The organism is Variovorax durovernensis, from assembly GCF_977011995.1.
In genome coordinates this window covers 6,255,811-6,310,080 of sequence record NZ_CDRNCW010000001.1, presented here as the reverse complement: position 1 = coordinate 6,310,080, position 54,270 = coordinate 6,255,811, and the positions used below count along the sequence as shown (strand labels likewise).

Here is a 54,270-nt window from a genome sequence, read left to right as displayed (position 1 = left end):
TCGGCATCCGCTCCGCCGCGCAGGTTGTTGGTCTCCAGGACCAGCGCGCAACGCGCGGCAACTTGATCGGGCATCATCGAATTTTCCTGTCCGGACATTGTTTTGAAGGCTTGCATCCTGCTTTTATCGCACAACCGCGCCCGCCACCAGTGCCGCGCGCCGTCGGGCCGGCCATGAAGGTCAGCATCTTCGGCGCCGGCTACGTGGGCCTGAGCTTCGCGGCCTGCCTGGCCGAGGCCGGCCACGAGGTGCTCTGCACCGACGCCGACCTGGCGCGCATCGAAGGGCTGCAGCGCGGCCTGATGCCCTTGCACGAACCGGACCTGGAGGCCCTGGTGGCCGAGGGCCTGGCCGCCGGCACGCTGCGCTTCACCGCCGACGCGCAGGCCGCGTGCGGGCACGGCGAGGTTCTCTTCATCGTGGTCAACACCCCGGCGGATGCCGAAGGGCGTGTCGACCTGCGGCATGTGATGGCGGTGGCGGCGGGCATCGGGCGGCACCGCGACCGCGAGGCGCTGGTGGTGTGCAAGTCGACCGCGCCGGTGGGCACGGCCGACCAGATCGAGGCCGTGCTGAGCGGCGAGCTTTCGCGGCGTGGCGCCTCGCACCGCATCGCGGTGGCCGCCAACCCCGAATTCCTGCGCGAAGGCGCGGCGGTACGCGACTGCCGCCGGCCCGACCGCGTGGTGATCGGCACGCGGGATCCGTGGGCCATCGAACTGCTGACCCGGCTGTACGCACCGTTCGTGAGCGAGCCGCAAAGGCCATTGCTGGTGATGGACCGCCGTTCGGCCGAGCTCACCAAGTACGCCGCCAACGCGATGCTCGCCACCCGCATCAGCTTCATGAACGAGATGGCGCGCGTGGCCGAGCATGCGGGCGCGGACATCGAGATGGTGCGGCGCGGCATCGGCGCGGACCACCGCATCGGCCCTGATTTCTTGCAGGCTGGCGCGGGCTACGGCGGCTCCTGCCTTGCCAAGGATGTGCGCGCGCTGACGCGCATGGCCGAGCGCGACGGCCATGCGCTGCGCATCCTCTCGGCGGTCGAGGCCGCGAACCACGAGCAGAAGGGCCGGCTGTTCGAGCTGATGACGCACCACTTCGAAGGCCGCATCGCGGGCAAGACCGTCGCCGTGTGGGGCTTGGCCTTCAAGCCCGACACCGACGACATGCGCGACGCGCCCAGCCTGGTGCTGCTGGAGCGGCTGCTGGCGGCAGGCGCGCGCGTGCAGGTGCACGATCCGGCCGCGATGGCGAATGCGCGCGCCATCGTCGGCGAGCGCGACGGCCTGCGCTGGTGCGCCACCGCGCAAGAGGCGCTGCAGGGCGCCGACGTGCTGGCGCTGGTGACCGAGTGGCCGGCGTTCCGCGAGATCGGCCTGGCGCAGATCGCGCGGGAACTGCGCATGCCGGCGATCTTCGACGGCCGCAACGTCTATGACGCGGCGCAGGTGGAGGCCGCGGGCATCGCGTACTACGGCATCGGGCGCGGGCGCCCGGTGCCGCGCTGAGGCGGTCGTCCGGTCAGTCCGTCAGTCCTGCGGCAGGAAGGCGTCGCCCGGCGTGAGCGGTGCATGCCGGTAGCTGGCCGGCGTGCGGCTCAGTTTGACCGGCGCGCCGATGCCGCGGTAGCCGCCGGGCATCTCCACCACCATCTCGCGGTGCAGCGTGTGCGGGTGCTGCAGCGCGGCGTCGACCGGCAGCACCGGTGCGGCGGGCACGCCGGCGGCCATGAGTTGCTCGACGAGCTGGCGGCCGTCGAACGCGGCCATGGCCGCCTCGAGCTGCTGCTTGAGCCCGTCGCGGTGCACCGAGCGTGCACCGGCGCTGCGGTAGAGCGGATCTTCGGCAAGCCCGGGCAGGCCGATGCAGCGGCACAGGCTGGCGAACTGGCGGTCGTTGCCCACGGCGACGAACACGGGGTCGGTGCCGGTGGCGAGTGCGTCGTAGGGATAGATGTTGGGGTGCGCGTTGCCGGTGCGGCGCGGCGCGGTGCCGTCCATGAACCAGTTGGCCGCATGCGGATGCAGCAGCGACAGGCCGCTGTCGTACAGCGCCGCTTCCACGAACTGGCCGCGCCCGCTGCGGTTGCGTTCCTGCAGCGCGAGCAGCACGCCGATGACCGCGTTGAGGCCGGTCACCATGTCGACCACGGGCAGACCGACGCGCAGCGGGCCGCCATCGGCTTCGCCGTTGATGCTCATGATGCCGGTCATGGCCTGCACGGCGGCGTCGTAGCCGGGCAGCGCGCCGAGCGGACCATCGGCGCCGAAGCCGGAGACGCGGCACCACACGAGGCGCGGAAAGCGTTGCGACAGGGTGTCGTAGCCGATGCCCCAGCGTTCCATGGTGCCAGTCTTGAAGTTCTCGATGAGCACATCGGCCTCGGCCACCAGCGCGAGAAGGGCTTCGCGGCCTTCGTCGGTCGAGAAGTCGAGATGCTGCACGCGCTTGTTGCGATTGAGGCCGTGGTAGTAAGAGGCCACGCCTTCCTTGAATGGCGGGCCCCAGGTGCGGGTGTCGTCGCCTTGTGGCGGCTCGACCTTGAGCACGTCGGCACCGTGGTCACCGAGGATCTGTCCGCAGTAGGGACCGCCGAGGATGCGGGAGATGTCCAGCACCCGGATGCCTGCGAGGGCGCCTTGGGGTTGTGTCATTTCGGTCTTTCGTTTGTTCTTTCTTTCAGGGCGTGTGCACAGGCCACCGGGTACTCCCCTCCGCGAATGTCCCCCGGGGCTACGCCCCTCCTCCTTTATTTCGCTGCGGGGAGCACCCGGCGCCCTGTGCACGATGGACGCAGCTTTCGTGCTGGCTGATCAACAAGTGCTCTGAACGCTCACGACGGCGGGGTGCCTTGCGCAGCGAAATAAAGGAGGAGGGCGAAGCCCGGGGGACATTCGCGGAGCAAGGTACCCCGTCGGCGTGAGCGTGCCCCGAACAAAGCCGTGAAATCAGTCCAACTGCGCCCCGGACTTCTGAACCACGTCCTTCCACTTGACCGACTCCGCAGCGATGAACTGCCCCAGCTTCTGTGGCGATGTGTCGGCCGATGCTTCGAGACCCTGGGCGGTGAACATCTGCTTCACCTTGGGTGAGTTGAGCACCTCGGCAAAAGCGTGATTCAGCTTGGCCACGCGGTCCGCAGGCGTGCCGGCCGGCGCGACGATGCCGAAGAACACGCTCACGTCATAACCCTTGTAGCCCTGCTCCGCGATGGTCGGCACGTCGGGCAGCGCCTGCGAGCGCGCCGATGTGGCCACGCCTAGCGCGCGCAGCTTGCCGGCTTTCACATAAGGCAGCGCCGTGAGGATGTCTGTGAAAGTCATGCTCACCTGGTTGCCCAGCAAATCGTTGAGCGCCGGCCCCGTGCCCTTGTACGGAATGTGCTGCAGGTCCGTGCCCGCCACCGAGTTGAAGAGCACGCCCGCCAGGTGCGACGACGCGCCGTTGCCCGACGACGCATAGCTCAGCTTGCCGGGGTTGGCCTTGGCGTAGGCCACGAGCTCCGGCACGGTCTTCACCGGCAGGGCGGGGTTCACCACCAGGATGTTGGGCAGGTAGCCGACCTGGATCACCGGCGCGAAGCTCTTCACCGGGTCGTAGTTGATCTTGCGGTACAGGCTCTTGTTGATGGCCAGCGGGCCCGAGGTGCCGAACATCAGCGTGTGGCCGTCGGCCTCGGCGCGTGCGACGTATTCGGCGCCGATGTTGCCGCCGGCGCCCGCGCGGTTCTCCACGATCATCGGCTGGCCGAGCCGGTCCTTCATCTCGGCGGCCAGCGTGCGCGCCATCGCGTCGGTCGGCCCGCCGGGCGGGAAGGGCACGACCAGCGTCAAGGGCTTGGTGGGAAAGGCATCGGCCGCATGCGCGGCGGGAACGGCGGCCACGAGCGTGGCGCACGCGGTCAGCAGGAAGATGAAGCGTTTCAAGGGATGTCTCCGGTTCTTGTGTGGTGGGAAAGCAGGTTCAGGCGACGGCCTCTGCGGTGCGTGCGGCGGCGGCGCCGTTCCAGTCGGCGGGCATCGCGTCCGGCGAGAGCGGGTCGCGCGGCAGCACGCGGTGCAGCAGCACCAGCTGCGCCCAGCGCAGGCGCGGTGCGGAGCCGCTGTGTGCGGCTTCCCAGGCCATCGCGATGGCGCTGGTGCAGTGGTAGAGCGCCGATGCCGCCTGGCGCGCGAGCACGTCGCCGCCTTCGCGCGCTGCGGTCTCGGTCAGCGCGGCGGCGCGATCCAGCGCGTTGCGCAGGGCCTTGGCAAAGGCCGGGGCCAGCGCCGCGTCGTCGAGCAGCTTCCGGCAGTGCGCGCGCAGCACGGGCAGCGAGCCTTCGCGCTTGACCGCGCGGATCACGTCGAGCGCCACGATGTTGCTCGTGCCTTCCCAGATCGAGCCCAGATGCGCGTCGCGCACCAGGCGCGCATCGCTCCATTCCTCGATGTAGCCACAGCCACCGCGCACTTCCATCGCATCGCCCGTCACCTTGCGCGCATCGCGGCAGGCGCGGAACTTGATGAGCGGCGTGAGGATGCGCAGCAGCGCATAGGCATCGGGCTCGCCGGCATCGGAGCGGGCGAGCGCCAGTGCGGTCTGGCACACCATCGTGCGGGCCTGCTCGGCCGGCAGGCGCAGCTTGTCGAGCTGGCGCTGCATCAGCGGCATCTGATCGAGCGTGCGGCCAAAGGCACGGCGCTCGGACGCGATGAACTCCGCCTCGGCCACCGCGCGGCGCATCAGGCCGGCGGCACGCACGCCGTTCGACAGGCGCGAGTTGTTGACCATGTCGGCCATCTGCACGAAGCCGCGGCCCGCCTCGCCCACGAGGTGCGCGACCGCGCCTTCGAGGCGGATCTCGCCACTGGCCATCGAGCGTGTGCCCAGCTTGTCCTTCAGCCGGATGATTCGGTAGTGGTTGAGGCTGCCGTCGTCCAGCCGGCGCGGCAGCAGGAACAGCGACACGCCCTTCATGCCGGGCTGGCCGCCCGATTCATCGTCGGCGCGCGCGAGCACCATCGCGAAGTCGGCGTCGGGGTTGGAGCAGAACCACTTGTCGCCGCTCAGGCGCCAGCTGCCGTCGGCTTCCCGGTGGGCCAGCGTGGCGGTGGCGGCAATGTCGGAGCCGGCGGCCTGCTCGGTCATGAACATGGCACCCTGCGCGAGTTCGTCGAAGTCGAGCGAGGTCAGGCGCGGCAGGTACCTGGCGACCAGCTCCGGGTCGCCGAACTTCTTGAGCGTGCGCGTGAGCGAATCGGTCATCGACACCGGGCAGCACAAACCGAACTCGGCCTGCACGAACAGGTAGGTCAGCACGTATTTGACGAGCGGCGGCATCTTGCCCTGCCAGCCCAGCGTCTCGTCGCGGTGCGAGATGGCGGCCAGGCCGAATTCGGCGAGCGCGAGGCGTTCCATCTCGACATACGCGGGGTGCTTGAGGATCTTCTGGTCGTCCAGGCCGGTGCGGGTGCGCTGCTTCAGCACGGGCGGGTTGCGGTCGGCTGTGCCGGCCAGTTCGTCGAGCAGGCCGCCTGCGAGGCCGCCCAGGCGCTCGAAGTGCGGCTGCATGTGCCGGCGCAGGTCTTCGGGCAGGTAGAGCGCGAGCAGGGCGTGCAGCTCGGCGTCGGTGGTGAACAGGTTCTGGCCGTGGCGGTCGGGAATCGGATGGGCTTGCTCTGCGGACATGCGCTTTGTCTCCATGGGTCCTTTGGTCTGGCGCATTGTTGAAGCCGCGACGATCCGTGTCTAATATCGATTTGGTCTTGTTCGATTCGATCTGACTATCCATGGAACTGCGGCACCTGCGCTATTTCTCCGTGCTCGCCGAAGAGCTTCACTTCGGCCGGGCAGCGCGGCGCCTGTCGATCTCGCAGCCGCCGCTGTCGGTGGCGATCCGCCAGCTCGAGGAAACGGTGGGCGCGCGGCTTTTCGAGCGCAACAGCAAGGAAGTGCGGCTCACGCCGGCCGGCGAGGCGCTGCGCGTATCGGCGCGGCGGGTGCTGCTGCAGGCGGAAGAGGCGGCCGTGGAAGCGCGCGAAGTAGCGCTGGGCTCGGCGGGGCGGCTGCGCATCGGCTTTGTGGGCGCGATGCTGTACCGGGGCCTGCCGCAGGCGCTGCGTGCATTCCAGGCAAAGCATCCGGCGGTGCGCATCACCCTGAGCGAACTCAACTCCGGCGTGCAGATCACCGAGCTGCTGAACGACCGGCTCGACCTGGGCTTTGCCCACACGCGGCGCGTGCCGCTCGAACTACAGCACCGGCTGCTGCTGTCGGAGCCGTTCGTGGCCTGCCTGCCCGCGGGTCATGCGCTCGCCCGCAAGCGGGTGCTGGCGCCGGCCGACCTGCGCGCGCAGCCCTTCGTGCTGTTTTCGCGCGAGGCCTCGCCCGACTATCACGAGCGCATCCTGTCGATCTGCGCCGACGCCGGCTTCCTGCCCGAGGTGCGGCATGAAGTGCGCCACTGGCTGGCCGTGGTCTCGCTGGTGTCGCAGGGGCTGGGCGTGGCGCTGGTGCCGCAGGCGATGCGCAATTCGGCGTTGCGCGGCGCGGTGTTCAGGCCGCTCGACCGCGCGGTGGCGCAGTCGGAGGCCTATGGCATCTGGCGCAACGGACCGGCCAACGTGCTGGTCGAGCGTCTGCTTGAGGGCGTGGTCGACGCGCAGCCGGCCGCCGCCGGGCCGCCCCAAGGCGGCCGGGCCTCCCCCTTGGGGGGTGTTGGCGGCGGTGTAAATCCGCTGCTATTCGGCGGTGAGGATGCGGTTTTGCAGGTGGTTGAGGCGCAATGGAAGAGGGCCCCTTGCGGGGCCCTGGTTGGGTGAGCGGGGTTCAGAACGGCTCGTCCGGATCGAAGGACGCAGGCGGCTCGTCGTGCACGAGCTGGTCGTACCAGGCCTGCTGGACGTCGCGGCCGTAGATTCTCCACAGCTGCTCGCGCAGCACGCGCAGGCACTCGAAGACGGCCAGGGCCTGCTCGGCAGTCCAGTTGGTGGGAAGCGTTGGTGGTTGTTCGCGCTCGGACATCATGACTTCTTGCTCCTGACAGGTTTGCCTGCGCGCTGCCTGGAACGCGCAGCCAGGCGCTCCTGAGCTTCCTTGGCGCGATAGGACTGGCCCTCGATGCGCACGACCTCGGCGCGGTGCATGAGGCGGTCCACGAGCGAGACGACGCACCCTGCGTTGGGGAAGACCTCGCCCCAGTCGGCAAACGCCTTGTTCGTTGTGACCACGGTGCTCTTGTGCTGGTAGCGGCGGCTGACCAGCTCGAAGAGCAAGTCGGCGTGGCGGTTGGAGTAGGACAGGTAGCCGACCTCGTCGATGAGCAGCAGATCGGGCGCGGCATAGCGGCGCAGCCTGCTGCGCAGGGCCGAGTCGCTGTCCAGCGCCGCGAGGTCGCCGAGCAACTGCCCGGCGGTGACGAACAGCACCGTATGTCCTGCCAGCACGGCCTGGTAGCCCAGGTTGCAGGCGCACATCGTCTTGCCCACGCCGTTGGGGCCGGCGAACACGACGTTGGTGGCATCGGCGAGGAACTGCAGCGTCATGAGCTCCTCGATGGCTGCGCGATCGATCTGCGTGGGCCAGCTCCAGTCGAAGTCGGCGACGGGCTTGAATTGCCCGATGTGCGCATCGCGAAGGCGCCGCTCCAGGCTTCGTCGGCCGCGTTCCTGGAGCTCCCAGCGCAGCCACTGCGCGATGCGCTGCGCCGCATCGGCGTCGGCCATCACCTCGGACCAATGGGCCAGAAGCCCATGCAGACGGAGGCCCTGGGCCTGTTCGCGCAACTCGGCGGCGTTCATCGGTGTCTCACTCATCGCGGCGATCTCCTTGGTCGGGCTGTGAGGCCTGCACGATCTGGTCGTACGACGCCAGCGCGTGCGAGCGCACCGGCGCGTCGCGCCGGGCGACCTCCTCGCTCAGGCGCAGCTCGGTGGGCGGCGGCAGGCCCTGCTCCTCGCGGGCGCGCTCCAGTGCCAGGCGCACGGCGTTGGGGTGTGGCACATCGCGTTTGAGCGCTTCGCCGATGGCCGCCTGCAGGGGCGCGGCGCCATAGCGATCGAGCAAGCGCAGCAGCGCGGCCGTGATGGTGCCCAGGTTGTGGCCGCGCGCGGCCGCCGCCTTGAGCAACGCGAGCGCCCCCGGCGCAGCATGGGCGAGCCGATCGGTGCCGCGATGCGCATGGGCGGCGCGCTTGCGCTCCACCAGCGCCTGGATATGGGCCAGATCCTCGATCTGTTGGCCGCTGTCATAGCTGCGCGGGTGCGAGGCGACTTCCTGTGCCCCGTCGAAGACGCGCATGCGCCGGTCATCGGCAAGCACCGACAGCGTGCGCCGCACATGGGTGTGCGGCACCGTGTAGTCGTTCAGGTCGAACCGCACGTAGGGTGTCTTGCCCACCTGCACGGCCACGCGCTCGCCCAGCGGGTACTCGCGCTCGGGCAACGCCAGCAGGCTCGATCGCTCGACCTCGAAGGCATCGTTCACGCTCAGGCGTGAATCCTCCGGCCAGCGCCGCTGCGACGCCTGGCCCTCGCACCAGGCGCGCGCCTGAGCGTTCAGATCGTCCAGGTCGATGAAGGCACGGGCGGCGAAGAAGCTGTCGCGAACGTAGCGTATGGCGCGCTCGACCCGGCCCTTCTCGTTCCCGCGCGCGATGGCCACCGGGCGCGGCTCGAAGCAATGATGGGCGGCGAACTTGAGCAGCTCGGGGTTGAAGCGCACGGCGTCGCCTACGCGCTCGAGTACGGCGCTCTTGAGGTTGTCGTAGAGCAGGACCCTCGCGCACCCGCCATAGGCGATAAAGGCCTCGGCATGGCCGCGCAGGAAGCTGTCCATCCGGGCATCGAGGAAGAACCTCAGGAAGATACGCCGCGAGTAGCTCAGCACCATCACGAAGGCCATCAGCGGTCGGCGTGCACGGCCGATCTGCAGGTGACCGAAATGAGCCCAGTCAACTTGGGCGGCCTCACCCGCAAGGGTGCGCAGCCGCAGGAAGGCCTCGGCCGCTGGGCGCGGGCGCATGCCGGCAATGACATGGCGGAAGTGCTCAGGGCTGCCGCGGTAGCCGCGTTCGTGGACCATCGTGAACAGCCGCGCGGCGGTGAGCGTGGGGAACTTGACCAAGGTCGCGAGGACGAAGTCGCGGTACGGATCGATGCGACTGGGCCGCAGCGGCGAAGCCGGCGCGGGATCGCCGGCCTGCGCGAGCACGCGCCGCACGGTATCGCGATGCACATGCAACTGGCGGGCGATGGTGCCTACGCGCCAGCGCTCGGCGCGGTACAGACGCAGGATCTGCGCACTCAGATCGGCATGGATAACCAAGGTGTCTCCTTCACGGACAGGGATCGATGAGGCGAGCAGGCCAGCGTGAAGCGCGGGCGTGACGCAGGAAGCCCTGGCGAGTCCAGGGCGACAGCGCCGCGGCACAGCGCCGGCAGCGCCAGGCGATCGGCGTCGCATCGGACACGGAGGGCGCGCGCACGTGGGCTTGCTCAGGCGCGGCCAGTGGAGCACCGAGGGCCGGGATCGGGGAACCCTGATGCGTCACGATGTTGGTGGCGGCAGTGTCCAACGCGGCCACTGAGTGGCACGGCCGCTCGCGTTCGCGGCGTCGCTGGCGCCAGCGGCGTGCGCGCTCGGCATGCGCCATGCGTCCGGCGCGGCCTGCCTGGTAGCGCCGTGCGGCCTCGCGCTGCGAGTCCTGGCGTGCTGCGCGAGAGCACGCCGGGCCGCAATAGCGCTGGCCGCGATCGCAGCGACTGCACAGCAGCACCTGTGCACGGCAGCGCGCGCACACGAACAGGCGGGCGGGATGGTCGACCAGTTGCCAGGCTCCTCGGGGTCACTCCCGAGGACCTCGCCGCTCAGAGCGGCGCCCCGCTGCTGCGAGCGGGCCCGGCCCGTTCGCAATACACTGGCGCTGCATCCGCTTCGGCGTGTTGTAGGGCACGGCGTGCGGAATGAAGCTGCCAGGCCAACGGCCGCCGCCGTGCCCGCCTACGACTCGGGCATGCCCCGAGTTCTACCGCACTCGCAGCCCACCCTCCCAGAGGACCGTGGCCGTCACGACGCGCCGCCGCGCAGCAGGCCGCCCTGCAGGGCGGCCTGCTGCGCGACCCATCCCACACGAACGATCACTGCAAAACCGCCGCCTCGCCGCCGGTCACGGAAACGGCACCTCACCGCCGATGAACAAAAGCGCCTTCTCACCGCCGATGAACAAAAGCGCCTTCTCACCGCCGAATAAGCGCGCTTCCTGACCGCCGTTCACAGGGGGTGGAGAATTACACGCAGCGAAGCGGAGTGAAAAGCCGGGGGGCCGGCATTTCTAGGCGTAGAGGGGTTCCTCGGCCATCTGCTCGCACTGGTCTTCCAGCACGAGGATCTGCCCCTTCCAGTAGTCGCTGGAGCCGAACCACGGGAAGTTGATCGGGAAGATCGGGTCCTCCCAGCGCCGCGCCAGCCATGCGCTGTAGTGGATGAGCCGCAGCGTGCGCAGCGGCTCGATCAGCGCCAGTTCGCGCCGGTCGAATTCGCGGAACTGCTCGTAGCCGTCGAGCAGGCCCGACAGCTGCGCGGTGCGCTGGGCGCGGTCGCCCGACAGCAGCATCCAGAGGTCCTGCACCGCGAAGCCGGTGCGCGCGTCGTCGAGGTCGACGAAGTGCGGGCCGCCGCCGGGGCGGTCGGTGGGCGTCCACAAAATGTTGCCGGGGTGCACGTCGCCGTGCAGGCGCAGCTTGCGCGGCTTGAAGTCGGAGGCCGGCGGCTGCAGCGCCAGCGCGGTGGCACGGACCATGTCCAGTGCGTCGTTGCAGGCCTTTTCCCAGTCGCGCTGCACGTCCAGCGGGATCTTGTCGTTCTCCAGCAGCCAGTCGCGCGAGTCGAGGCCGAAGGTCTGCAGGTCGAGCGCGGGGCGGGCCTCGAAGGGCTTCGCGCTGCCCACGGTGTGGATGCGCGCGAGGAAGCGGCCGACCCATTCGAGCACCTCGAAGTCGTCGAGCTCGGGCGCGCGGCCGCCGCGGTAGGGGCTCACGCTGAAAGCGAAGCCGGCGTGGTGGTGCAGGGTCTTGCCGTCGAAGGCCAGGGGCGGCACGGCGGGCACTTCGCCGGCGGCCAGTTCGAGCGAGAAGCCGTGCTCTTCGAGGATCTCGGCCTCGCTCCAGCGGCCGGGGCGGTAGAACTTGACGACGACCGCGGAGCGGTCTTCCAGGTAGACCTGGTAGACCCGGTTCTCATAGGAATTCAGGCCGGTGAGCCGGCCGTCGCCGTGCAGGCCGAGCGTCGCGAGCGCGTCGAGCACCACGTCGGGCGTGAGGCTCTCGTAAGGATGTGTGTTCGCGGGCGCCGCGGAAGAAGGAGTCATGTGGCCATTGTCGCCACACGCGCGCTTCAGGGGTCAGGCGTCGCCGGGTTGTTTGTAAAGAGAAAGGACATGGCCCGTGCGCGGGTCGCCCTTGCCGGCCAGCACCTGCGCATAGGCGGCCTGCACCGCCTCGCCGCCCTGGTGGCGCTCGGCGCGCAGCCAGGGCTTGTTCGCATCGGTCGCGGTGGCGATGAAGTCGTGCCATGCGGCCACCATGCGGCGCCCGTACTCTTCCGCGCCCCATTCGGCCGTGCGCTTCTTGATCTGCGCGGGCGCGAAGAACAGCGTGGCGCGCGGGCCGGCCAGGTCCTTGCCGGCGCCCCTGGAGGCGAGCTGCTCGACGTGCGTGCCGCCGATGGAGCTGCTGTACTTCAGTTGGGTGAACCGGCCATGGATGGCGTTGCGCAGCGCGCCGTTGCCCGCGAAGTCGACGTACACGCAGGGCGTGTCGTCCGCGATGGTGTCGAGCGCCTCGTAGGTCACGACGCGGTCGTAGCAGCCCAGGCTTCCGCAGAAGGCCACGTTGGCCGGCGAAGTGAGGCCGATCACCTCGATGCCTTCGCGCCGGTGCAGCTGGAACGCAGTGCCGTAGGCCGTCTTGCTCGATGCGCTGGACAGCAGCATGGTCTTTGCGCCGAAGAAATCGTTGTCGCCCATGAAGTCGTCGATCAGCCACGAGGTGATGAACAGCGGGCGCAGCAGAGATTGCGTGTCTTCCGAGTCTGCGGTGTAGAGCGGGTCGCTCGCGCAGCGGAAATACTGGTTGTAGACCGCGGGCAGCTCGGCGCGATGCGCCGCCGTGTCGGTGAAGCGCTCGGGCGAAAGCCGGCCGGGGCTCAGCACCGCGCCGGTGGCCATCGGCCAGTAGCCGTAGAGCCGCTCGCCCACCGCCACGCCCGGGTGCAGCGACTGCACCACGCTCGCGAAGCCCCACACGGGGATGCTGCCCCAGCCTTCTTCGCCGGTCGGGTAGAACTGCCAATAGCTCATCGCGTCGCCGAAGGCGGCATACGTGATGTTGTTCGACGTGAGCGCAAAGCTGTCGATGCGCACGCGCACCTGGCCGTCGGCCAGCGGCTCGTCGGTGGCGGTGTGCAGCCGCGTGGTCGCGAGCTGGTCTTTGCGGATGAGAAGGCTGGTGGTGCTCATGGGCGAAGCTCCGGCGGTTGGTGGATGAGGCTGGCCGCGACGTTAGCCAAGCTTGGTGAAAGGCGCCATCGCGCGGCGGGTTTTGGCGTCACCCGTGAGACATCGGCGGGCATGAAAAAAGCGACCCGGCTTGTGGCCAGGTCGCTTTTTTTCGAAGGAACGGATCCCTTCAAGCGAACACCGAGGAACCGGCTTTGCCGGGCCTCAGGTGTTGCCCCCGGTAGGGGGTAGGCGAAGCGACACGGAGTGCGCGAAGCCTGGGGGCGAGCTCAGGAAATCGTGAGTTCCACGTCGATGTTGCCGCGCGTGGCGTTCGAGTAGGGGCAGACCTGGTGAGCGGTGTCGACCAGCTTCTGCTTGGCTTCGGCGTCCAGGCCGGGCAGCGTGATCGCCAGCTTCACGGCGATGCCGTAGGCGGCGCCGCCGTTCGTCGGGCCGAGGGAAACGCTGGAGTCGATGGCGACGTCTTCCGGCACCTTCACGCCGATCTTCGGGCCGACGGCCTTCATGGCGCCGATGAAACAGGCGGCGTAGCCGACCGCGAACAGCTGTTCGGGATTGGTGCCGGGCTTGCCGGAACCGGGCGAGCTCAGCTTGACGTCGATGGCGCCGTCGCTGGACTTGCCTGCGCCGTCACGGCCGCCGACCGTGTGGGCTTCTGCGGTGTAGAGCACTTTGTCGAGCTTGGTGGTCATGGTGATTCCTTTGATGATGGAGTGGAGGGAGGGTGGAAAAGCTTCGGCCGCAAGCAGCCGCAGCGGGGAGAAAAAGGGGCCCTGCGTCAGGCGGCTTTCCTGATGCGGTCGCGCAGCGTCTGGATCTGCTGGGTGAGCGAAACCAGCTCGGGCACCGAGCACTGGGCCGCCGCCATCAGGCATTCGGGCACTTCGGCCGCGCGGGTCTTGAGCTTGCGGCCGACGGCCGTCAGCGTGATGTGCACCCGGCGCTCGTCGGCCACGTCGCGCACACGGGTCACGTAACCGTTGGCTTCCAGGCGCTTGAGCAGCGGGGTGAGCGTGCCGGAGTCGAGCGACAGGCGGTCTCCGAGCGCGGAGACCGTGGGGCCGTCCTGCTCCCAGAGCGAGAGCATCACGAGGTATTGCGGGTAGGTGAGCTGCAGCTTTTCCAGCACCGGCTTGTAGAGCCGGGTCATGGCCAACGAGGCGGAATACACGGCAAAACACAGCTGGTTGTCCAGCTTGAGCATTTCGTCGGCGGAGACGGGTGTGGAGCGCATGGGTCGAATTGTAGCGAACAATTAAATTGTGTGCAATGTAAAGTTAAGGTAAACGCCGTGCCACACTTGGGCCTTTCGTTTTCATCCCGCCTTTCGTTTCGCTCGACCTGCCTGACCTGCCCGCGCCCGACTCCGTATGCGACTCTCCCCGATTCCCTCGACAGGAAACGCCACGGCCCTGGCCGTCTCGCCTTCTGCCTTGCAGCGCAACATCCTGTGGGCCCTGGGGGCGATGCTGCTGCTGTGGACCTTGTCCATCAGCTGGTTCTATCCGACCCCGCCCTGGGACAACGTCGAGGAGCTGTTCTGGGGCAGCAGCTTCGAATGGAGCTACTACAAGCATCCGCCGCTGCCGAGCTGGCTGATGGGCGCCCTGATGCTGCTGGGCGGGCGCCAGCCCTGGCTGACCTATGCGGCCGGCGTCGGCTGCGGCGTGGGCGCGCTCTACCTGGTGTGGCGCTGGTCGCTCGAAATGGTCGACCCGGCGCGCGCGGCGCTGGCCGTGCTGCTCGGTTCACTGGTGGCCTACCACGTGCAGCGCGCGGTCATCTACAACCACAACACCGTGCAGCTGCTGCCGCTGGCCGGCTACTGGTGGATGCTGTGGCGCGTGCTGCACGCGCCGTCGTCGTCGAGGCTGCGGGACTGGGCATTGCTGGGCGTCTTCGCGGCGCTGTCGATGCTCACCAAGTACAGCGCGGTGGTGCAGTTCGCGGTGGGCGCGGCCTTCATCGTGCGGCAGGGCCTGTGGCGCGTTGCGCATGTGCGGCGCGGCCTGCTGCTGGCGGCCGGCGTCGCGCTGGTGCTGATGGCGCCGCACCTGTGGTGGGTGCTGGAGCACTCCAGCCGCACCATCGCCTATGCGCGCCATTCCGTCCACCCGGGCACGCACGGGCATGGCTATCGCCACCTGGTGCATGTGTTCCTGGTGCAGGTATCCCGCCTGTTGCCGATGCTGCTGCTGGCGGGCTGGGCCTGGTTCACCCGGGCTTCCGTCGCGCCCGCGCCCTCATCGGCCGCCGCGCCGGGGCTGAACGCGTTCGACCGGCGTTTCCTGGCCTGGGCCACGCTGGGGCCCATGTGCCTCGTGTTTCCCGCAGCGGTGCTGCTGAAGATCCCTCTGGTTCCCTCGTGGCTCGGCACCTTCTTCCTGCCGGCCGCGCTGTGGGCCGTGGCCATGCTGCCCGGCCTCGAGGCGGAGCGCTGGAGCCGCCGCCGGTGGCGCGGCGTGGTCATCACGGTGGCGGTGCTCCATGTGGCCGGCGCGCTCGGCCAGGGCTGGGTCGACGGCGTGCTGAGCAAGCGGCTCGGCTACATCACGCGCGCCAACCTGCCGGCGCAGGAAGTCGCGGACGCTGTGCGCGTCATCTGGCGCGACCGCGTCGGCGACCAGCCGTTCAGGCTGCTCGTGGGCGACACCTGGTTCGCGGGCGCGGTGGCGCTGAAGATGGACCCGTCGACGCAGTTGCTGATCGACGGCGACGAGCGCAATTCGCCGTGGCTGCCTCCCGGTACGCTGGAGCGCGAAGGCGGCATGGTGCTGATCCTCGACACGCAGGAGTTCCGCTCCGAAGGCGCGCTGCTCGAACCCCGCCTGGCCCTGGCCGACTGCCGCGGCACGCTGGACATCCCCTGGGCCGGCACCGACGAGCGCAACAGCCTGCGCATGCGCTGGGGCATCGTGCTGCCGCACGGCGAGCGCGCAGCGAAGAACTGCGCGGCGGATGCCAAGAAGTAGCGCGGCCTCACCCCCTGAACCGCTTGCGCGTCAACGCCAGCGCGATCCAGAAGGCGACGACCGCGTAGACCGCAAGCACCGCCGCATGCACCCACCAGCCCGCCGGCCACTGGTCCATGAAGAGCGGCCGCACCAGCGCCACCGCGTTCGTCAGCGGCAGCCAAGCCGCCACGGCCTTGACTGCGGAGGGCAGCTGTTCGAGCGGAAAGAACACGCCGCTCAGGAACATCATCGGCGTCATGAACAGCGTGAAGTAGTAGGTGAAGAAGTCGTAGCCCTTGGCCAGCGCGTTGAAGATCAGCGCGATCGACGAGAAGGTGATGCCCGCGCCCACCAGCACCATCCACGCGACGATGAGCTTCGGGCTGTGGCTGATGCCCAGCCCGAGCATCACGAACAGGATGGCCGTGACCGTGAAGATCGACTTGAAAGCGGCCCACAGCATCTCGGCCAGCACGATGTCGTCGAGCCCGACCGGCGCGTTCATGATGCCGTCCCAGGTCTTCTGCACGTGCATGCGCGAGAAGGCCGAGTACAGCGCCTCGAAGCTCGCCGCGTTCATCGCGCTCATGCAGATCGAACCGCTCGCCAGGAACAGGATGTACGGCACCTTCACGCCGTCGACCGACACCTGCCCCACCAGCGCGCCCATGCCGTAGCCGAAGGCCACCAGCCAGATCAGCGGCTCGGCGATGTTGCCGATCAGGCTGGGAATGGCCAGCTTGCGCCACACCAGCAGGTTGCGCAGGAATACCGGCCACCAGCGCAGAGAGATTTCGGGCGCGCGCCAGACCGAGGGCGAAGCGGGCGCGTTCGTCGTTGTCGTCGTTGTCGTGTTCATGGCCTAGCCGTCCTCGCGAATCTGGCGGCCCGTGAGCTTGAGGAACAGGTCCTCCAGGTTCGCAGGCCGGTGAAAGGTGCGCAGGCCGCCGTGCTGCGTCAAGGCATCGAGCAGCCGCCGCGCGTCCTGCGTGTAGAAGAACACCGTCTCGCCGCTCACCTCCACGCGCGCGGCCATCGCCTTGAGTTCGGCCGACTCGGCCAGCGCCAGCGCACCGTTGCCGTACACCTCGACCACGTCGGGCTCCAGGTGCTCGGCGATCAGGTCGCGCGGGCGGCCTTCGGCGATCTTGCGGCCGTGGTCGAGCACCAGCAGGCGCGAGCACAGGCGCTCGGCCTCGTCCATGAAGTGCGTGGTCAGCAAGATCGACTTGCCCTGCTGCAGCAGCACCTGCAGCCGCTCCCACATCAGGTGGCGCGCCTGCGGGTCGAGCCCGGTGGTGGGCTCGTCGAGCAGCAGCAGCTTGGGGTCGTTGACCAGCGCGCGCGCCAGCGACAGCCGCCTGCGCATGCCGCCCGACAGCTCTCCCGGCTTGGCATCGGCCTTGTGCGACAGCGCCGCGAACTCCAGCAGCTGCGGCACGCGCTCGCGCACCTGGGCCTTGCTGAAGCCGAAGTAGCGGCCGTACACCACCAGGTTCTCGGCACAGCTGAAGTCGGGGTCGAGCGTGTCGAACTGCGTGACCACGCCCAGCTGCGCCTTGATGGCCAGCGCGTCGCGCGGCATCTGCAGGCCCAGCGCAGAGATCTCGCCGCCGTCGGGCGCGGTGAGGCCCAGGCACATGCGGATGGTGGTGGTCTTGCCGGCGCCGTTCGGGCCGATCACGCCCAGGCATTCGCCGGGCGCGATCTCGAACGACAGGTCGTCGACGACCGTGGTCTCGCCATAGCGCTTGCGCAACCGGCTGACGTGGAAGAGGGGCGGGGGGGACGAGGTGGTTGTGGGCTGCACGCGGCGATTCTGACGCAGGCATGCGCAATCTGCGCCGCGGTTTGCCCGTGGCACGGCACAATCGTTGCTAGATGCATTTCACGGGGGGGAGGCCCAAAGATGCTGCGTTTCCTGTTGGCGCTGTCTCTCCTGATGGCGCTCGGCGCCTGTGCGCCGTTTCATCGGCCGCTGTCGGCCGCGGACCGGGGCAAGGTCCGGGAGGTGGACGTGCGCGTGGTCGTCGCCCAGGAGAGCTTCATGTTCTCCGCGCAGTCGCCGGGCGTGAGCGCGGCCACCGGCGGCGGTCTGATCGGCGCGCTGATCGACTCCTCCGTGCAGCAGTCGCGCCAGAAAGACATGAGCGCCGAGGTGCAGGCCATCGTCGGCCCGCTGCTCGACTACGACTACCGCGCCGAGGCGGCGCGCGCGCTCGACGCGCAGCTGGCCGAACCCGCTTCGTTCCCGCTGAAGATCCGCTCGGCGCAACTGCTCGCCGCCATGCCGGTCAAGGCGGTGCACGAAGCCCGCATCGCCGCCACCCGGGACGGCCCCGCGTACATGGTGGTGTGGCTGCAATACGCGCTCGAGCCCGGGCTCGGCGCATTCACCACGCGCGCCTCTGCCCTGCTGTGGCAGGACGGCAAGAGCGAGCCCAGCTACCGCGCCGCCGCCATCTTCCAGACGCCCATCGGCGGTACCGCGCGCGCCACCGTCATCCGCCGCCTCACGGCCGACGACGGACAGGTGCTGCGCGCGGTGATGCGCGACTCGATGACGCAGACCCTGCGCGCGGTGGCAATGGACATCGCCGGCGCGCGCTCCGGCGCGGTGAAGACCGCGCGCTTCAACGTCAACGGCTCGTGGGTGACCGTGGCCGGCGCGAGCTTCGACGAGCAGCCGGGGCGCGTGCTGTTCCGCGACCAGGACGGTGCCCTCTACTCGGTCAGGAGCGCAGCCCCATGACGCCGATCCGCGCGCGGAGTGCCGCCGCCCTGTGTGCCTTTACCGCGCTCTGCGCCATGCCGGGCCTGTCGCATGCGCTGACCGAGACCGAGCCGCTTTCCATGGTGTTCGAGCCGGCGCCCGAGGCGGCGGAGCGGCCCAACAGCCCGCCGGTCGCGCGGCTGCACGTGGCCAATGGCTGCACCCTGTACCTGCCGGCCATCGACGACCTGCGCCTGAACAAGGCCAACGTGGGCAACCTGACCCTGATGCGACCCACATTGCACGCCACGCCGGTGTCGGTGCGGTCCATCCAGGGCGGCGACGCCGGCCCATGGATTCGCGGCGCGCTGCAGTCAGCCAGCCGCTACGGGCTGCAGGTGGTGGCCGCCGCGCCGCCGTCGCCCGGCGCCGCGCGGCAGGTGACGGCCGACGTGGCGCTGCGCCTTGCGCATGCGTGGTCCGCCGGGCTGAACCTGGTTTCTCACGTCGTGCTTCAGGCCACCTACCGCACACCCGGCGCCGAGCCCGTGGTGCGCCAGTACCACGGCATGGGCACGCGCACCAACTGGGCCAACGGCAACGGCGAATTCATGTCGGTGCTGAACCTCGGCATCGAGGAATCCGTGCGCGGCCTGGCCACAGATGCGGCGGCGCTGTGCGAGGGCAAGCCCTTGCCCGAACGGGCGGCCGTGCCATGAAGCCCATGCTGAAGCTGCACCTGACCTGCGGCGCACTGCATGCGTCGCAGATTCCTCTATTCGTTGCGGTGTGCGAGCAGGCCGGGCTGCGGCCGCTGCTGATCGACCATCACCACCATCGCAGCGACCACGACAGCGGCGAGCGCAAGCCGCAGCCCTCGGCCATCGCCTGGCTGCGCGCCGACTTCGAAGAAGCCAAGGCCGAGGCGATGGCGCTGGCGCAATGGCTGGCGCGCGCGGGCATGGCCGTGCTGGGCGTGAAGGTCGACGCGCAGGTGCATGACGCCGACAGGCTGGGCTGCGCCGGAAAGTACTTCGAGTGGCGAGGCAAGCTGCGCCAGCTGCACGACCTGTCTGCGCTTCAGCAGCTGTGCGAGGCGCACGGCGCACAGCTGTCGCGCGACAGCCTGCACGAAGAAGCCGACACCTGCTTCCTCACGCTGCGCAGCCGCGAGCCGCTGGATGCCTTCAGCCTGCGCGTGGTGGCGCTCTGCGAGCAACTCCACCGCGACGGCTGGCCGCTGCTGGCGCAAGACTCGGAAATCTGCCTGCACGACAGCCGCGAGACACCCGAGCTGCCCGGAGCCGACTGGCTCGCACCTTACCTGGGGTCTGCTAGAGCCTGAGTTCGCCGAACTCCATCTTCATCCAGTCGATGAACGCCCGCGTGCGCGCCGGCAGCAACCGCGCATTCGGATAGATCACGCTCACAGGCCGCGGCTGCGGCTCGAAGTCTTCCAGCACCAGCGCGAGCCGCCCCTGCGCCACGTGCGGCATCACCTGGTAGGAGAAGAAGGTGCCGAAGCCCATGCCCGCCGCGCAGGCCTCGATGGCCGGTGCGATGTGGTTGAACTCCAGCCGGTTGTCCGGCGTCACGCCAATGGTCTTGCCGCCTTCGCGGAACAGCCACTGCGGTGGCGCATCGACCCGGCCGCGCACGCAGGGCGCGCCGTTCAGCTCGCGCGGATGTTGCGGCGTGCCGTGCGCGGCCAGGTATGCGGGGCTCGCCGCCACCACGCGGCGGATGGTGCCCAGCGTCTGCGCCACCAGCGACGAGTCTTCCAGCGGGCTGATGCGGATGCCCACGTCGATGCCCTCTTCGAGCAGGCTCACCGTGCGGTCGTAAAGCCGCACGCTGCAGCGCACCTTTTCGTAGCGCTTCATGAAGCGCACGATGGCCGGCGCCACGTACATGTGGCCGAACAGCACCGGCGCGGTGATGGTGAGCTGGCCGGCCGGCTCGCGCGCCTCGGCCTTCAGCGCAAGGTCGGCGGCGTCGGCCGCCAGCAGCACCTCGCGCGCGCTCGGCAGGTAGTGGCGGCCCTCCTCGGTCAGCGAGAGGCGGCGCGTGGTGCGGTGGAACAGGCGCACGCCCAGGTGCACCTCCAGCGACGCCAGCGAGCGCACCACCGCGGGCAGCGAGGTGCCGAGCGCCTCGGCGGCGCGGGTCAGGCTGCCCTGGTCGGCAATCTGCACGAAAGTCTGCATGGCCTTGAAACGATCCATCGCGCGATTAAACCGAAAATCGCAGCTGTCAAATACAGAAGTGGCTATTCATTCATCCGGCGCAAGAGAGAAGAATCGGTGCGGTACCCCCTCAAAGACATTTCGGAAGGACCCCGCCATGAACACCGCCCACCCCGTTCGACCCATCAAGCTCTACGGCACCGTCCTTTCGGGCCACGTGCACCGCGTGCGCCTGTTCCTCACGATGCTCGGCCTGCCCTTCGAGAACATCGAACTCGACATGCGCAAGCGCGAGAACCGCACGCCGGAATTCCTGGCGCGCAACCTCTTCGGCCAGGTGCCGGTGATCGAGGACGGCGAGCTGACGCTGGCCGACTCCAACGCCATCCTGGTCTACCTCAACGCGCGCTATTCGCCCGACCCCGCCCGCTGGATGCCGCAAGACGCGGTGGGCGCGGCACAGGTGCAGCGCTGGTTCTCGGTGGCCGCCGGTCCGCTGGCGTACGGGCCCGCCGCCGCGCGCATCATGGCGCTGTTCGGGTTGGCCGCCGACCCGTCGGAGACGGTGGCGCGTTCGCATGCATTGCTCTCGGTGATGGAGGCGCACCTGCGCCAACAGCCCTTCCTCGCGGGCCCGGCCGCCACGCTGGCCGACATCGCCAACTACGCCTATGTGGCGCACGCCCCCGAAGGCAGCGTGTCGCTCGACGGCGATCCGCATGTGCGCGAATGGCTTGCGCGGGTGGAAGCGCTGCCCGGCTTCGTGCCGATGGTGCGCACGCCCGTCGGGCTCGCGGCGGCCGCATGATCGCCGCACCGTTCCATGCGGGCGAACGCGCGCTGCAGGCGCTTGCGGGTTCGCGCGAGCAGATGGAGGCCGCGGGCCCGCGCATCATCCGCGACTTCATGCCCGACCAGCACCGCGAGTTCTTCTCGCTGCTGCCGTTCATCGTGGCGGGCAGCATCGACGACGGGCTGCAGCCTTGGGCCAGCGTGCTCGCGGCGCCCGCCGGCTTCGTGCATTCGCCCGATGCCACGCACCTGCGCATCGATGCGCTGCCGGCGGCGGGCGATCCGCTCGCGGGCCAATTGAAGCAGGGCGCGACACTGGGCCTGCTCGGCATCCAGCCGCACACGCGGCGGCGCAACCGCATGAACGGCACGGTCGAGGCCATCGACGCGGCGGGCTTCATGGTCGAGGTGCAGCAGAGCTTCGGCAACTGCCCGCGCTACATCCAGGCGCGCGAGCCGGTGTTCGCGCCGCCGCGCGGCGATGCGGCGCCGGCGCAGTGGCTCGACAAGCTCGACCTGGCGGCGCACCGCCTCATCGGCAGCGCCGACACGCTGTTCGTTGCCACCGCGTATCCGAACGAAGTGGCGGTGGGCGACGAGGCCGATGCGAGTTCGCACGGCGTCGATGTGTCGCACCGCGGCGGCCGCCCGGGCTTCGTGCGCATCGACGGCGACGACACGCTGACCGTGCCCGACTTCAACGGCAACCGCTTCTTCAACACGCTCGGCAACCTGGCGGCACATCCGCGCGCGGGGCTGCTGTTCGTCGACTTCGACAGCGGCGACCTGCTGCATGTGGCGGTCACGGCCGAGATCGTGTGGAACGGCCCCGAGGTGGCCGCGTTCGAAGGCGCGGAACGGCTGATGCGCTTTCATGTGACGCACGCCTTGCGCCGCCCGGCGGCGCTGCCGCTACGCTGGGGCGATGCGCAGCTGTCTCCGCATCTCGCGCGCACCGGTCAGTGGAACACCGGCACGCGTGCCGCTACCGACGGCCGGTAGTGCCAGCCGCGCAGGCGCTGCGCGTCGATGTCGGGTGCGCGCTGCAGCAGGGCTTCGAGGCCGGCCGCCGCCAGCGTGCAGGCCAGGGCCTGTCCGGGGCAGGCGTGCATGCCGTGGCCGAAGCCGAGCATGCGGCGCTTCGCACGCACGAGGATGAAGCTGTCGGGGTCCGCGTTGAACGCCGGATCACGGTTGGCCGAGGCCAGCAGCACCAGCACCGTGTCGCCCGCCGCGAGCGGTGTCCCCGCGATGGTGACGGGCTCTGCCACGAAGCGCCGCGTGTTGTGCACCGAAGGGTCGTGCCGCGCCGTCTCTTCCACGATCGCTTGCAGCCCGTCGCGCGTGCGGGCGCTTGCGCGCAGCGAAGGTTCGCGCATCAAGGCGATGAGGCTGTTGCCCAGCAGGCCGGCCGTGGCGTCGCAGGTCTGCGACAGCAGGCCGACGAGGTTGGCTAGCAGCGAGCGCGACGGCGCGGCGCTCTCGGCCAGCACGCCCGCCAGCAGCGTGCCCCGGCGCGGCGGCGTGCCCGCGACGAGGTCTTCGAAGCGCGTCATCAATTCACCTGCCGCTGTGCTTGCGCCCTGCAGTTGGCTCGCCGTCGACAGCGGCGACAGGCAGGCCACGAAGTCGCGCGTCCACAGGTCGACCTGCGGCAGTGCCTCGTCTGCAAAACCCAGAAGATTTGCGACGGACCGCACCGGCATCGAGAACAGTGTGTCGGACAGCGGCTGCTGCTGCGGCACTTGCCGCGCCACCTGCAGAGCAGCTTCACGCACAGTATTCAGATCGAGCCCGGCCAGCGCCCGCTGCAACGCGGGCCGGTGAGCTTCGTGCGCTGTGCCGTCGTTCATGCGCACCAGGTGGCCGAACACCTCGCCGGCCGGACTGCCCGCGATGGCGTTCGGCACCGGCTCGGCGGCCGGCCGCACCCGCAGCGCGCCGTGCGCCTGCAGCACTTCTTCGATCACCTCGGCGCGGCTGGCTACCCATAGGCGCAGCTTCTCGTTCCACGCCAGGGGAGGGCCGGCGCGCAGGCTCGCGTAGAAGGGGTAGGGGTCGGCATGCGTCACGGCCGCGACCGGGTCGAGAGGCACGTCGGGGGAGGTGGGGCTGTTGTTCGGGTCCATGGCCGCAGTGTGCGATCGGCGGCGCCGCCACACTTCGTCCGTGGCCGAAGTGTCGGATGCCGGGCCGTCTTACGATGGGCGCATGGACACCCTCGATTCCACCGCCGATTTCCAGCTCGCCCGCGTAGCCGGCGCCATCGCCGAGCCGGCCCGCGCCCGCATGCTCAGCTGCCTGATGGACGGCCACGCACGCACCGCCACCGAGCTCGCCACAGTGGCCGAGGTGGCCGCGTCCACCGCGAGCGCGCATCTCGCGCGGCTGAAGGAAGAGCGGCTGGTCGAACTGCTGGTGCAGGGCAAGCACCGCTACTTTCGCCTCGCCAACGACGACGTGGCCGCCGCGCTCGAAAGCCTGATGGTGGTCGCGGGCACACCGCGCGCCGCCGAATTCAAGCCCAACACGCCGAGCCGCCTGCGCAGCGCGCGTACCTGCTACGACCACATGGCGGGCACCGCGGGCGTCGCGTTGCACGACCGGCTGCATGCGCAGGGCTGGCTCAGCGGCTTGCAGAGCGGTTCGTACGAACTCACGCCCGACGGCGCGATCGCGCTGGAAAGCCTGGGCGTGGAGGTGGACGCGGTGCGCCGCTCGCGCCGGCGTTTCGCCTGCGCCTGCCTCGACTGGAGCGAGCGCCGGCCGCACCTGGGCGGTGCGCTTGGGGCCGCATGGCTTCAGCTGTCGCTGCGGCGCGGATGGGCGCGGCAGGAGCTGGACGGCCGTGCGCTCACGCTCACGCCGAAGGCGCAGCGCGAGATGCCGGAGCTTTTCGCCTGAGTGCCGGCAAGGCCCGGCTTCAGGCCTTCAGCTTGAGCAGATAGATCAGCGGGCCGGCCATCGCGGTGTCGAGTTCGAGGAAGCTCTCGAAGTCCTTGCCCGCCATCCAGTACGGGTCCCAGTTGTTGCGCTTGATGGTCTTCACCCAGAGGTCATGCGTGGTCGCGCGGCGCACCGCGTCGAGCAGCACGGCCTTGCGGTAGGGCGGCACCTTCTTGCCGGTCATCACGCCGCGCCAGTTGGCGAGGTCGGCGTCCACGCCCTGTTCGCGCACCGATGCGATGCCCTGGAACGGCTGCTTAGACGACACGCCGATGGCGCGCAGCCGGCCGCTGGCCAGGCTGTCGCTGAATTCGCTGAAGCCCGAGATGCCCGCCACCGCCTTGCCGCTTTCCAGCGCCTCCACCACCTGCGCGCCGCCGGGGTGCGCCTGGTAGACCAGCGAGGAAGAGGCGCCCGCCACGCGCGCCAGCATGCCGGCGTACATGTGGTCCACGCCGCCGGCCGAGCCGCCCGCGACCACGGTGTTGGCCGCGTCCGCGCGCAGCTGCGCGATCAGGTCCTTCGGCGTCTTGATGGGGGAGTCGGCCTTGACCGCCACCACTTCGTAGTCGCTGGTCAGGCGCGCCACCGGCGACACATTGCTCATGGTCACGGCCGGCTTCTGCAGCGCCACGGCACCGACCATCACCATGCCGCTGACGAGCAGGGCCTCCGGGTCGGCATCGTATTTCTCGACGTACTTGGCCAGGCCGATGGTGCCGCCCTTGCCGCCGATGTTCTCGTAGACCACGTTGCCCACGGCGCCCGATGCCACCAGCGCGGCGCCGAGCGCGCGGCCGGTCTGGTCCCAGCCGCCGCCTTCGTTCGCGGGAATGACGATGCGCAGCTTGCTGCCCGCCGGTGCGTCGGCCGCCCTGGCGACGCCGGGCCACAACGCGGCGCCCCCCGTGCCTGCGGCTGCGGCCGATGCCGCGATCCATGCCGAGAAGTTGCGGCGCGAGAGAGTGACGGAAGGCGACTGGGGCATCTTGTTTCCGGTTTTCTGTGGGGAAACCGAATGATGTCCGCGAAAAGCGCCGATCCTGCCCGTGCGCGGGCAGGGACAAACCCGGATGCACGCCGGGCGCCCTTGCTTTACTGGAAGGCCACCTCGGCAAAGCTGCGCAGCTTGCGGCTGTGCAGGCGCGTGGAGCCTTCTTCGCGCAGGATGTCGATGGCCCGCATGCCGATGCGCAGGTGCTGTTCCACCCGTTCGCGATAGAAGTGGTTGGCCATGCCGGGCAGCTTGATCTCGCCGTGCAGCGGCTTGTCGCTCACGCACAGCAGGGTGCCGTAGGGCACCCGGAAGCGGAAGCCGTTGGCCGCGATGGTGGCGCTTTCCATGTCGAGCGCCACCGCCCGGCTCTGGCTGAAGCGGCGCTGCGGCTGGTTGCCGGGCAGCAGCTCCCAGTTGCGGTTGTCGGTGCTGGCCACGGTGCCGGTGCGCATGATCTTCTTGAGGTCGGGGCCCTCGTAGCGCGTGACGTCGGCCACGGCCTTTTCCAGCGCGAGCTGGATCTCCGACAGCGCCGGAATGGGCACCCACAGCGGCAACTCTTCGTCGAGCACGTGGTCCTCGCGCACGTAGGCGTGGGCCAGCACGTAGTCGCCCAGCTGCTGCGTGTTGCGCAGGCCGGCGCAGTGGCCCAGCATCATCCAGGCGTGCGGGCGCAGCACGGCGATGTGGTCGGTGATGGTCTTGGCATTGGCCGGGCCGACGCCGATGTTGACCATGGTGGTGCCGCTGCAGTCCTCGCGCACCAGGTGGTAGGCCGGCATCTGCGGCAGGCGCGGCGGGGCCGTGCCCTGGCTGCCGTCGAGCAGGTGTCCGAAGTTCTCGCTGCCGCCAGCGGCCAGGCCGCGGCGGCGCGTGACCACGTTGCCAGGCTCGATGAAGGCGATGTACTCGCTGTTCTCGTCGGCCATGGCCTCGTGGCCCAGCCGCACGAACTCGTCGATGTAGAACTGGTAGTTGGTGAACAGCACGAAGTTCTGGAACCACTCGGGCGCGGTGCCGGTGTAGTGGCGCAGGCGGTGCAGCGAGTAGTCGACGCGCGCGGCGGTGAACAGCGACAGCGGCTGCGCCTCGCCGTCGCGCGCCTCATAGGTGCCGTTGGCGATGCCGTCGTCCATCACGCCCAGGTCGGGCAGGTCGAACACGTCGCGCATGAGGGCGCGGCGCTCGGCGCTCATGGTGCCTTCGATGTGGTCGTTCTCGGCAAACGAGAAATGGATGGGGATGGGCTGCGTGCTGGTGCCGATCTCAAGTTCGACCTGGTGGTTCTCGAGCAGCAGGCGGAACTGGTCGAAGTAGTAGCGCGAGAACAGGTCGGGCCGCGTCAGCGTGGTCTCGTAGCGGCCGGGGCCGGCCACGAAGCCGTAGCTCAGGCCGGCATTGGCCGGCGGCGTATGGCGCGAGACGGTGTGGGTATGCACCCGCACGAACGGGTAGCAGGCCCGCACCCGGCCCGGCAGCGCCTCGCCGGCAACGAAGCGCAGCATCGATTCGCGAAGATGGGCCAGGCCGCTCTGGTAGATGGCCTTGACCTGTTCGAGTGCGGAGGCGGCATCGGTGAAGCGGGCGGGAGCGACGAAGGTGGGCATGTAGGGCATGGCGTCATTGTGCAATGCCTGCTGCGGTTGCTTTGGGCCGTTGTTCGGGGCGCGCTCGCGCCGACGGGGGACATTCGCGGAGGGGAGTACCCGGTGGCCTGCGCACGCACCCAGAAAGCGACGGCAAAGAACTCAGCCCAGCAAGCACCCCAGCACCTTGCCCAGCATGTCCTCCACATCGGCCACCTGCACCGCCCCAGGCAGCGCAACATCGCCGTGCATCACGAACACCGGCTTGCCCCACTTCAGCCCCATCGCCATCTCCGACAGCGTGCCCATGTTGCCGCCGATGGCCACCAGGCACACGCCGCTGCGCGCGATGATGCCGTTGCGCATCTCGCCCATGCCCGTGGGAATGGCCACGCTCAGCCATTCGTTGGCGTTGCGGTCGTCCTCCTCGGGCAGTATGCCCACGGCGATGCCGCCGGCTTCCACCGCGCCGCGCGAGGCCGCGGCCATCACGCCGCCGCGCCCGCCGCACACCACCGACATGCCCGCGCGGGCCAGCGCATGCGCCACGGCATAGGCGGCCTCGCACTCGGCCGGGCCGCCGTCGCCCGGGCCGATCATCGCCACCGGCTGGCGGTGGCGCGACGGCCCCCGCTGCTTCTGCGCCAGGCGCGCCAGCGCCTCAGTGACCGGCGCCGACAGCACCGCGCTCGCGCCTTCGCGTAAAGACATCACCCACTCCCATCACGATCACACACACCACCATCAGCACCAGCGACAAAGCCGCCGCCACCGCGAAATCGGACCCGCCGTCGCCCACCTGCGCCAGCAGCATCAGCGGCAGGATGTTGAGCTGCGTGCCCACCAGCGCCAGCGCCGTGCCGTAAGTGCCCATGGCAATCGCGGCGACCATGCAGGCGTTCGACAGCACCGAAGGCAGAACCTCGGGCACCACCGTGTCCCAGAAGGCACGGGCTTTCGATGCACCCAGCGTGCGCGCCGCCTGCGCCGGGCGCAGGTCGAGGTTCGCGAACACCGGGTACAGCGACAGCGCCACGCGCGGGATCAGGTAGTAGGCATAGGCGAAGCCCAGGCCCGACACGCTGTAGATCCAGCTGCCCAGGGCCGCCGGGTCCGCGCCCAGGCCCGCGAGCAGTTGCGTCACGAAGCCCGCGCGGCCGAAGGCCAGGATGAAGCCGTAGGCGATCACCAGACCCGAGAACGCCAGCGGCAGGCCCAGCAGCGTCATCATCCATTGGCGCCGCGACGCCGGCTGGCGCGCCAGCTCGATCGCGATGCAGGTGCCCACCAGCGCCGACACCGCGCCCGCCGCCAGCCCGAGCGCCAGCGTGTTGCGCAGCGCGCCGAAGAACAGCGGGTTGCCGAACAGCCGGCCGAAGGCGCTGCCGCCCTCGCCGAAGGCCTCTGGCAGCAGCGCCGCCAGCGGCACCGCGAAGAACAGCGCCATGAAGGCCCAGGCGGGCCAGGCGCCAAAGCGTCGCATCACGGCTGCTCGATCACTTGCCCAGCGCGGCTTGCGCCCAGAGCTTGTCGATCTCGGCCTTGCGCTCCGAGGCCTTCACCACGTCGAGCGGCTTGATCTGCGGCGCTGGCGGCATCTTGGCGGCCACGTCGGCCGACAGCTGCGTGCCCGGCACGGCCGGCCGCACGAAGCCCTGTGCGAACAGCGACTGGCCGGCCTCGCTCATGATGAAGTTGAGCCACAGCTTGCCGGCGTTCGGGTTCGGGCCGTTCTTCACCAGGCTGATGGCGTAGGGCGCGGCCACGCTGGCTTCCTTGGGGATGACGACTTCCATCGCGTCACCCATGCCATCCACATGCTTGGCCTTCAGGCCGTCGTTCTCGTAGCTGATCCACACCGGGATCTCGCCCTTCAGGAACTTGGCGTAGGGCGTGGTGCCTTCCACGCGCAGCACGTTGCCGGCCGAATGCAGCTTGCCCAGGTAGTCGATGCCGGGCTGCACGTTGTCGACGCTGCCGCCGTTGGCGTAGGCCGCGGCGAAGGTCAGCACCTGGCCGATGCCGGTGGAGCGCGGGTCGAGGTAGACCACCGTGTTCTTGAACTCGGGCTTGAGCAGGTCGGCCCAGCCCGTGGGCACGTTCTTCACCAGCTTCTTGTTGACCAGGAAGGCGATGTTCAGCGTGTGGATGGTGAACCAGCGGCCCTCGGCCTCGCGGAACACCGGCGGCAGCTTGTCGAAGTTGACGGGCTTGAAGGGCGCGACCACGTCTTTCTTCGCGGCGTCGACGGCCGAGGCGGCGAAGTAGTAGGCGGTGTCGGCCTGCGGGCGGCGCCTGGTCTTCTCGAGCGCGACCACGGTGGCGGCGGAACCGATGTCGTTGTAGGTCAGCTCGATCTCGGGGTAGCGCTTCTTGAAATCGCGGAACAGCGACTTCCAGTTGGCCCATTCGGGGCCGGTGTCGAAGGAGACGCACAGGCCTTCCTTCTGCGCCTCGGCGTACAGCGCCTTCTCGCCCGCATACAGCTCGGGGCCGTCGAAGGCGAAGGCGGTGCGGGCCGCGAGGGTGGCCAGCGGCAGTGCGCCGGCGGCTTGGATCAGGTGTCTGCGTTGCATGGTGGCTCCTTGAGGAAAAGGTTCAGTGGTCGAGTAAACGGATGTGCTCGGGCGCGACGGCGATGGCCTCCAGGGCCGGCGCCGACGATTCGGCAAGGAAAGGCTTGCCCGCGCCCGGCACTTCGAAGTCGTAGCGCGTGAGCGCACCCAGGTAGCGCTGCGCGCGGGTGCTGCCCGCAAGACGGTTCACGGCGCCGGGCGCCGGATCCGGCCGGATGTGTTCGGGGCGCACCAGCACATGCACCGCGGTGCCGAAGGCGCGCTGGCCGGTGTCGGCGAAGAGTTCGGCAAAGCCCAGGTCCAGCCGGCCCGGCGCGGCCACCTTGGCGGGCAGGATGGTCGAGAGCCCGACGAACTCGGCCACCGCGCGGCTCGCGGGGTTCTCGTAGATGTCGCGCGGCGTGGCGATCTGCAGCAGCCGGCCGTCCTTGAGCATGGCCACGCGGTCGGCCATCACCAGCGCTTCTTCCTGGTCGTGCGTGACCAGCAGCGTGGTGGCGTTGAAGCGCTGCTGTATGGCGCGGATCTGGTCGCGCAGGTGGCCGCGCACGCTGGCGTCGAGGGCCGACAGCGGCTCGTCGAGCAGCAGGGCACGCGGGTCGATGGCCAGCGCGCGCGCCAATGCCACGCGCTGCTGCTGGCCGCCCGAAAGCTGCGCGACGGCGCGCTGCGCAAAGTCGCCCAGCCCCACGATGTCGAGCAGTTCCTGGGCGCGCTTGCGTCGTTCGGTGGCCGCCACCTTGCGCAGCTTGAGCCCGTAGGCCACGTTGTCGAGCACGCTCAGGTGCGGGAACAGCGCGTAGCTCTGGAACACCATGCCGATGTGGCGCTGGTGCACCGGCGTGCGCGACATGTCTTCGCCGTCGAGCGCGATGCGGCCGGTGTGGCCCGTCTCCAGGCCCGCCACCAGCTTCAGCAGCGTCGACTTGCCCGAGCCGCTGGGTCCGATCACCGCGACCAGCTCGCCGGTGCGCACGTCGAGCGACACGTCGTGCAGGCCGTGCGTGCTGCCGGGGTAGTTGTAGTTGACGTCGTCGAGTAGGAGGCTCATGGCGTATCGGTCAGGCGCGTTGCTTCACGAGGGAAGAGGAAAGAAGCGCCGACGCGCTCGCCAGCACAAGAAGGATCACCGTGGCCGCGCAGGCGAAGCCCGTGGCACCGTAGAAGGCCTGCAGCAGCACCACCGGATAGGTGCGGTTCTGGAAGCTCGTGAGAAGGTTCGACACGCCGAACTCGCCCACCGAGATGGCCGCCACCATCACCAGCCCGCTGATCAGGCTCTGCCGCAGGCTCGGCAGCACGATGCCGGTGAACTGCTGCCAGCCCGAGGCGCCGAGCGTGGCGGCTGCCTGCTCGAGCCGGCCGAGGTCGAGGTGGCGCAGGTCGGTCAGCAGCGTGTTGGTGAGGTAGGGCAGGGTGAGGATCGCGTGCGCCGCGATCAAGAGCGGCATCGAGCCCAGCCAGGGTGCGAGGTCGGTGTTGAACACGATCATGTAGCCGAAGGCCAGCGTGATGGCCGGCACCGCCACCGGCGTGGCGCTCACGATGCGCGCCGCCAGGCTGCCGCCGCGCTGCGCGCCGTGGTACAGCGCATAGGCCAGCGGCAAGGCCAGCACGGTGTTGATGGCGCAGGCCGACATGGCGACCACGAGGCTGCTGACGAAAGCCTTGCGGAAAGAGGTGTCGAGCCAGAGGTCGACGTACCACTGCCCGGTGATGCCGGTGGGCAGCAGCGTGTTGGTCCAGTTGCCGCCCACGCTGCCGATCATCAGCAGGGCGATGGGCAGCAGCAGGTACAGGCCGTAGATGAGCGAAATGCCGCGAACCAAGGTTGTCTCCCATGTCATGGACACCCGGCATACTTTCCGGATGCGCTACTGTCCGCGCCGGGCATGCCGCCGCGTTGCCTCGAATTCTAGGAATCACGTGCGTACTTATGGGTGAAAGTTGGATGACGACACTTGAGCAATCGGAAAGCGTTTTTCACGCAGCTTTCATGAAGCGGAGCGATACATGAAGCGCGACTGCCCCACCATCCAGGAGCTGCTGGCCTTCGACGCGGTGGCGCGCCACCAGAGCATCACGCTCGCGGCGGGCGCCCTGTGCATCACCGTGAGCGCGGTCAGCAAGCAGATCGCAGGGCTCGAGGCCTTCCTCGGCCGCGAGCTGCTGCAGAAGAACGGCCGCGGCGTGCAGCTCACGCCGCAGGGCCGCGTGTACTGGCAGAAGATTTCGGGCGGGCTGCGCGCCATCGAGACCGCGACCTTCGAGGCGCGCTCGGGCGACGCGGGTGCGGGCCTCCTCACGCTGGCCAGCGTGCCCACCTTTCTCACCAAATGGCTCATTCCGCGCCTGCCCGCCTTCAGCCAGAAGAGCCGCCACGTGATGCTGAGCTTCAGCCGCCACCTGGAGCCCAGCGACGGCATTCCGGCGGGCGTGGACGCCGCCATCCGCTACGGCCCCGACGGCTGGCCCGGCGTGGTGTCCGAGTACATCGCGGGGCGCGAGTTCGTGCTGATCGTGGCGCGCTCGCTGGTCGAGGGGCGGCACCGCATCGCGCAGCCCGCCGACATCACCGGCCACACGCTGCTGCATCACGAAGGCGCGCCCGGCGCGTGGCGGCAATGGGCCGCGCAGCACGGCGTGCCGGAAGTGCAGACGGTGGCGGGGCCGCGCTTCGCGCAGTATTCGGCGCTGATCCAGGCGGCGCTCAACGGACTGGGCATCGGCCTCGTGCCCAGGCTGCTGGTGCAGGAAGAACTGGCCGAAGGCGCGCTGCTGAGCCCCTGCGGCACGCCGGTGAGCGTGAACCAGGGCCACTACCTCTGCTACCGGCCCGACCGGCTCGACCTGCCGGCCTTCGTGGCGTTCCGCGAATGGCTGCTGGCCGAGGGCGTGGCCTCGCGCGGCGCCGAGACCGAGGCATGATCCCCGCAACATCCAAGGAGTCGAATCGATGAAAGTCGCAGTCATGGGTGCCGGCGCGGTCGGTTGCTATTACGGCGCCATGCTCGCGCGCGCGGGCCACGAGGTGGTGCTGGTCGGCCGGCCCGTGCATGTGGAGGCCGTCAACGCCAACGGGCTGCGGCTGGAAACCCGGGCTTTCGACGAGCAGGTGCGAATGGCCGCGAGCACCGAACCCGGCGCGGTGAAGGGCGCCGACCTCGTGCTGTTCTGCGTCAAGTCGACCGACAGCGAATCGGCCGCCGCACAGATCGGGCCGCACCTGGCGCCCGGCGCGCTGGTGCTCACGCTGCAGAACGGCGTGGACAACGACGAGCGCGTGCGCGCGGTGCTGCCCGCGTCGAACGAGGTGGCCGCGGCTGTCGTCTACGTGGCGACCGGCATGGCCGGCCCCGGCCATGTGAAGCACAACGGCCGAGGCGAGCTGGTGATCGCGCCGTCACGCCGCAGCGAAGAGGTCGCGCGGCATCTGGTGGCGGCCGGCGTGCCCACGCAGATCTCGGACAACGTGCGCGGCTCGCTCTGGGCCAAGCTGATCCTCAACTGCGCCTACAACGCGCTGTCGGCCATCACGCAGCTGCCCTACGGCGTGCTCGTGCAAGGCGCGGGCGTGAACGACGTGATCCGCGACGTGGTGGCCGAATGCCTCGCGGTGGCGAAGGCCGAGGGCGTCGAAGTGCCGGGCGACACCGACGCCGCCCTGCGGGGCATCGCGCAGACCATGCCCGCGCAGTACTCCTCGACCGCGCAAGACCTGGCGCGCGGCAAGCTCAGCGAGATCGACCACCTCAACGGGCTGGTCGTGCGGCGTGGGGAGGCACTGGGCGTGCCGACGCCGGCCAACCGTGTGCTGTTCGTGCTGGTGAAGCTGCTGGAAGGCAAGCTGCAGCAGGCAGCGCAGGCCTGATCAGCCGGGCATCGGCTCGCGCATCGTCACGAACTCTTCGGCGGCGGTGGGGTGGATGCCGATGGTGCCGTCGAACAGCGCCTTCGTCGCACCCGCGCGCATCGCCACGGCAAAGCCCTGCACCACTTCGCCGGCATCCGCGCCCACCATGTGCAGGCCTACCACGCGGTCGGTGGCCTTGTCGACCACCAGCTTCATGAAGGTGCGCTCGGTGCGGCCCGACAGCGTGTGGCGCAGCGACTTGAATTCGCTCGAGAACACCGTCACTTCGCCGAACTTCGCGCGCGCATCGATCTCGCTGTAGCCGCAGGTGCCGATGTTCGGGTGCGTGAACACGGCGGTGGGAATGAACTCGTAGTCGAGCCGGCGCTTGCCCTTGCCGAAGAGTTCGTCGACCACCACCATCGCCTCGGCCAGCGCCACCGGCGTGAGCTGCACGCGCGTGGAGACGTCACCCACCGCGTAGATCGACGGCACCGAGCTGCGGTAGTGCGCATCGACCGCGATCGCGCCTTTTTCGTCGAGCTTCACGCCCGCGGCCTCGAGGCCCAGGCCCTGCGTGTTGGGCACGCGGCCGGTCGCGAAGAGCACCGTGTCGACCTCGATCTGCTGGCCGCGTGCCAGCGTGACGGTGAGGCCGTCTGCATTGCGTGCTACCGATGCGGCCTCGCAGTTGAGCCGCAGGTCGACGCCGGCCTTGCCCATTTCGTGGGCGAGGAACTGCCGCACGTCGTCGTCGAAGCCGGTGAGCAGGTGCGCGCGGCGATGCAACTGCGTCACCTTGGCGCCCAGGCCGTTGAAGATGGAGGCGAACTCGCAGGCGATGTAGCCGCCGCCCACCACCAGCAGGCGCCTGGGGAACGGGTCGAGGTCGAACATCGCGTCGGAGGTCACGATGTGCTCGCGGCCCGGAATGTCGGGCACGAAGGGCGTGCCGCCGGTGGCCACCAGCAGGTGGCGCGCCGTGTGGCGCTTGCCGTCGATCTCTACCGTGTGGGCATCGACCAGCTGGGCCCAGCCGGTGATGAGCGTCACGCCGGCGTTCTTCAGCAGCGAGCCGTAGATGCCGTTGAGCCGGCCGATCTCTTTCGCGCGCTGCGACTTGAGATGTGCCCAGTCGAACTGCGGGGCTTGCGGCAGCGTCCAGCCGTAGCCCGCGGCCTCCTCGAAGGATTCGGCGTAGCCGGCCGCGTAGCTGTAGAGCTTCTTGGGTATGCAGCCCACGTTGACGCAGGTGCCGCCGAGCTCGGCGGCCTCGGCCAGCCCGACGCGGGCGCCGGTTTGCGCCGCCATGCGCGCGGCGCGCACGCCGCCGCTGCCGCCGCCGATGACGAAGAGATCGAAGTCGAATGTGGGCATGAAAGGCTCCTTGGCCGCCGACTTTAGCGGCGGGGCGATTGGCGGAGCTTTCGGCGGGGCTTCCGGGGCCTTGTGCCCGGACGGGTCAGCGCGAGTCCGGCGAGGTCCAGAGCCTTTTCACGTCTTCGCTCTGTCCTTGCTGCTGTTGCGTCGCCGCCATGCCGCGTTGCTGCTGCTGTATCGCACGCAGCTGCGCTTCCTGGGCCTGGCGCAATGCGTTCTGCTGCGCCGCCTGCTGGGCCTGCACCTGCTGTTGCATCTGCAGGGCGCGCAACTGCATTTCCTGCTGCTGGCGGGCCTGCAACTGCTGTTGCTGGGCCTGCGCTGCCTGCTGGGCCGCGCGCTGCTGCTGTTGAAGCAGTTGCTGTTGTTGCATGGCCTGCGCCTGCGCGGCGCGCAGCTGCATCTCCTGTTGCTGGCGCAAGGCCTGCTGTTGCTGCTGCTGGAGTTGCAGCTGCATTTGCTGTTGTTGCTGCTGTTGCTGCCAGCGGTCCTGCTCGGCGCGCTGCTGGCGCCAGTCGCGCCGCTGCTGCCATTCGCGCTGCTGACGCCAGTCTTCCTGCTGGCGCCATTCCTGTTCGCGGCGCAGATCTTCCTGACGCCGGAATTCCTCCTGCTCCTGCTGCTGGCGCCAGTCTTGCTCGCGCTGCCAGGCCAGCTGCTGCTCCTGCTGCGCCCGGTAGTCAGGCTCGTAGCGCACCTGCGGCGGCGGCACGGCCAGCACTGCCGACGGCACCGGCACGCCGGGCGGGCCGAAACGGGCGGTGCCGGAGGACCGGTCCTCGATCCGGTTGCGCTCGGCCACCCAGGCGTCGAAGCCGGCGTTCTGCACCCGCGTGGTCGCAACGGCCGTCAGGTCGCGTCCGGACACGGTCGTCTGCTGGCGGTCGGTCAGCAATTGCGAGGCGCCGTTCTTGCCGTACAGCGTGAGCTGGCCGGACGTCACCGCCACCCAGGTGGTGGAAGTGGCCGTGTCGGCGGCAAAGCGGTATTCGCCCGGCGCGGTGATCACCGCGTGTAGGTTGCCGGTGTGGATCTTCAGGCGCTGGCCCGCCAGGCCGTCGCGCACGCGCAGCTGCAACTCGCCTTGGGTGGTGGTGATGTCCACGAAGTTGGCGTCGAGTCCCGAGAACTCCACCTGCGTCTGGCTGCCCAGCCGCAGCGTCACGGGGCCGATGTAGAACTCGGCGCGCGCGTTGCGGTCGGTCCAGACACGGTCGCCGACCGACAGCGTGCCGCCCTGCCGGGCCGCCTGCCAGCGGTCCTGGCCGGCGAGGGCGACGCTCACGGTGCCCTGCTGCTGGTTCAGCCGCGCGATCTGGCCCGATGGGCCGGGCTGTGCGCCGGCCGTGACGCCGGCGCACAGGAGCGCCATGCCGAGCAGCCAATGTTGCAATGGGCGCCGAATGCGCCCAGGTGTTGTGCGGTTCATGTGATTCCTCTGATCCCCGATGTACGAAGCGGTCCGGTCGCCTGGTTTGCCTGTTTGTAACGCGCGAGAATCCGCTGCCGCTGTCAGCGCTGTCCCTTTGCTTGGTGAAGCGCAGGTGCATTCGGCAACCAGCTGTAAGGAGGAAACAGAAGTGAAGAACGAAAACAACATACGCCCTGCCGGCGAAGTGTGCTTCCAAAAGAGATGGCCGGCGCTGCTGGCGCTGTGCATCGCCGCCACCGCGGCGGTGCCGGCAGCCGCCCAGCTCGCGCGCAAGCCCTCTTACTATCAGCAACAGAACCAGCAGGGCCCGGCCCAGCCGCAGGGGCCGCGTCCGACGGCGCCGTCGTCGCTGCCGGCGTTGCGCAGCCAGGGCGATTTCGACCAGCTCGCGCGCGTCTATGACGCCGGCACGCCGATGCAGCTGGCTCACGTGCTGTTCGTCGTCGATCTGAAGGCGAAGCCGGCGCCTCGCACGTACTACATCGACACGCCGCGCTACCAGCTGCACGTGCGGTTCCTGCGCGACACGCGGCTCGTGCCCGACACCATCAAGCGCGAGATCGATCGCAACTACCTCGTGCCCGACCGCCGCTTCCTGTTCGGCACGCTGAGCTGGCAGCAGAACATCGGTGCCTTCACCTACGAATTCTGGGAAGGCGACCGGCTCACTGCGCCACTGCTGCGGCAGGCCGATGCGCAGGTGAAGGCCAGCTTCTTCGCGCCCGTGAAGCTCAAGACCAACTCCACGCTGCACGAGCGCATTGCCAGGGAAACCGGCATCGACTACGTGAGCCAGGAGGCGCTGATCCGCGAACAGCCCTATCTGCCGATGAACGTCGGCACCGCCACCGGCCGCGTGCGCGTGGTGGACGACGAGTCGGGCATCAACGCACTGTTGCCCGACGACATCGCGGTGCTGCGGCAGGTGCCCCTGAGCCTGCCGCCGGTGGCGGGCGTGCTGACCGAGCGACCGTCGACCGCGCTGTCGCACGTCAACCTGCTGGCCAAGGGCTGGGGCATTCCGAACGCCTACGTGCGCGACGCGGCGACGGTGCTGAATGAGCATGCGGGCCAGTGGGTGGCGCTGAAGGTTGCGGCCTCGGGCTACCAGGTGCGCCGCCTCACGGCCGATGAAATCGCGGCGCTGCCGCCGCGTGCCGTGCGCACCGCATCCGCCGGCGCCACGCCCGGCGGTGCGAAGGCCATCGAGCCCGACCTGCGCGAGACCCGCCTGCTGCCGCTGGCCTCATTGCGCGCGCGCAACAGCGCGCAGTGCGGCACCAAGGCCGCGAACCTCGGCGCCATGCAGGCCGCGCGCATTCCGGGCACGTCGGTGCCCGACGGTTTCTGCGTGCCCTTCGCACACTACGACCGTTTCATGCGAGCCAACGGCCTGGGCGAGCGCATCGCACGCATGCAACAGCAACCCGGGTTCGCGAGCGACCCGAAGGTCCGCCAGAAGGCGCTTGCGCAACTGCGCGACGAGATCGTGCAGTGGCCGGTCGATGCAGTCACTGCCGCTTCATGGCGCGCCGCATGGCAGTCGCAACTGGGCGGCGGTGGCGTGTTCGTGCGCAGCTCGTCCAACTCCGAAGACCTGCCTGGCTTCAGCGGCGCGGGGCTCTACACCACCGTGCCCAACGTCAAGACCGGCGACGCGCTCGAGACCGCGGTCAAGAAGGTCTGGGCCTCGGTGTTCAACCCCGAGGCATGGGAGGCGCGCGGCGCCGCGGGCTTCGGCGCAGAGTCGGTGCTCATGGGCGTGTTCGTGCAGACCGCCATCGACTCGACCAATGCCGGCGTCATGATCACCCGCGACCCCTTCGACGCGGGACATCCGCACGTCACCTACATCTCTGCCAAGCGCGGCATCGGCATCCGCGTGGTCGAAGGGCAGCGCGTGGCGGAGCAGGTGATGTATTCGAGCTGGTCCAAGGCCATCCAGGTGCTGAGCCGTTCGGCCGAAGACACGGCTCTTCAGCTCGATAAGGACGGCGGCGTGAAGGAAGTGCCGGTGGAGGCCGGGCGCAACGTGCTGACCGACGAGCTGGTGGTGCGCCTGGCCAACGTGGGCGCGGCGGTGAAGCGCACCTTCAACGCGGTCGATCAGGACATCGAGTGGGCGACGGTGGGCGACAGGATCGTGCTGCTGCAGGCGCGGCCGTATGTGGAGCGGCGGCGCTGAAGGCCGCGCACTCCGGCGTTGCCGCTACTTGTAGAGCAACTGCGGCAGCCACAACCCGATCTGCGGCCACGTGTACAGCAGCACGATCGCCAGCACCTGGATGCCCATGAAGGGCAGCATGCCCAGGAAGATCTGGTTCAGCGTCACGTGCGGCGGGCTCACGCCCTTCAGGTAGAAGGCCGCCATGGCCACCGGGGGCGAGAGGAAGGCCGTCTGCAGGTTCAGCGCCACCAGCAGCCCGAAGAACAGCGGGTCGACGCCGAAGTTGTCGAGCAGCGGAATGAAGATGGGCATGAAGATCACGATGATCTCGGTCCATTCCAGCGGCCATCCCAGCAGGAAGATGATGACCTGGCTCAGGATCAGGAACTCCACCTTCGTGAGGTTCATGCCCAGCACCCACTCTTCCACCAGCGCCTGCCCGCCCAGCAGCGCGAACGCGGCCGAGAAGATGGCCGAGCCCACGAACAGCCAGCACACCATGGCCGATGTCTTGGCGGTGAGGAACATCGACTCCTTCAGCACCGTGAGGTTCAGCCGCCGGTAGGCCGCGGCCAGCAGCATGCCGCCGAGGGCGCCCATGGCCGCCGCTTCGGTCGGCGTGGCAAGGCCCAGCACGATGGAGCCCAGCACCGAAAGGATCAGCAGCACCAGCGGGAAGAACGACGCCAGCAGCATCTTGAAGATCTCGAGCCGCGCGAAGCTCAGGAAAAGGTAGAACAGCGTGACGATGGCGCCGAAGATCGCGAAGGTGACCCACCACCAGGTGGGCGCGGGGCGCTCGGTGGCGGCTTCGGCGGCACTTTCGGCGGCGCCTTGTGCTGCTTCTGCCGGCTCGGCCAGCGGCGCGGCGGCCGCGGCTGGCTCCGGCGCCTGTTCCCCGCCGGGGGGCTCCTGCAGGCCTTCTTCACGCGGAGGCTCCTGCAGCCCGCCCTCGGACGGCGGTTCCTGCAAGCCGCCCGCGCCGGGTGCGCTGCGCACGGCGCCGATCTCCTCGATGTCGTAGCGCGCCTGCGCCTCCACCGTGGTCACGGCCTTGTAGCTGAAGGCCGCCAGCAGCAGGAAGATCACGCCGGGCATCGCGACGATGCCGAGTTGCTTCAGCACATGCGAGAACGGAACGCCGGTATTGCGACGGCCCTTGAGCAGCCCCACCAGCGCATGCGCGGCGGGGCTGTCGGCCAGCCGCTGCGACAGCGGCGGCAGCGGCACCACGCGCTCGGCCAGCGACAGCGGCGGCGCCCACTGCGGCTTGATCCACGCGATGATGATCACGTACAGCACATAGAGCGACGCCAGCATCAGCCCCGGAAAGAAGGCGCCCGCATACAGCTGCACCACCGAGACCCCGGCCGTCGCGCCATAGACGATCAGCAGCACCGACGGCGGAATCAGGATGCCCAGGCACCCGCCCGCCGTGATCGCGCCCGCGGCCAGCGGCACGCTGTAGCCCGCGCGCAGCATGGCCGGCAGCGCCAGCAGGCCCATCAGCGTGACCACCGCGCCCACGATGCCGGTGGCCGTCGCGAAGATGGTGCAGGTGACCAGCGTCGCCACCGCAAGCGCGCCCGGCAGCCGCGCGAGCGCCAGGTGCAGGCTCTTGAACAGCGATTCGATGAGGTTCGCGCGCTCCACCAGGTAGCCCATGAACACGAACAGCGGCACCGCGATGAGCACGTCGTTGGCCATGGTCTTGAAGGCCGACTGCACCATCAGGTCGAGCGTTCGGTGCCAGTCGCGGTCATAGGCGAGCCAGGTGAAGATCATGCCCATGCCCATCAGCGTGAACGCCGTGGGAAAGCCCAGCATGATGGCCACGACCACCAGCGACAGCATCAGCAGCCCGAGGTGGCCGTTGGTGATGGTCGGCGCGTTCGCCAGCACGGTGCCAGCGCCGATCACGATCAGCGCCATGAACGACAGGCCGAACCAGAGTTCGCGGCGGATCATCGCGCCCCCCCGGTGGCTGTTTGCGCCACCACCACGCGGTCTAGCGCGGCGATGTCCTCGTCTTTCACGTGCACCATTTCCTTGAGCTTCTCTACGTCGACCTCTTCGACGTCCTGCTCGCGCGAAGGCCATGCGCCTTGCCGTATGCACTGCACGCAGCGGATGATCTCGACGAGGCCCTGCAGCAGCAGCGTGAAGCCCGCGAGCGGGATGATGTACTTGAACGGATACAGCGGCAGCGGCTCGGCCGAGAAGGTCTGCTCGCGGATGGCGAGCGACTCGCCCGCGTAGATCCAGCCGGCCCAGGTGAGCGCGACGATGCCCGGCAGGAAGAACACGATGTACAGCACCAGGTCGACCGTCGCCTGCGTGCGCGGGCGGAAGAAGCCGTAGAGCACGTCGCCGCGCACGTGGCCGTTCTTCGAGAGCGTGTAGGCGCCTGCGGTCATGAACATCGCGCCGTACAGCATGATCTGCGCGTCCAGCACCCAGGCGTGCGGCTTGTTGAGCGCATAGCGCGAGAACACCTCCCAACTGATGAGCAGCGTGAGCAGCAGCGCGCACCAGGCGAAGGTCTTGCCGATCCATGTGGAGAACCGGTCGACCGCCAGCAGGAAAGATTGCATCGGAACGAACTCCTCGCCGCGACCCGTGCGCGGCATGCGTGCAGGCATGAAAGAGGGCGCCGCCCGGGCGCCCTCGCGTCACATGAATCGCATCAGGCCTTCTTGGCCTGTCGTCCGAAGTAGTGGTTGTAGGCCATCTTGAAATCGACCGAGTAGTCGTTCTGCCACTGGCCCGCGCGTTCGGCAAAGGCGCGCTGCGAGTCGAGCACCTTCTTGAACATCGGGTTCTCGGCCGACTTCTTCGCGATGGTCTTGTCCCATGAGGCGAGCTGCGCGCGCAGCACCGCGTCGGGCGTCTTGTAGAACTTGATGCCGGCCTTCTTCAGTTCTTCATAGTCCTTCGAGTTGCGGTCGATGGCCTTCCAGCTCATGTCGGCGCTGGCCGCCTGCGTGGCGTACTCGATGATGGACTTGAGCTCGGGCGGCAGCGACTTCAGCTTGCTGCCGTTGAACAGAACCTCGAACTGCTCGCCGCTCTGGTGGAAGCTCTGCAGCATGCAGTTCTTCGCCACGTCGGGAAAGCCCAGCACGCGGTCGCTCGATGCGTTGTTGAACTCGGCCGCGTCGATCAGGCCGCGGTCCAGCGCCGGCACGATCTCGCCGCCGGGCAGCGGGTTCACGGCGGCGCCCATGTCGGTGAACACGTCCACCGCCAGGCCCACGGTGCGGAACTTCAGGCCCTTCATGTCCTCGGCCTTGGCCACCGGCTTCTTGAACCAGCCCAGCGGCTGCGTGGGCATGGGGCCGTAGAGGTAGGAGGCCACATCGAGGTTCAGGCCCTTGTAGATCTCGTCCATCAGCGCCTTGCCGCCGCCGTAGGTGTGCCAGGCCAGGATCATGTTGGCGTCCATGCCGTAGCCGGGGCCCGAGCCCCACAGCGCGAGCGCGGAGTTCTTGCCGTACCAGTACGCGACCACGCCGTGGCCGCCGTCGAGCGTGCCCTTGGCCACCGCGTCGAGCAGCTGGAAGGCCGGCACCACCGAGCCTGCGGGCAGCACCTCGATCTTCAGGCGGTTGCCCGCCATGTCGTTGACCTTCCTGGCGTAGTCCTGCGCGTACTCGTGGAAGATGTCTTTCGCGGGCCAGGTGCTCTGGAAGCGCAGCGAAGTGGTCTGGGCCATGCTGACCATCGGCACGGACATGGCACCGGCGGCCACGGCGGCGCCCTTGAGCAGCCCGCGGCGGCGGGGCAGTTTGCTGTCTGTCATTTGTCTCTCTCCAATTGGCTGTTCTGACTGGGGGAACCCAGGCTGCCGTCTTGGAGTTATGGTTTGACAGGCCCAAGCCGCCATCTTTGGCGCACAGGAACACGCAACAAACAGGGTTTTCACGAAGCGGTGAAAAATTCCGGTCATTGAAAACCCGCATTCCAAGGAAGAAAGCAAATGACTGATCCCGTCGAGAACAAGGGCTACGCCGGCGACGTGACTCCCGAGCAGGCCGCGCAATGGATGGCCGGCGGCGAGGCCGTGATGGTCGACGTGCGCACCGACGCCGAGCGCGAGTGGGTCGGCTACGTGCCCGGCGCCGTGCCGCTGGCCTGGAAGCAGTGGCCGGGCATGGCGATGAACCCGGCCTTCGACGACGGCGTGCGCGCGGCGGGTGAGGGCGGCAGGAAGCTCGTGATGCTGTGCCGCAGCGGCGTGCGCTCGGTCGCGGCTGCGAAGCGCGCGACCGAACTGGGCGTGGAGGCATACAACATCCTTGAAGGCTTCGAAGGCAATCCGGACGAGAACGGCCACCGTGGCTTGACCGGCGGCTGGCGCAAGCGCGGGCTGCCCTGGAAGCAGAACTAGGCGCAGGGCGGGCGCACACCGCGCCCCAGAAGCGGTGAGAGCGGTGAGGTAAACCCCGATGGTCGTGCGGACCACGCCCCAATACGATCGAGCTGATATGCACAATCGATTGTGCGATAGGCCCGACCCACTTTCTGCATTCCCTCTTCTCGTCTCCATGAAGCACGCATTGCTCGGCATCGACGTCGGAACCTACAGCAGCAAGGCCACCCTGACGACGCTCGACGGACGCATTCTCAACACCGCCACGATCCCCCACGACATCAGCCTGCCGCACCTCGGGCATGTGGAGCAGGACGCCGACAAGGTCTGGTGGCACGACGTCTGCGCGCTGTGCAAGAAGGTGATGGAAGGCACCGGCCTGAGCGGGCAGGACGTCGCCGCGCTTGCGGTGAGTGCGATCGGCCCCTGCGTGGTGCCGCTGGATGCGCAGATGCGCCCGCTGCGCCCCGCCATCCTGTACGGCGTGGATGTGCGCGCGCAGGCGGAGATCGCCGAGATCGAGGCAGAGTTCGGCGCCGCGGCCATTCGCGAGTTCTCGCTGATGGACCTCACCAGCCAGGCCATCGGGCCGAAGATCCGCTGGATTCGAAAGCATGAGCCCGATGTCTGGGCGGCAACCGCGCATCTGGCCACGGCCAGTTCCTACCTGGGCTTGCGCCTCACGGGCCAGCATCGCATCGACCGGCACACGGCCAGTCACTACATGCCCCTGTACAACCCCAAGACGGGCATGTGGGACAAGCGCTTCAATCGCGCATTCGTGCCGCTGGATGCACTGCCCCGGCCCGCCTGGTCCGACGAGATCGCCGGCGAGATCACCGCGCAGGCCGCGCAAGCCACCGGCCTGTCCGTGGGAACGCCGGTGGCCGTGGGCGCGGTCGACGCATTGAGCGAGGCGATCAGCGTGGGTGCGGTCGCCCCCGGCGACCTGATGGTGATGTATGGAAGCACCACCTTCTTTGTCCTGGTGCAGGACAAGCCGACGCCCGATCCGCGGGTCTGGACCGTGGCAGGTGCCTATGAAGGGCAATTCAATCTGGCCGCCGGCATGAGCACCACTGGCAGCCTGACGCGCTGGTTCAAGGACGAGCTTGCACGCGACCTCGCTGAGCCCGGTGGCTACGCCGAGCTTTTCGACGGCGCCGCCAATGTTGCGCCGGGCGCGGGCGGCCTGCTGGTGCTGCCGTATTTCAGCGGCGAGCGCACGCCCATCAACGACACGCGGGCCAGCGGCGTGATCGCGGGGCTGAGCCTGTCCCATTCCAGGGAGCAGCTTTTCAGGGCCGTGCTGGAAGGGGTGGGCTTCGGCGTGCGCCACAACCTTGAAGCCTTTGCCGACATCGGCGCGAAGGTCAATCGCGTGGTGGCCGTCGGCGGCGGCGCACAAGGCAATACCTGGCTGCAGATCGTCTCCGACATCGCGCAGGTGGAGCAGGAAGTGCCGGCCGTGACCGTCGGCGCGAGCTTCGGCAATGCTTTCCTGGCGGGCTGCGCGGCGGGCCTCGTGTCGCGCGGCGACATCGTCCGGTGGGTCCGGCCTGGTCGCCGCGTCGTGCCGGATCCTTCCCGGCGCGCGGTCTACGACAGCATGTACGCCCAGTACCGCAAGCTCTACGACGGCACCCGCGACGTGATGCATGCATTGAAATCCATCGCGGCGGGCCAGGCGGGTTCGAGGCCGCGGTAGCGGGTCGCCAGGGCTGCACCTCCAACGCTCGAAGGCTCTCCGTGGAAGATCCGTACCAGACCCGGCGCGATGCCGTGTTCGAGAGCGAGCTGGCGCGACGCGTCGAGCTGGGAATCGAGCCATCGGGTGGCATCAGCTGCTACACCCACGCAACGCCCTCGCCCCTGGAGCGATGGCACTACCACGACGACTATGAACTCCAGTTCGTCGTCCAGACCTCGGGGCGCACCTACGTCGGAAACCACGTCGGAGAGTTCAAGCCGGGGTCCATCGTCCTGATCGGTCCTCGCGTTCCGCACAACCTCGTCTCCCTCGATGCGCCTGCTACCGGAACGGGCGAGCGCAGCGTCGTGATCCATTTCCCGGGGGATCTGATGCCCAGGGCTGTGGAACTCTTCCCGGACCTGCATGACGTGGTGTCGCTGCTGGACCGCGACCGCTGCGGAGTCGAGTTCCTGGATGCGGGCCGTGGACTGCAAGATGGTTTTCGCCTGGTGCAAAACACATTCGGCGTTGCCCGCTTCAGCGCCCTGGCCGAATTGCTGCAATGCCTGGGGCGGTTGCCCAGGTTTCGATTGCTCTCCTCGACCTCGATCCCGGGCGCACGAGACGAGCGCAAGACCGTCCTGGACCGGCGGGTCAACAAAGTGCTCGAGCTTGTCTATCGAAACTATGCCGACAGCCTGTCATTGGCCGATGCCAGCCATTGCGCCGGTGTCGGCCTCAACGGCTTCTCGAGACTGTTCAAGAGGGCGACCGGAAGTACCTACACGGACTTCCTGATCAGCGTCCGGATCGCCAGGGCATGCGAGTTGCTGAGCAAGAAAGACCAGCAGGTGTCCAGCATCTGCTACCTGGTGGGCTTCAACAACATCTCCAATTTCAACCGGCACTTCCGGCGATTGAAGGGCATGACCCCGAGCGAATACCGGATGCACATGTCGGGCAGGTTCGGCAGCGCGCAGCGACTCAGGCTTCAACCAGCTCAGGGCGGATCTGGATGATCTCGGCGGGATCGAAGCTGCCCGAATCGATGATCTCGAAAGCCTTTCCGAGCAGGCCCGGGATGTCCTGCCGCACCATGAGCAATGGAAAGCTCAGGCAGGTCGCAAACGGATCCCAGTCGTAGCTGCCGATCGCGCATTGGCGGACCTCTTCGAGCGGGATGGTCTTGAGGAACCGCACCACGCCTTCCAGCGCGATGGTCGAGTTCACGAACAGCCCGCGCGGCAGGCCTCCCATGCGCTGGTAGAGCGCTCGCACCGATGCTTCCGCCTGGTCCGCTTCGTAGCCGCAGGCATCGATGTCCGCACAGTCCAGGCTGCCGAACGCTTCGGCGATGGCTTCGGAAAATCCTTCGATCCGCTGCACCGTGTTGTGCTCGCTCGGAATGCCGCCGACGAAACAGAAACGGTCGCGCCGCCTGGCACGCGGCGCCTTCGATCGCTCGATGAGCTTCGCCGTGAGTTCACGCGCGCCCCAACGATTGTCTGAAACGACCGAAGGCGCGAGCTTGCCCGGCAGGTCGACATTCAGGTGTGCAATGCCGTGGTGCGAGCAGATCCGGCTCACCGCATCGGGCGCGGAGGCGCCGGTCACCAGCAGGTATTCGATCTGGTAGGAGATCAGGGTGCGCGCCGTCTCTGCTTCCAGCTTCGGGTCGCGCAGCGTGCTGACCACGATGGGGTAGAGATGCCGCTCGCGCGCCAGCCGCTCGAAAGTCTGCGACATGGCGCTGAAGAAGCGGTTGTCGTGCATCGGAATGAGCATGCCGATCAGCCCGGAGCGTTTGCGCCGCAGGCCGCTGGCCTGCCGGTTGAGCGTGTATTTCAGGTCCTTCGCGAGTGCGAGGACGCGTGTCGCCGTTTCCTCGCCGATGCGCCGGCTCTTCCAGGTGCCATTGAGGATCGCGCTGACCGTGGATGCGGAAGTCTCGGCAAGCCGCGCCAGATCGTAGATGGTCGGTTCGCGACGGCTCATCGGTGCCGCCCGGCAGGGCGATCGCACGGCCCCCCGGCTGCGGGGTTGCAAGATCGGTTGGCGTCAGGCTTCCACTTCATCGATGGAAGTTTACGCGCCGGGTGCACAGCCGAGCCGAGCGAGCCCGCCGTGCCCGTGGGCAGGAAGCTCAGTTGTTCAACGGCGGAATCCGCAGCTTCTGACCCGGATAGATCTTGTCCGGATTGCTCAGCATCGGCTTGTTGGCTTCGAAGATCGCGTTGTACTTGTTGGGGTCGCCGTAGTACTTCTTCGAGATGGCCGAGAGCGTGTCGCCCTTCACCACGTCGTGGTACTGCGCGGGCGGCGCGGCCGGGGCGACGAGGTTGTTCTCCACGCTCGTCACGTTGGCCACGTTGCCGGCGGCCAGGGAGGCTTTCTCGCTGGCTTCCTGCGAGGGCGCCTGGCCCGCGAGCGTGACCACGCCGCTGCTGGCGGTGTACGTCACCTCCAGCCCGGTGAGGCCCAGGTTCTGGGTCTCGATGTAGGTCTTGATGGCGGCCGCGGCGGCAACGTTCGCGTCCGGCGTGGCGGCCTGTGCCGACGAGCCGCCGAACAGTTTTTCTCCCGCTTCCTTGATGAAACTGAGCAAACCCATGGTTCTCTCCTTGTGGCTGGTTGGTGGATGGGAACGGACGATGGTGAAGCGGAACGCGCAGGCCCGGCGTAGGTCCATGCCGCGTATGCGACGCACGCGCCAGCAAGCCTGGACACAAAGTCGCAATAATCCGGCGCATGGCATCCCCCTTCCTCGCTATCGACATCGGCAACACCCGCCTCAAGTGGGCGCTCTACGATGCGGCCCGCCCCGGCGCCGTGTTGCAGGCGCAGGGCGCGGAATTCCTGGACCACATCGAGCGGCTGGCCGACGGCCCGTGGGCCGACCTGCCCGCGCCCGGCGCCATGCTGGGCTGCGTGGTGGCCGGCGACGCGGTGCGCCGCCGCGCCGAGGAGCAGATCGTCGAGCGCTTCGACTGCACGCCGCGCTGGGTCATGCCGAGCGCCGGCGAGGCCGGCATCGTCAACGGCTACGACCACCCGACCCGCCTGGGCGCCGACCGCTTCGTGGCGATGATCGGCGCGCGCCACCGCATGCTGGCCGAGCAGCCGGGCGAGCCGCCGCGGCCGATGGTGGTGGTGCTGATCGGCACGGCCGTGACGGTCGAGGCGATCGATGCCGAAGGCAAGTTCCTCGGCGGCCTGATCCTGCCGGGCCACGGCATCATGCTGCGCGCGCTGGAGTCGGGCACGGCCGGGCTGCATGTGCCGACCGGCGAAGTGCGCGAATTCCCCACCAACACCAGCGATGCGCTCACCAGCGGCGGCACCTACGCCATCGCCGGCGCCGTCGAGCGGATGGTGCAGCACGTGCGCTCGCACTGCGGCGCCGAGCCGGCCTGCTACATGACCGGCGGCGCGGGCTGGAAGATGGCGCCCGTCATGAACGGGCATTTCGAGCTGGTCGAGAGCCTGATCATGGACGGGCTGCTGGTCATCGCTGAAGCGCGAGGCTGAGCCTCATCGGGCTCAGCGGCGCATCAGCGCCTCGCCCATCGCCTGGAACGCGGGCAGCGTGAGCGGGTCGTTCGCGCCATTGGCCGCCACCGGGTGCGCCGCATAGCGCACGATGACCATCTCGGCCTTCGGGTCCACATAGATGCTCTGGCCGTGGATGCCGCGCGCCATGTACGCGCCGTGCGGGTTGTGCGAGACCCACCACATGTCGCGGTACGACCAGCCCTGCAGCAGCGGGTAGCCGGCCTTGGCGAACTTGGCCGGGTCGCCGCCGCGGCGGATGTCTTCCACCACCGCCTTCGGAATGGCCTGCTGGCCGTTGGACGCGCGGCCGTCGTTGCGCATGGTCTCGCCGAAGCGGGCCAGGTCGCGCAGCACGGTGTTCAGGCCGCCGCCGCCCGACTCGGTGCCGATGCGGTCGACCATGAAGTACGCGTCCTGCTCGGCACCGATGCGGCGCCAGATCTTCTCGCTCAGCAGGTCGGCCAGCGACTGGTTGCTGGCGCGGCGCACGATCCAGGCCAGCACCTCGGCGTTGACGGTCTTGTAGGCGAAGGCGTCGCCGTGCTCGCCTTCCTTCTTCAGCGTGACCAGGAATTCGTAGAACGACTTCGGTCCGGTGTAGTTCTGGCCCTGGGTGAGCATGCCGCCGGCGCGGGCGTAGTCCCAGATCTCGGCCTTGGGATCGGCGTAGTTCTCGGAGTAGTGCACGCCCACGGTCATGTCCATCACCTGGCGCACGGTGGCGTCGCCGTATGCCGTGTCTTTCAGCTCGGGGATGTATTTGGTGACGGGCGCGGCCGGGTCGAGCTTGCCTTCGTCCGCGAGGATGGCGGCCAGCGTGCCCACGAAGGACTTGGTGACCGACATCGCGATGTGCGGGCGCTCGGGCGTGAGCGCGCCGAAGTACTTTTCGTAGACCACCTTGCCGCGGTGCATCACGAGGATGCCGTCGGTGTAGGTGCCGGAGATCATCTGGGCGAAGTTGAGCGTCTGGTCGCTGCCCAGGGGTTTGAAAGTGACGGCCTCGATCTGTACCGGCGAGGTGCCCGACGGCAGCGGGCTGGCCGCACCGGCGCCGCGCCACACGTTGGCGGTGGGCACCGTCTCGCGCACGTGCGAGAAGCTCCAGCGAGTGCGCGGAAACACGCCGCCGGCCGGGTTGTCGAAGGTGATGAGCTTGTCGGGAGTGGGCGGAAAGCCCTTCATCCAGCCCAGCGCATCGACCGAGGTGGCCGCAGGGTCCGGCAGCGCGGCGGGCGTGGGTGTCTGGGCGGAAGAGGTGTTCACGGCGAGCAGGGTGAAGGCGGCGGCAAGCGCCGTGCGAATGAAGACGGACATGTTGTTGTTCTGGATGAAGAAGGGGATCAACGGCCGCTGAAGCGCGCGGGACGGCGTTCGACGAAAGAGCGCACGCCTTCGGCCGCGTCCTCGCTGTTCGACAGGCGCTTCTGCGTCTCGATGAATTCCGACACCGCCGCCAGCGGGCCCTGCTCCACCGCCTTGATCACGTTGAGCCGCGTGGCCACCACCGCCAGCGGCGCCTGCGCCGCGATGCGTTGCGCGATGGCCAGTGCCGTGTCGAGCTCCTGCCCGGCCGGCACCACCTTCTGCACGAAGTTGAGGCGATAGGCCTCGGCGCTGTCGAACTCGTCCGCCGTGAGCAGGTGCAGCATCGCGTTGCCCACGCCCGCGCGCTCGGCCATGCGCAGCGTGGCGCCGCCCGTGGCCATGATGCCGCGCTGCACTTCCATCTGCGAGAAGCGGCAGTTGTCGGCCGCCACCACGATGTCCGCGCCCAGCATCAGCTCGATGCCCACCGTGAAGCAGATGCCCTTGACGGCCACCACCATCGGCTTGGTGCGGCGGCGGTAGTCGGGCAGGCCGAAGTCGTGCGGCTCCACGAGGCCGGCGGGAATGGCCTTCTCGCCACGCTTCATGTACTCGGTGACCGCAGGCAGGTCGAGGCCCGCCGTGAAATGGTCGCCGAAGGCATGCAGCACGCCCACGCGCAGGTTCGGATCGTCGTCGAGCCGGGTGTAGGCCTCGGCCAGCTGCCTGAACATCGGCGGCGTCCAGCCGTTGCGCTTGGCGGGGCGGTTGATGCCGATCAGCAGCACGTGGTCGAGCACCTGGGTGTCGATGCAGCCTTCTGTCGGCGGGGTGGTGGGGGTTGCAGTCATCGGTCTTGTCTCCGTGTTGTTGTTATGGCTGCGCGGCTCAGTACGTGTACACGCCGCGGCCGGTCTTGCGGCCGAGCTGGCCCGCCGCGACCATTTCCTTGAGCAGCGGGCAGGGGCGGTACTTGGAATCGCCGAACTGCTCGAGGTAGACCTCCATCACGGCCAGGCACACGTCCAGGCCGATCATGTCGGCCAGCGCCAGCGGGCCGATGGGCTGGTTGCAGCCCAGCTTCATGCCGGCGTCGATGTCTTCCGCCGTGGCGATGCCTTCGGCCAGCACGAAGAAAGCCTCGTTGATCATCGGCACCAGGATGCGGTTGACCACGAAGCCCGGCGCGTTCTTCACCGTGATCGGCGACTTGCCCAGGCGCTCGGCCAGTTCCTTCACCGTGTCGTGCGTGGCGTCGCTCGTGAGGTAGCCGCGGATCAGCTCCACCAGCGCCATCATCGGCACCGGGTTGAAGAAGTGCATGCCGATGAAGCGGTCGGGGCGCGAGGTGGCGGCGGCCAGCTGCGTGATCGAGATCGACGAGGTGTTCGAGGCGATGATGACTTCGGGCGCCAGCATCTCGTCGACCTGCTTGAGGATCTTGAGCTTGAGCGCGTGGTTCTCGGTGGCGGCTTCGATGACCAGCTGCGCGCTCTTCAGGTCTTCGTAGTTGGTGGAGCCCTGGATGAGCGCCAGCGCGGCGGTCTTCTGCTCGGTGGTGAGCTTTTCTTTCTTGATGAGGCGGTCGAGGCTGCCCGACACCGTGGCCAGGCCCTTGTCGACCGCCGCCTGGGCGATGTCGACCATCACCACCTTCACGCCGGCCACCGCGCAGGCCTGCGCGATGCCGTTGCCCATCGTTCCGGCGCCGATGATGCCGACAGTCTGGATAGCCATGAGAGAACTCCTTGAAGAAACAAAAAAGGGGGTGCACGGGGCGGGCGCCGCGGCAGGAACATCGATTGTGAATCAGCCCTGGAGTCCCGCCGTTGCCGCGTGTGACACCTGCGCCGCGCGGGTGGCTTACAGTGCTGCGGTTGCTTTTTTCCCTCTTTTTCCGATCCCCGACCATGACCACCCTCGGCACCCCCCTTTCCCCCTCCGCCACCCGCGTGATGCTGCTCGGCTCCGGTGAACTCGGCAAGGAGGTGCTGATCGCCCTGCAGCGCCTCGGCGTCGAGACTATCGCCGTCGACCGCTACGAGAACGCCCCCGGCCAGCAGGTGGCCCACCATGCCCGCACCATCACCATGAGCGACCCCGAGCAGCTGAAAGCGCTGATCGAGGCCGAGAAGCCCACGCTGGTGGTGCCGGAGATCGAGGCCATCGCCACGCCCATGCTGCAGCAGCTCGAAGATGCGGGCGTGGTGCGCGTCATTCCCACCGCCCGCGCCGCCCGCCTGACGATGGACCGCGAAGGCATCCGCCGCCTGGCCGCCGAGACGCTGGGCGTGCCCACCAGCCCCTACAAGTTCTGCGACTCGCTGGCCGAGCTGCAGGCGGCCATCGACGAGGGCATTGGCTACCCCTGCATCGTCAAGCCCGTGATGAGCAGCTCCGGCAAGGGCCAGAGCAAGATCGACGCCCCCGCCGACGTGCAGAAGGCCTGGGACTACGCCATGGCCGGCGGCCGCGTGAGCCATGGCCGTGTGATCGTCGAAGGCTTCATCGACTTCGACTACGAGATCACCCTGCTGACCGTGCGCGCCAAGGACGCCGCCGGCGCCGTGGAAACGAAGTTCTGCGACCCCATCGGCCACGTGCAGGTGAGCGGCGACTACGTCGAGAGCTGGCAGCCGCACCCCATGGCCCCCGCCGCGCTGCAGAAGGCGCAGCAGATCGCGCAGGCCGTCACGGCCGACCTGGGTGGCCAGGGCCTCTTCGGCGTCGAGCTGTTCGTGAAGGGCGACGAGGTCTGGTTCAGCGAGGTGAGCCCGCGCCCGCACGACACCGGCATGGTCACCATGGCCACGCAGTGGCAGAACGAATTCGAGCTGCATGCGCGCGCCATCCTCGGCCTGCCGGTGGACACTTCGCTCAAGAGCCCTGGCGCCAGCGCGGTGATCTACGGTGGCGTGGATGCCACCGGCATCGCCTTCGACGGCGTGGCCGAAGCATTGCAGGTGCCCGGCAGCGACATCCGCCTGTTCGGCAAGCCGGAGAGCTTCACCAAGCGCCGCATGGGCGTGGCGCTGGTGCACGCGGGCGACACCGACACGGCCCGCAAGCTCGCCAAGGAAGCCGCCTCGCGCGTGAAGCCACGCAAGGCGTAGCCAGTTTCCGCAAGCCGCGCCGCGAGGGCGCGGGCATGGTGCGGGGCTTGCCGGGCCCGGTCGGGATGGGGCTGCGGGTGCGTGCGGATACCGCGCGGACCCGTTGCCTTCCACACTGGACGCTCGCAACGATCCACCGGAGACACCATGCTGCATCCCCAGGCTCGCGCCTTGCTCGACTTCATCGAGGCGCGCGGCATTCCGCCGACGCACACCCTCTCGCCTGCCGACGCGCGTGCCTTCTACCGCGATCGCCGCACCGCCACCCAGCCGCTGCCGGCTGAAGTGGCCGAAGTGCGTGACCTCGCGGCGGACGGCCCGCACGGCACCATCCCGGTGCGCCTGTACCGGCCGCTGGGTTCGGGCGCCGGCCCGCTGCCGGTGCTGGTGTACTACCACGGCGGCGGCTGGGTCATCGGCGACCTCGACACGCACGACGTGCTGTGCCGTGAACTGGCCAACGGTGCCGGCTGCGCGGTGGTCGCGGTCGACTACCGCATGGCGCCGGAGCACCGCTTCCCCGCCGCCTTCGACGACGCGCTGGCCGCCACCCGCTGGGTGCGCCGCGAGGCCGCGACGCTGGGGCTCGATGCGAGCCGCCTGGCCGTAGGCGGCGACAGCGCGGGGGGCAACCTCGCGGCCGTGGTGGCCATCGCCGCGCGCGATGCGGGCAAAGCGGGTGAATTGCCCATCGCCTTCCAGCTGCTGATCTACCCGGCCACCGACATGCGCCGCGTGCACCCCTCGCACCAGAGCAACGGGCAGGGCTATCTGCTGACCAGCGACACCATGAGCTACTTCCACGACCACTACATCACCGACCCGGCGCACGACCTCGACTGGCGCGCCTCGCCGCTGCTGCACTCCGACCTGTCGAAGCTGCCGCCGGCCCTGGTGATCACCGCCGGCTACGACCCGCTGCGTGACGAGGGTGCCGCGTATGCCGATGCGCTCACCGCGGCCGGCAACCGCGCGGTGTACGTGTGCTTCGAGCGCCAGATCCATGGCTTCGTGCCGATGGGCAAGGTGCTCGACGAGGCCAACACCGCAGTGGCGCTGTGCGCGGCCGAACTGCGCCGCGCCTTTGCCGCGGCCTAGGGAAAGTCCCCGCGCAAATCGATGCCTCGCAGACGGCCCGCGCCGCTACGATCCAGCCAACAAAGACGCCACCACAGAGTGGCAGTCCACCGATGCAGGAGACAAACACCATGCAGCGAACGAGGACGACGCCGCCAACGCACACCAGCTTGAGCGGCGCCGCACGGCAGGGCGAGCGCCTGATGTGGCTCACGCCGCACCGCGTGTTCTATGCCGGCCTGCTCGGCGCCGCCGCCGAGCGCACGATGGGCGGGCACGGCATGTACGTGTCGCCCGCCGGCGCGCCGCCGAACCGCATCCGCGTGGGTGGTGGCGCGTGGCTCACCGGTGAATTCATCGTCGTGCCGCCGCACGTGCCGCACCAGGTGGAGAGCGCGCATCCGCTGATCTTCAACCTGCTGGTCGAGTCGGAGTCGGTCGACCCCGCGCGCCTGCCGGCGTTCATGCAGCACTGCGGCCCGGTCGATGCGCCGGCCTTCGTGCAGCGCGTGCGCGACGCCCATGCCCACCTGCTGGCGGCTTCGGCGCGCGGCATGAACTTCGAGGGCTTCGACTTCGACGCGCTGTTCTTCGGCGAGGCGCTGGCGCCGCGCGCGCTCGATGCGCGCATACGCAAGGTGGCCGACGCCATCAACGCGGACCCCGCCGCGGCGATGTCGGCCGAAGAGTGCGCGGCCTCGGTGCACCTGTCGTTCTCGCGCTTCCTGCACCTGTTCAAGCAGGAGACCGGCATGGCCTTTCGCGCATTCCGCGCCTGGAAGCGCGCGCGCAGCCTGCTGCGCTACGTCCAGCAGGGCAGCACGCTCACCGACATCGCACTCGACACGGGCTACCCCGACTCCACCCACTTCAGCCATTCGATCCGCCAGGTCTACGGCCTCAAGCCCAGCGACATCGTGGCCGGTTCGCGCCGCCTCGCGCTGCACGACCTGGCCGGCGGCTTCCGGCAGTAGGGCAGGCGGCGGGCATGCAGATCCTTCAACTGCTGCTGTCGGGCATTGCGCAAGGCTGCATCTACGGCCTGATCGCGCTGGGCTTCGTGCTGAT

52 protein-coding genes (2 of these 52 cut by a window edge) are annotated in these 54,270 nt (G+C 68.7%); 20 read left to right on the top strand and 32 right to left on the bottom strand.

Annotation, left to right across the window (positions count from 1 at the left end):
* On the bottom strand, positions 1 to 77 hold the 5' portion of the coding sequence (locus ACWV14_RS29950; protein WP_454905395.1) for a glycosyltransferase. It extends 949 nt beyond the left edge of the window; only the first 77 of its 1,026 coding nucleotides appear in the window; the start codon lies at positions 75 to 77; the stop codon falls past the left edge of the window.
* Between the two features lie 96 nt (positions 78 to 173).
* On the opposite strand from ACWV14_RS29950, the gene ACWV14_RS29945 reads away from it, so the two are divergent.
* The gene (locus ACWV14_RS29945) at positions 174 to 1,514 is read left to right on the top strand and encodes a UDP-glucose dehydrogenase family protein (RefSeq protein ID WP_454905394.1); all 1,341 of its coding nucleotides are present in this window, start codon (positions 174 to 176) and stop codon (positions 1,512 to 1,514) included.
* Positions 1,515 to 1,535: 21 nt separating this feature from the next.
* Here the strand turns inward: ACWV14_RS29945 and ACWV14_RS29940 are convergent, their stop codons facing one another.
* From ACWV14_RS29940 to ACWV14_RS29930, 3 genes are all read right to left on the bottom strand, one after another.
* A complete protein-coding gene (locus ACWV14_RS29940; RefSeq protein ID WP_454905392.1) occupies positions 1,536 to 2,660 on the bottom strand; it encodes a CaiB/BaiF CoA transferase family protein in 1,125 nt (374 codons plus the stop codon).
* Between the two features lie 294 nt (positions 2,661 to 2,954).
* Positions 2,955 to 3,932, bottom strand: a complete 978-nt coding sequence (locus ACWV14_RS29935) for a Bug family tripartite tricarboxylate transporter substrate binding protein (protein ID WP_422084636.1) — start codon at positions 3,930 to 3,932, stop codon at positions 2,955 to 2,957.
* Between the two features lie 37 nt (positions 3,933 to 3,969).
* A complete protein-coding gene (locus ACWV14_RS29930) occupies positions 3,970 to 5,676 on the bottom strand; it encodes an acyl-CoA dehydrogenase family protein (RefSeq protein ID WP_454905390.1) in 1,707 nt (568 codons plus the stop codon).
* Positions 5,677 to 5,777: 101 nt separating this feature from the next.
* On the opposite strand from ACWV14_RS29930, the gene ACWV14_RS29925 reads away from it, so the two are divergent.
* On the top strand, positions 5,778 to 6,809 hold the full coding sequence (locus ACWV14_RS29925; protein ID WP_454905388.1) for a LysR family transcriptional regulator: 1,032 nt from the start codon (positions 5,778 to 5,780) through the stop codon (positions 6,807 to 6,809).
* Positions 6,810 to 6,816: 7 nt separating this feature from the next.
* Here the strand turns inward: ACWV14_RS29925 and ACWV14_RS29920 are convergent, their stop codons facing one another.
* From ACWV14_RS29920 to ACWV14_RS29890, 7 genes are all read right to left on the bottom strand, one after another.
* The gene (locus ACWV14_RS29920; protein WP_301512338.1) at positions 6,817 to 7,014 is read right to left on the bottom strand and encodes a hypothetical protein; all 198 of its coding nucleotides are present in this window, start codon (positions 7,012 to 7,014) and stop codon (positions 6,817 to 6,819) included.
* Positions 7,011 to 7,802, bottom strand: a complete 792-nt coding sequence (istB, locus tag ACWV14_RS29915; protein WP_301505346.1) for an IS21-like element helper ATPase IstB — start codon at positions 7,800 to 7,802, stop codon at positions 7,011 to 7,013. Before istB ends, ACWV14_RS29920 begins: the two co-directional genes overlap by 4 nt.
* Positions 7,795 to 9,312 (bottom strand): IS21 family transposase, encoded by a 1,518-nt coding sequence (istA, locus tag ACWV14_RS29910; RefSeq protein ID WP_301505348.1) that lies wholly within the window; start codon positions 9,310 to 9,312, stop codon positions 7,795 to 7,797. The genes istB and istA overlap by 8 nt, the downstream gene beginning before the upstream one ends.
* Before the next feature lie 1,006 nt (positions 9,313 to 10,318).
* A complete protein-coding gene (locus tag ACWV14_RS29905) occupies positions 10,319 to 11,353 on the bottom strand; it encodes a serine/threonine protein kinase (RefSeq protein WP_081267519.1) in 1,035 nt (344 codons plus the stop codon).
* 33 nt (positions 11,354 to 11,386) lie between these two features.
* The gene (locus ACWV14_RS29900; protein ID WP_454905386.1) at positions 11,387 to 12,502 is read right to left on the bottom strand and encodes a DUF2855 family protein; all 1,116 of its coding nucleotides are present in this window, start codon (positions 12,500 to 12,502) and stop codon (positions 11,387 to 11,389) included.
* A 269-nt stretch (positions 12,503 to 12,771) separates the two neighbouring features.
* A complete protein-coding gene (locus tag ACWV14_RS29895; protein ID WP_454905384.1) occupies positions 12,772 to 13,197 on the bottom strand; it encodes an organic hydroperoxide resistance protein in 426 nt (141 codons plus the stop codon).
* Positions 13,198 to 13,283: 86 nt separating this feature from the next.
* Entirely contained in the window at positions 13,284 to 13,739 is a 456-nt protein-coding gene (locus ACWV14_RS29890; protein WP_454905382.1) for a MarR family winged helix-turn-helix transcriptional regulator, read from the bottom strand.
* A gap of 136 nt (positions 13,740 to 13,875) precedes the next feature.
* Here ACWV14_RS29890 and ACWV14_RS29885 point away from each other — a divergent pair, with 136 nt between their 5' ends.
* Positions 13,876 to 15,477: a glycosyltransferase family 39 protein gene (locus ACWV14_RS29885; protein WP_454905380.1), complete on the top strand. Its 1,602-nt coding sequence runs from the start codon at positions 13,876 to 13,878 to the stop codon at positions 15,475 to 15,477.
* Positions 15,478 to 15,484: 7 nt separating this feature from the next.
* On the opposite strand, the gene ACWV14_RS29880 is transcribed toward ACWV14_RS29885, so the two are convergent.
* Positions 15,485 to 16,318: an ABC transporter permease gene (locus ACWV14_RS29880; protein ID WP_454905378.1), complete on the bottom strand. Its 834-nt coding sequence runs from the start codon at positions 16,316 to 16,318 to the stop codon at positions 15,485 to 15,487.
* Between the two features lie 3 nt (positions 16,319 to 16,321).
* Positions 16,322 to 17,269, bottom strand: a complete 948-nt coding sequence (locus ACWV14_RS29875; protein WP_454905376.1) for an ATP-binding cassette domain-containing protein — start codon at positions 17,267 to 17,269, stop codon at positions 16,322 to 16,324.
* Positions 17,270 to 17,368: 99 nt separating this feature from the next.
* Between ACWV14_RS29875 and ACWV14_RS29870 the strand changes: the two genes are divergently transcribed.
* Genes ACWV14_RS29870 through ACWV14_RS29860 form a run of 3 tightly spaced genes read left to right on the top strand, consistent with a single transcriptional unit; the run spans position 17,369 to position 19,517 of the window.
* Positions 17,369 to 18,211, top strand: coding sequence for a hypothetical protein (locus ACWV14_RS29870; protein WP_454905375.1), 843 nt, complete (start codon positions 17,369 to 17,371; stop codon positions 18,209 to 18,211).
* Positions 18,208 to 18,891, top strand: coding sequence for a hypothetical protein (locus tag ACWV14_RS29865; protein WP_454905373.1), 684 nt, complete (start codon positions 18,208 to 18,210; stop codon positions 18,889 to 18,891). Before ACWV14_RS29870 ends, ACWV14_RS29865 begins: the two co-directional genes overlap by 4 nt.
* Entirely contained in the window at positions 18,888 to 19,517 is a 630-nt protein-coding gene (locus tag ACWV14_RS29860; protein WP_454905371.1) for a hypothetical protein, read from the top strand. The genes ACWV14_RS29865 and ACWV14_RS29860 overlap by 4 nt, the downstream gene beginning before the upstream one ends.
* Here the strand turns inward: ACWV14_RS29860 and ACWV14_RS29855 are convergent.
* A complete protein-coding gene (locus tag ACWV14_RS29855; protein WP_454905369.1) occupies positions 19,507 to 20,397 on the bottom strand; it encodes a LysR family transcriptional regulator in 891 nt (296 codons plus the stop codon). The genes ACWV14_RS29860 and ACWV14_RS29855 overlap by 11 nt on opposite strands.
* A 118-nt stretch (positions 20,398 to 20,515) precedes the next feature.
* Here ACWV14_RS29855 and ACWV14_RS29850 point away from each other — a divergent pair, with 118 nt between their 5' ends.
* Positions 20,516 to 21,166 (top strand): glutathione S-transferase family protein, encoded by a 651-nt coding sequence (locus ACWV14_RS29850; RefSeq protein WP_454905367.1) that lies wholly within the window; start codon positions 20,516 to 20,518, stop codon positions 21,164 to 21,166.
* Positions 21,163 to 22,152: a flavin-nucleotide-binding protein gene (locus ACWV14_RS29845; protein ID WP_454905365.1), complete on the top strand. Its 990-nt coding sequence runs from the start codon at positions 21,163 to 21,165 to the stop codon at positions 22,150 to 22,152. Before ACWV14_RS29850 ends, ACWV14_RS29845 begins: the two co-directional genes overlap by 4 nt.
* On the opposite strand, the gene ACWV14_RS29840 is transcribed toward ACWV14_RS29845, so the two are convergent.
* Positions 22,110 to 23,279, bottom strand: coding sequence for a cytochrome P450 (locus tag ACWV14_RS29840; protein WP_454905363.1), 1,170 nt, complete (start codon positions 23,277 to 23,279; stop codon positions 22,110 to 22,112). The two genes, ACWV14_RS29845 and ACWV14_RS29840, sit on opposite strands and share 43 nt — an antisense overlap.
* Positions 23,280 to 23,361: 82 nt before the next feature.
* Here ACWV14_RS29840 and ACWV14_RS29835 point away from each other — a divergent pair, with 82 nt between their 5' ends.
* The gene (locus tag ACWV14_RS29835; RefSeq protein ID WP_454905361.1) at positions 23,362 to 24,054 is read left to right on the top strand and encodes an ArsR/SmtB family transcription factor; all 693 of its coding nucleotides are present in this window, start codon (positions 23,362 to 23,364) and stop codon (positions 24,052 to 24,054) included.
* A gap of 19 nt (positions 24,055 to 24,073) precedes the next feature.
* Here the strand turns inward: ACWV14_RS29835 and ACWV14_RS29830 are convergent, their stop codons facing one another.
* From ACWV14_RS29830 to ACWV14_RS29800, 7 genes are all read right to left on the bottom strand, one after another.
* Positions 24,074 to 25,084, bottom strand: coding sequence for a Bug family tripartite tricarboxylate transporter substrate binding protein (locus tag ACWV14_RS29830; protein WP_454905359.1), 1,011 nt, complete (start codon positions 25,082 to 25,084; stop codon positions 24,074 to 24,076).
* 107 nt (positions 25,085 to 25,191) lie between these two features.
* Positions 25,192 to 26,709 carry an AMP nucleosidase gene (locus ACWV14_RS29825; protein ID WP_454905357.1) on the bottom strand — a complete coding sequence of 506 codons (1,518 nt, stop codon included), beginning with the start codon at positions 26,707 to 26,709 and terminating at the stop codon, positions 25,192 to 25,194.
* 132 nt (positions 26,710 to 26,841) lie between these two features.
* Complete coding sequence (locus ACWV14_RS29820) at positions 26,842 to 27,390, bottom strand: TIGR00725 family protein (RefSeq protein WP_454905355.1); 549 nt, start codon at positions 27,388 to 27,390, stop codon at positions 26,842 to 26,844.
* The gene (locus ACWV14_RS29815) at positions 27,341 to 28,162 is read right to left on the bottom strand and encodes an ABC transporter permease (RefSeq protein WP_454905353.1); all 822 of its coding nucleotides are present in this window, start codon (positions 28,160 to 28,162) and stop codon (positions 27,341 to 27,343) included. Before ACWV14_RS29815 ends, ACWV14_RS29820 begins: the two co-directional genes overlap by 50 nt.
* Positions 28,163 to 28,175: 13 nt before the next feature.
* A complete protein-coding gene (locus tag ACWV14_RS29810) occupies positions 28,176 to 29,255 on the bottom strand; it encodes an extracellular solute-binding protein (protein ID WP_422084655.1) in 1,080 nt (359 codons plus the stop codon).
* A 22-nt stretch (positions 29,256 to 29,277) separates the two neighbouring features.
* Positions 29,278 to 30,306 carry an ABC transporter ATP-binding protein gene (locus ACWV14_RS29805; RefSeq protein WP_454905350.1) on the bottom strand — a complete coding sequence of 343 codons (1,029 nt, stop codon included), beginning with the start codon at positions 30,304 to 30,306 and terminating at the stop codon, positions 29,278 to 29,280.
* Between the two features lie 10 nt (positions 30,307 to 30,316).
* The gene (locus ACWV14_RS29800) at positions 30,317 to 31,102 is read right to left on the bottom strand and encodes an ABC transporter permease (protein WP_454905348.1); all 786 of its coding nucleotides are present in this window, start codon (positions 31,100 to 31,102) and stop codon (positions 30,317 to 30,319) included.
* A gap of 166 nt (positions 31,103 to 31,268) precedes the next feature.
* Between ACWV14_RS29800 and ACWV14_RS29795 the strand changes: the two genes are divergently transcribed.
* A complete protein-coding gene (locus ACWV14_RS29795; protein WP_422084658.1) occupies positions 31,269 to 32,183 on the top strand; it encodes a LysR substrate-binding domain-containing protein in 915 nt (304 codons plus the stop codon).
* Between the two features lie 28 nt (positions 32,184 to 32,211).
* The gene (locus ACWV14_RS29790; protein ID WP_454905346.1) at positions 32,212 to 33,126 is read left to right on the top strand and encodes a ketopantoate reductase family protein; all 915 of its coding nucleotides are present in this window, start codon (positions 32,212 to 32,214) and stop codon (positions 33,124 to 33,126) included.
* Here ACWV14_RS29790 and gorA read toward each other — a convergent pair whose 3' ends face one another.
* Positions 33,127 to 34,485 carry a glutathione-disulfide reductase gene (gene gorA / locus ACWV14_RS29785; RefSeq protein WP_454905344.1) on the bottom strand — a complete coding sequence of 453 codons (1,359 nt, stop codon included), beginning with the start codon at positions 34,483 to 34,485 and terminating at the stop codon, positions 33,127 to 33,129.
* Positions 34,486 to 34,570: 85 nt separating this feature from the next.
* The gene (locus ACWV14_RS29780; protein ID WP_454905342.1) at positions 34,571 to 35,917 is read right to left on the bottom strand and encodes a hypothetical protein; all 1,347 of its coding nucleotides are present in this window, start codon (positions 35,915 to 35,917) and stop codon (positions 34,571 to 34,573) included.
* A gap of 151 nt (positions 35,918 to 36,068) precedes the next feature.
* Between ACWV14_RS29780 and ACWV14_RS29775 the strand changes: the two genes are divergently transcribed.
* On the top strand, positions 36,069 to 38,105 hold the full coding sequence (locus ACWV14_RS29775; protein WP_454905340.1) for a PEP/pyruvate-binding domain-containing protein: 2,037 nt from the start codon (positions 36,069 to 36,071) through the stop codon (positions 38,103 to 38,105).
* 24 nt (positions 38,106 to 38,129) lie between these two features.
* On the opposite strand, the gene ACWV14_RS29770 is transcribed toward ACWV14_RS29775, so the two are convergent.
* The 3 genes from ACWV14_RS29770 to ACWV14_RS29760 all read right to left on the bottom strand — a co-directional run bounded on the left by ACWV14_RS29770 (position 38,130) and on the right by ACWV14_RS29760 (position 41,889).
* The gene (locus tag ACWV14_RS29770) at positions 38,130 to 40,055 is read right to left on the bottom strand and encodes a TRAP transporter large permease (protein WP_454905338.1); all 1,926 of its coding nucleotides are present in this window, start codon (positions 40,053 to 40,055) and stop codon (positions 38,130 to 38,132) included.
* Positions 40,052 to 40,681, bottom strand: a complete 630-nt coding sequence (locus ACWV14_RS29765) for a TRAP transporter small permease subunit (protein WP_422084667.1) — start codon at positions 40,679 to 40,681, stop codon at positions 40,052 to 40,054. Before ACWV14_RS29765 ends, ACWV14_RS29770 begins: the two co-directional genes overlap by 4 nt.
* A 92-nt stretch (positions 40,682 to 40,773) precedes the next feature.
* Positions 40,774 to 41,889: a TRAP transporter substrate-binding protein gene (locus ACWV14_RS29760; protein ID WP_454905336.1), complete on the bottom strand. Its 1,116-nt coding sequence runs from the start codon at positions 41,887 to 41,889 to the stop codon at positions 40,774 to 40,776.
* A gap of 177 nt (positions 41,890 to 42,066) precedes the next feature.
* Here ACWV14_RS29760 and ACWV14_RS29755 point away from each other — a divergent pair, with 177 nt between their 5' ends.
* The 3 genes from ACWV14_RS29755 (at position 42,067) to ACWV14_RS29745 (ending at position 45,171) form a co-directional block, all read left to right on the top strand.
* Positions 42,067 to 42,477: a rhodanese-like domain-containing protein gene (locus ACWV14_RS29755; protein ID WP_454905334.1), complete on the top strand. Its 411-nt coding sequence runs from the start codon at positions 42,067 to 42,069 to the stop codon at positions 42,475 to 42,477.
* A 157-nt stretch (positions 42,478 to 42,634) separates the two neighbouring features.
* Positions 42,635 to 44,167, top strand: coding sequence for an FGGY-family carbohydrate kinase (locus tag ACWV14_RS29750; protein ID WP_454905332.1), 1,533 nt, complete (start codon positions 42,635 to 42,637; stop codon positions 44,165 to 44,167).
* 41 nt (positions 44,168 to 44,208) lie between these two features.
* Entirely contained in the window at positions 44,209 to 45,171 is a 963-nt protein-coding gene (locus ACWV14_RS29745) for a helix-turn-helix domain-containing protein (RefSeq protein WP_454905330.1), read from the top strand.
* On the opposite strand, the gene ACWV14_RS29740 is transcribed toward ACWV14_RS29745, so the two are convergent.
* A complete protein-coding gene (locus ACWV14_RS29740; protein ID WP_454905328.1) occupies positions 45,137 to 46,147 on the bottom strand; it encodes a LacI family DNA-binding transcriptional regulator in 1,011 nt (336 codons plus the stop codon). The two genes, ACWV14_RS29745 and ACWV14_RS29740, sit on opposite strands and share 35 nt — an antisense overlap.
* A 148-nt stretch (positions 46,148 to 46,295) precedes the next feature.
* Complete coding sequence (gene lysM, locus ACWV14_RS29735; RefSeq protein ID WP_422084673.1) at positions 46,296 to 46,763, bottom strand: peptidoglycan-binding protein LysM; 468 nt, start codon at positions 46,761 to 46,763, stop codon at positions 46,296 to 46,298.
* Positions 46,764 to 46,900: 137 nt separating this feature from the next.
* Here lysM and ACWV14_RS29730 point away from each other — a divergent pair, with 137 nt between their 5' ends.
* Positions 46,901 to 47,680, top strand: coding sequence for a type III pantothenate kinase (locus ACWV14_RS29730; protein ID WP_081270411.1), 780 nt, complete (start codon positions 46,901 to 46,903; stop codon positions 47,678 to 47,680).
* 12 nt (positions 47,681 to 47,692) lie between these two features.
* Here the strand turns inward: ACWV14_RS29730 and ACWV14_RS29725 are convergent, their stop codons facing one another.
* Genes ACWV14_RS29725 through ACWV14_RS29715 form a run of 3 tightly spaced genes read right to left on the bottom strand, consistent with a single transcriptional unit; the run spans position 47,693 to position 50,749 of the window.
* Positions 47,693 to 49,021: a serine hydrolase domain-containing protein gene (locus ACWV14_RS29725; protein ID WP_454905326.1), complete on the bottom strand. Its 1,329-nt coding sequence runs from the start codon at positions 49,019 to 49,021 to the stop codon at positions 47,693 to 47,695.
* Positions 49,022 to 49,047: 26 nt separating this feature from the next.
* A complete protein-coding gene (locus ACWV14_RS29720) occupies positions 49,048 to 49,863 on the bottom strand; it encodes a crotonase/enoyl-CoA hydratase family protein (RefSeq protein WP_454905324.1) in 816 nt (271 codons plus the stop codon).
* Positions 49,864 to 49,900: 37 nt separating this feature from the next.
* Positions 49,901 to 50,749 (bottom strand): 3-hydroxybutyryl-CoA dehydrogenase, encoded by an 849-nt coding sequence (locus ACWV14_RS29715; RefSeq protein WP_285415083.1) that lies wholly within the window; start codon positions 50,747 to 50,749, stop codon positions 49,901 to 49,903.
* A gap of 173 nt (positions 50,750 to 50,922) precedes the next feature.
* Between ACWV14_RS29715 and purT the strand changes: the two genes are divergently transcribed.
* From purT to ACWV14_RS29695, 4 genes are all read left to right on the top strand, one after another.
* Positions 50,923 to 52,125, top strand: coding sequence for a formate-dependent phosphoribosylglycinamide formyltransferase (purT, locus tag ACWV14_RS29710; RefSeq protein ID WP_454905322.1), 1,203 nt, complete (start codon positions 50,923 to 50,925; stop codon positions 52,123 to 52,125).
* A gap of 147 nt (positions 52,126 to 52,272) precedes the next feature.
* The gene (locus ACWV14_RS29705; protein WP_454905320.1) at positions 52,273 to 53,223 is read left to right on the top strand and encodes an alpha/beta hydrolase; all 951 of its coding nucleotides are present in this window, start codon (positions 52,273 to 52,275) and stop codon (positions 53,221 to 53,223) included.
* Positions 53,224 to 53,333: 110 nt separating this feature from the next.
* Positions 53,334 to 54,176, top strand: a complete 843-nt coding sequence (locus tag ACWV14_RS29700; RefSeq protein WP_454905318.1) for a helix-turn-helix domain-containing protein — start codon at positions 53,334 to 53,336, stop codon at positions 54,174 to 54,176.
* 14 nt (positions 54,177 to 54,190) lie between these two features.
* Positions 54,191 to 54,270, top strand: the start of a protein-coding gene (locus tag ACWV14_RS29695; RefSeq protein ID WP_081270406.1) for a branched-chain amino acid ABC transporter permease. It continues 796 nt past the right edge of the window; only the first 80 of its 876 coding nucleotides appear in the window; its start codon is at positions 54,191 to 54,193; its stop codon lies beyond the right edge, outside the window.

What these genes read in the sequence shown, in the direction of transcription:
- ACWV14_RS29945 (WP_454905394.1), top strand. Translation starts at nt 174, where the DNA reads ATGAAGGTCAGCATCTTCGGCGCCGGCTACGTGGGCCTGAGCTTCGCG.
- ACWV14_RS29940 (WP_454905392.1), bottom strand. Translation starts at nt 2,660, where the DNA reads ATGACACAACCCCAAGGCGCCCTCGCAGGCATCCGGGTGCTGGACATC.
- ACWV14_RS29930 (WP_454905390.1), bottom strand. Translation starts at nt 5,676, where the DNA reads ATGTCCGCAGAGCAAGCCCATCCGATTCCCGACCGCCACGGCCAGAAC.
- ACWV14_RS29925 (WP_454905388.1), top strand. Translation starts at nt 5,778, where the DNA reads ATGGAACTGCGGCACCTGCGCTATTTCTCCGTGCTCGCCGAAGAGCTT.
- ACWV14_RS29920 (WP_301512338.1), bottom strand. Translation starts at nt 7,014, where the DNA reads ATGATGTCCGAGCGCGAACAACCACCAACGCTTCCCACCAACTGGACT.
- istB (WP_301505346.1), bottom strand. Translation starts at nt 7,802, where the DNA reads ATGAGTGAGACACCGATGAACGCCGCCGAGTTGCGCGAACAGGCCCAG.
- ACWV14_RS29905 (WP_081267519.1), bottom strand. Translation starts at nt 11,353, where the DNA reads ATGACTCCTTCTTCCGCGGCGCCCGCGAACACACATCCTTACGAGAGC.
- ACWV14_RS29900 (WP_454905386.1), bottom strand. Translation starts at nt 12,502, where the DNA reads ATGAGCACCACCAGCCTTCTCATCCGCAAAGACCAGCTCGCGACCACG.
- ACWV14_RS29895 (WP_454905384.1), bottom strand. Translation starts at nt 13,197, where the DNA reads ATGACCACCAAGCTCGACAAAGTGCTCTACACCGCAGAAGCCCACACG.
- ACWV14_RS29890 (WP_454905382.1), bottom strand. Translation starts at nt 13,739, where the DNA reads ATGCGCTCCACACCCGTCTCCGCCGACGAAATGCTCAAGCTGGACAAC.
- ACWV14_RS29885 (WP_454905380.1), top strand. Translation starts at nt 13,876, where the DNA reads ATGCGACTCTCCCCGATTCCCTCGACAGGAAACGCCACGGCCCTGGCC.
- ACWV14_RS29880 (WP_454905378.1), bottom strand. Translation starts at nt 16,318, where the DNA reads ATGAACACGACAACGACGACAACGACGAACGCGCCCGCTTCGCCCTCG.
- ACWV14_RS29870 (WP_454905375.1), top strand. Translation starts at nt 17,369, where the DNA reads ATGCTGCGTTTCCTGTTGGCGCTGTCTCTCCTGATGGCGCTCGGCGCC.
- ACWV14_RS29865 (WP_454905373.1), top strand. Translation starts at nt 18,208, where the DNA reads ATGACGCCGATCCGCGCGCGGAGTGCCGCCGCCCTGTGTGCCTTTACC.
- ACWV14_RS29860 (WP_454905371.1), top strand. Translation starts at nt 18,888, where the DNA reads ATGAAGCCCATGCTGAAGCTGCACCTGACCTGCGGCGCACTGCATGCG.
- ACWV14_RS29855 (WP_454905369.1), bottom strand. Translation starts at nt 20,397, where the DNA reads ATGGATCGTTTCAAGGCCATGCAGACTTTCGTGCAGATTGCCGACCAG.
- ACWV14_RS29850 (WP_454905367.1), top strand. Translation starts at nt 20,516, where the DNA reads ATGAACACCGCCCACCCCGTTCGACCCATCAAGCTCTACGGCACCGTC.
- ACWV14_RS29845 (WP_454905365.1), top strand. Translation starts at nt 21,163, where the DNA reads ATGATCGCCGCACCGTTCCATGCGGGCGAACGCGCGCTGCAGGCGCTT.
- ACWV14_RS29840 (WP_454905363.1), bottom strand. Translation starts at nt 23,279, where the DNA reads ATGGACCCGAACAACAGCCCCACCTCCCCCGACGTGCCTCTCGACCCG.
- ACWV14_RS29835 (WP_454905361.1), top strand. Translation starts at nt 23,362, where the DNA reads ATGGACACCCTCGATTCCACCGCCGATTTCCAGCTCGCCCGCGTAGCC.
- ACWV14_RS29830 (WP_454905359.1), bottom strand. Translation starts at nt 25,084, where the DNA reads ATGCCCCAGTCGCCTTCCGTCACTCTCTCGCGCCGCAACTTCTCGGCA.
- ACWV14_RS29825 (WP_454905357.1), bottom strand. Translation starts at nt 26,709, where the DNA reads ATGCCCTACATGCCCACCTTCGTCGCTCCCGCCCGCTTCACCGATGCC.
- ACWV14_RS29820 (WP_454905355.1), bottom strand. Translation starts at nt 27,390, where the DNA reads ATGTCTTTACGCGAAGGCGCGAGCGCGGTGCTGTCGGCGCCGGTCACT.
- ACWV14_RS29815 (WP_454905353.1), bottom strand. Translation starts at nt 28,162, where the DNA reads ATGCGACGCTTTGGCGCCTGGCCCGCCTGGGCCTTCATGGCGCTGTTC.
- ACWV14_RS29810 (WP_422084655.1), bottom strand. Translation starts at nt 29,255, where the DNA reads ATGCAACGCAGACACCTGATCCAAGCCGCCGGCGCACTGCCGCTGGCC.
- ACWV14_RS29805 (WP_454905350.1), bottom strand. Translation starts at nt 30,306, where the DNA reads ATGAGCCTCCTACTCGACGACGTCAACTACAACTACCCCGGCAGCACG.
- ACWV14_RS29800 (WP_454905348.1), bottom strand. Translation starts at nt 31,102, where the DNA reads ATGACATGGGAGACAACCTTGGTTCGCGGCATTTCGCTCATCTACGGC.
- ACWV14_RS29795 (WP_422084658.1), top strand. Translation starts at nt 31,269, where the DNA reads ATGAAGCGCGACTGCCCCACCATCCAGGAGCTGCTGGCCTTCGACGCG.
- ACWV14_RS29790 (WP_454905346.1), top strand. Translation starts at nt 32,212, where the DNA reads ATGAAAGTCGCAGTCATGGGTGCCGGCGCGGTCGGTTGCTATTACGGC.
- gorA (WP_454905344.1), bottom strand. Translation starts at nt 34,485, where the DNA reads ATGCCCACATTCGACTTCGATCTCTTCGTCATCGGCGGCGGCAGCGGC.
- ACWV14_RS29780 (WP_454905342.1), bottom strand. Translation starts at nt 35,917, where the DNA reads ATGAACCGCACAACACCTGGGCGCATTCGGCGCCCATTGCAACATTGG.
- ACWV14_RS29770 (WP_454905338.1), bottom strand. Translation starts at nt 40,055, where the DNA reads ATGATCCGCCGCGAACTCTGGTTCGGCCTGTCGTTCATGGCGCTGATC.
- ACWV14_RS29765 (WP_422084667.1), bottom strand. Translation starts at nt 40,681, where the DNA reads ATGCAATCTTTCCTGCTGGCGGTCGACCGGTTCTCCACATGGATCGGC.
- ACWV14_RS29760 (WP_454905336.1), bottom strand. Translation starts at nt 41,889, where the DNA reads ATGACAGACAGCAAACTGCCCCGCCGCCGCGGGCTGCTCAAGGGCGCC.
- ACWV14_RS29755 (WP_454905334.1), top strand. Translation starts at nt 42,067, where the DNA reads ATGACTGATCCCGTCGAGAACAAGGGCTACGCCGGCGACGTGACTCCC.
- ACWV14_RS29750 (WP_454905332.1), top strand. Translation starts at nt 42,635, where the DNA reads ATGAAGCACGCATTGCTCGGCATCGACGTCGGAACCTACAGCAGCAAG.
- ACWV14_RS29740 (WP_454905328.1), bottom strand. Translation starts at nt 46,147, where the DNA reads ATGAGCCGTCGCGAACCGACCATCTACGATCTGGCGCGGCTTGCCGAG.
- lysM (WP_422084673.1), bottom strand. Translation starts at nt 46,763, where the DNA reads ATGGGTTTGCTCAGTTTCATCAAGGAAGCGGGAGAAAAACTGTTCGGC.
- ACWV14_RS29730 (WP_081270411.1), top strand. Translation starts at nt 46,901, where the DNA reads ATGGCATCCCCCTTCCTCGCTATCGACATCGGCAACACCCGCCTCAAG.
- ACWV14_RS29725 (WP_454905326.1), bottom strand. Translation starts at nt 49,021, where the DNA reads ATGTCCGTCTTCATTCGCACGGCGCTTGCCGCCGCCTTCACCCTGCTC.
- ACWV14_RS29720 (WP_454905324.1), bottom strand. Translation starts at nt 49,863, where the DNA reads ATGACTGCAACCCCCACCACCCCGCCGACAGAAGGCTGCATCGACACC.
- ACWV14_RS29715 (WP_285415083.1), bottom strand. Translation starts at nt 50,749, where the DNA reads ATGGCTATCCAGACTGTCGGCATCATCGGCGCCGGAACGATGGGCAAC.
- purT (WP_454905322.1), top strand. Translation starts at nt 50,923, where the DNA reads ATGACCACCCTCGGCACCCCCCTTTCCCCCTCCGCCACCCGCGTGATG.
- ACWV14_RS29705 (WP_454905320.1), top strand. Translation starts at nt 52,273, where the DNA reads ATGCTGCATCCCCAGGCTCGCGCCTTGCTCGACTTCATCGAGGCGCGC.
- ACWV14_RS29700 (WP_454905318.1), top strand. Translation starts at nt 53,334, where the DNA reads ATGCAGCGAACGAGGACGACGCCGCCAACGCACACCAGCTTGAGCGGC.